Genomic DNA, 56,279 nt, shown 5'->3' on the forward strand with positions numbered 1-56,279 from the left:
GGCGGCGACCAGCACATCACGCTCCCGCCCGGAGGCAAGGTATACAGCGCGGTGAACCTCTTCGACTACGGCTCGAAGAACCACACGGCGCGCTCCTTCGCCATCGCGCTGCGCGGCGCGGACGGTCACCACGGCCCCTTCTACTCCGTCGCCATCAAGGGCGAGAAGCCGCAGTTCAGCTGGAACGAGGCCGACGTGCTGAACTGGAGCACCAAGAAGCCGTACGACTTCTGACGGCCCGTCGGCCGGCGACTCGGCGAGACCGCGACCACGCCCCGAACAGCCCACGAGTCCGGACCGATCACAATCGGTCCGGACTCGCTCGCGTCCGCGGCGGATCCGGATGTTCATACACGCGATGACGTGTCAACGGCGGCGAGGCGCCTGGGTCACCCGCTCAGCGCGCCGGGAGGGGCAGGACCCCCAGGTGACCGGCTGCCGCCCGCAGGGGCGGGCATGGGCAGCTTATTTCGGCCTGCCTGACACAGATTCGTCTGACCCACTCGCAGGTCGCGAGCGCATGGGCTGCACCGCGCCGACGCAGATCGCCGCCGAAGCGCTCAAGGAGGTGTACTTCCAGGGCGGCGGCCGCCGCGCCGGGTGCACGCCGCGTGGCGGATGTCGAGGGTTGTCCGCAGGTGGATACGGGGGCCTGCCGGATGGCCTGCGCCCTGCGTGCGCGGTCAGGCTGTCGGGCATGACAAAGAGCCCCCGGACCCTGCTCAAGATCTTTGTGCTGGCGGGAGTGACCGCGGTACTGGCGACCCGTGCCTTCCTCGCCCTGACGGGTTACCCCAAGCTGGGCGGGGGCACGGGGCCGGGCAGCCACCTGCACATCGCACACATGCTGTGGGGCGGTCTACTCATGCTCGTGGCACTGGTCTCGCTGCTGCTCGTGCCGACGGCCCGCGTGCGGCTGTGGGGCGGCGCGGTGGCCGGGGGCGCCGGCTTCGGGTTGTTCATCGACGAGGTCGGCAAGCTCGTCACCGACATCGGTTACTTCTACCGCCCGGCGGCCGGGATCATCTACCTCTCATTCGCCGCGCTGGCCGCCCTCGCCTGGCATACGGACGGCCCGACCGGCACGCCAACGAGGCACACGCTGCGCGCTGCCGCAGACCGCGTCGCGAGGAGCCGGCCGCTGATCGCCGCCGTCATCGCCTATACCGCTGCGCACGGCTGCCTGCTGCTCGGTGGGATCGCCGCCGAAGCCGCCGCGGGTGACCTGGCCGGCGAGCGCGAGTGGGGCGCAGTCAGTGCGGCGGCTGGATGCGCGGCCGCCACGGTGGCGCTGAGCACACGGGGCCTGCTCCTGTGGCGCCGGGATCGCCCCGCCGCACTGCGGGTGCTGCGCGCATCGCTACTCGTGGACCTGCTGCTCGGGCAGGCCTTCCTGTTCGTCATCAACCAGTTCTCGGCCGTGACCGGATGGGCCATCGGCCTGGTGCAGCTCTGGGTGCTCTCGGCCGAGCTGAGGCTGCTCGACGCCACCACAGAAAGAAGAGGCCACCGAGATCCCCGCCCGCAGAACCGTCTCGCCTGCGCTGAGACCACGCCCGCCGACTCGCCTGCTCAACTCCGCCAACCAGAACGCCCCGTCGCCAACTGAAGCCCCGGCGAAAGCGGTCTTGATGACCGTGGCCTCGGCTTCGGCCTCCACTGTGGTGATCGACCCGTCGGTGAAATGAAAGCCGAGTTCGGCATCTGGCACTGCCCGGCAGGCGACCTGCCCGGCTGTGGGTGTCTTTCGGGGCGAATACACGGCTCCTGTCTGCGGTTTCCCCGTGATCTGCCAGCGGCGGGCAAGTTCGTCGTCGTGGCGTCAAGACGGTCAGCCGTAACACCCTGCTGAGACTGATTGCCTCGCTACCTGATCCGCCCACCGCCATGCCCCGCGTGGTCGGTGTGGACGAATACGCCCAGCGCAAGGGCAGATGTACGGAACTGCGCTCGTCGACATCGAAACACATCGTCCGATCGACCTCCTTCCCGACCGGGAGGCGGACACGCTCGCGGCCTCGCTCGCTGAGCCGCCCGGCATTGAGACCGTCTGCCGTGACTGCGCCCCCTTCTTAGCCGACGGCGCCACCCGCGGTGCGCGGCGCAGGGCCAGCTCAGCAAGCGGTGGTCGCGATGCGCATCTCGTCCCGGCGAGCGGACTGGGGGTCTTCCAAGCCCGCCGTACCAGGTGGTGGAAGGGAGGTGCCGCTCGTCCTGCACGCCGTGTGAGTGTCAGGCCTCAGTCCGAGTTCTGCTTCCTCTGGAGCGCGGCCAGCTCGTCGAACGTACGGATCAGGACTGCGCGTCGCTTGTCCTTGTAACCCGATGAGACCTCCAACTCGTCGATGTAGCCCTCCCACACCGCCATGTAGGTCTTCTTCCACCCCTCGACCACATCAGCCTCAGGCAGTGATGCCCCTGCGTAACCCTGCCGCGCCAGGAGGCTCAGCAACTCCAAGTTGGCCGGCACCGCGACTCCCCAGTACTCGTCGGGTTCGATCTCGACCGGGTCGCCGGCCATCGCGTCCGCGACCTCGGTGATGAGCCGGTCCGTGAGGATCGACAGGTGGTCTGCGGCCGTGTCGTTCTCGAAGTTGCCAGTTCCCCAGTCGCCCACGGGGTCTCCTCTGCTCGCCGGGTGGTCGTTCGCAAGAGTTGTATCAGCGTGTACTGACAACCAGGCCGCACGGAGGTGCGGCAGGCCGGAAATCCTGGGCCGCATCATGTGGCGGGGTCGCCGATTCTTCGAGCCAAGTGGCCGTCCAGTGCCGGAAGTTGGAGGTCCCGGTGCGCGGGCCGGACAGTGCAGGTGCGGGCGGAGGATCCGAAACCCTCGGCGGACTCGGGCCGGGGTGAGCCGGTCGGGCGCCTTCGGTTTCTCCTCTGCCAATTCACTCACCCGGTCCGCAGCCTGGACCGCCCGGTGCGGCCGCGACAGATCAACAAGTACTGCTATGTGCCGGCCGTCCAGTCCGGCAGCCACGTCCACACCTCCGGCCGGCTGCCGCTCGTCGACGGCAAGCTTCCTTTGGCCGGCAAGGTCGGAGCCGACGTGGCACCCGACGACGCCCAGGACCTGGCCCGCATATGCGTGCTCACCGCTTTGGCCGCCGTGAAGGCCCTGGTCGGGGACCTGGGCCGCGTCCACCGGGTGGTGAAGGTGATCGGATACGGCGCCTCCGCGCCCGAGTTCACCGGCCGGCCCGGCGTCGTCAACGGAGCCAGCGAACTGCTCGCGGCGGTTCTCGGTGACCAGGGTCCGCACGCCCGCAGCGCGGTCGGTGTGGCCGCCCTGCCTCTCGACGCCCCCGTCGAGGTCGGGATCCACTGTGAACTCAGCCACTGACCACCGCCCAGTGCAAAGTGCCCCGTGATACCCGAGGCGAAGGTGGTGCCCCTCCCCGCCGTGACAGCGAGCAAGAAGCCGAGCGGTCTCCGGGTCTGATCGGGGCACGGGAACCGGTGCCAGGCTGTGAAGCACGGCGGGGGATCCCGCTACGGCCGGACCGTCGTTCAGGGTTCTGTGGTGAGGGGCTTCAGGCGTCGGATGCCGGCGTCGACGTCTGCGGCGGAGGGCGCGGCCACGTAGCTGAGGCGGATGTGCGGGGCGCTGTTGTCGGTGGAGTAGTAGTTCTCTCCCGGTGTGATCGCGACGCCGTGCGCCATGGCGGCGGACGCGAGCTGCCGGCCGTCGAGGTGGCCCGGCAGTGAGACCCAGAGGTGATAGCCGCCGCGCGGCCGGAGGGCCAAAGCGTGCGGGCCGAACGTCGCTGCGACGGCGTCAGCGGCGACGTACCGGCGCTGCTCCAGGGCCGTGGCGAGCGTGGCCAGGGTGCGCTTCCAGCCCGGGGCGGTCACGACGTCGAGAGCGGTGTACTGGAGCGGAGCGGGCACGAACATCGTGTCGATGACGTGTGCGGCGCGCAGTTTCGCCACCACGGGCCCGCGGGCGGCGAGTGCGCCCACCCGCAGGTTCGGCGAGGTCACTTTGGTCAGCGACCGGATGTGGATGACGGTTCCGTCGGGGTCGTCGGCGATCATCGGTGGCGGTGGCGGGCCGGCGTCCGCGTGCGTCATGTGCCGGGCGAAGTCGTCCTCGATGACGAACGCCCCGTGCCGGCGCGCGATGCCCAGGATGTCGTTCTGCCGGCTCACCGAAAGGCTTGCACCGGTGGGGTTCTGGAAGAGCGGCTGCAGGACGACGGCTTGTGCCCTGGTGCGGGTGAGCGCGTCGTCGAGGTAGTCGGCCCGGATCCCTTCCTGATCGAGAGGGACGGGGATGGGACGCAGTCCGGCGGCGCGGATCGCCGCAATTGTTCCCGGATAGGCCGGAGACTCGATGACGACGGGGGCGCCGGGCGGGCACAGGGCACGCAGGGTGGTCGCCAGGGCGCTCTGGCCCGCACTGCAGATGAGGACGTCGTGGCGGCTGAGGCCGCCGCCGATGTCGGAGGCGAACCAGTCACGCAGTTCGGGGATCCCGCCGACCGGCGGCCGGTCCCATGCCTCCGCGCGCCGTGCGGTGCGGGAGAAGGCGGCGCTGAGCTTGCTGAGCGGCTGGAGTTCGGGGTGGAGGTAGCCGCCGTTGAGATCGATGATGTCCGGCCCGCTGGTGGTCAGCGTGCTCAGCATCGCAGCGGTCTTGAAACTGCGCGCGGGACCTGTACCGCCGGTCAGTTCGAGGGCCGCCTCCTGCCAGGAGGTGTCCCCGGCACGCTGCCTGGGCTGTGTCTCGGTGCGATAGGTGCCGGCACCGGGGCGAGTAGTGATCAGCCCACGCTGCGTCAGGATGGCCAGGGAACGGGAAACAGTAGTAGCACTCACTCCGAAGCGGCTGATGAGGTCCCGATGGGTCGGGATGCGCGTCCCAGCAGGGGTGTTCTCAATCTCCCGGGCGAGCGTCTCAGCCAGCTCTTGCGCACTGCTACCGTTGGACATGAGTAACGAGCGTAGCGCTATCGCACCAACTCCAGTATCGCTACTGTCGAACGGGACGGTTCTGGCCGCCCTCGGCGTACTGAGCTTCTCCCTGAGCTTCCCGGGGACCGTGTTCGCCCTCGACGGCTTCGGCTCGTGGAGTGCGGCCGGTGTACGCGGCGTCATCGCGGCCCTGATCGCAGGTGTGGCGCTCCTCGCCACGCGCGCCCCACGGCCCGTCCGCGCCGACTGGCCCGCGCTCACGGTGGTCGCCGTCGGATGCGCGCTCGGTTTTCCGCTGCTGACGACGTTCGCCCTCCAGACCTCGTCCTCGGCGCACTCCGCGGTCGTCATCGGCGCGCTCCCCATGGCCACCGCGATGATCTCCGCCGCCCGCACGCGCCGCCGGGAACCGAAGGCGTTCTGGGCGGCGGCCGGGCTCGGCGGGGCGACCATCATCACGTTCACGCTGCTGCAGAACAACGGGGCGCCGACCATTGCCGATCTCTGTCTCTTCGGCGCGCTGCTGCTGTGCGCGGCCGGCTATGCCGAAGGCGGGCGGCTGTCCGCACACCTGCCGGGCTGGCAGGTCATCGCCTGGGGTGTCGTGATCGCCGCCCCTGTGAACCTGGCTGTGACCGCGTGGGCCCTGTCGCACGAACCCGTGCACCTGACGGCGAAGGCTGTGGCCGGCATGGCCTACATCGCGGCCGTCTCGCAGTTCGGCGGGTTCGTCCTCTGGTACCGCGGCATGGGCCTGATCGGTGTCGCCAAGGCGAGCCAGATCCAGCTCGCCCAGCCGCTGCTGACCCTCTTGTGGTCCGTGCTCCTGCTCGGTGAGCACGTCGGCCCGGTCGTCCCGATGACCGCCGTCATAGTGCTCGCCTGCATCGTCGTCACCCAGCGGGCGAAGAGGTGAGGTGAGGTCCCCGGTACCAGCCTCCGGCGTAGAGGTTCCCGCTGGACCTGACCACGGCCACCTCGTTCATCAACTTCGGAGCCTTCCCCGGCTTCGCCCTGGTGAACCTCTGCGTGATCGCGCATCTGGTCCGCGAGCGCGGGCAGGGCCGCAGCCCGAACCTCTTCTCGTATGGGGCGATGCCGCTGATCGGAGCCGGCATATCCGTCTACCTGCTCACCAAGCTCGGGGACGTCGCGCTGAGGATCGGCGGCGTGTGGCTGGCGATCGGCGTCGGCTACCTGGCCTGCCTCACGAAGGGCTTCCGGCGGCCCGCGCCGGAGATGACCTTCGACGACGGTACCGAGGAACCGGCACCGGATGCCGTCACCGTGTAACGCCGGCCCCGCTCCTGGAGTTGGACCATGACCGGCACCTGCGCCCCCGCCCGCCTGCGCACCCTCGTGGTCAGGCCCCGCGCCCTCGGCACCCCCTTCGACGGGCCATCGGCCCCGGCCAACGCGATCACCGACGTGCCGGGTATGCAGGTCACCGTCACCCTCATCGAGGGCGACGATGTGTGCACCAGCGTCACCGCGACCCTGTCGCGCGGCCGGGACGGCGTGGGGGCGCCGGTGGCGGCCGGTGTAGGCAATCCGGTCGACCGGGGCAGGAAGGGCAGCAAACTGCATGTGCTGGCCGATGCCCAGGGCTCACCCCTGGCGCTCGGTGTGTCCGGGGCGAACGTCCACGAAGTCACGTCTGCCCGGCGCTGTGTGGTGCGCGCGCTCCCTAGAGACGAGTAGGTCCCAAGTGGGGTGTGGTTGCGGCCCGGCAGGCAACCGGGCAGCCCAAGGGTCAGGCGCGGTGGGCGGCCCAGACGGTGCGCTCGGTGCGTACGGCGAGGTCGTCGCGGTGCAGGATGCTGTGCGGGCTGTTGACGTCCAGGAGTTCGTCGAGGGCGGCGAGGTCCTCAGGGCTGAGTGCGGGTGCGGCGGCGCCGCGGATGCGTTGCAGGCTGCCGTGCGCGTAGCGGCCGACGGCCTCGCTGCGGTTGCCCGCGATGTTGACGGTGATGGTGCGCTCGTCCTCGACGTTGAATCCGGCGGCGGCCAGCATCGGCCCCCAGTCGGCGCCGCGGTGCGGGACGTGTTCAGCGTGGAAGCTGTCGGTCGCTTTGTGGGCGCGCTCTTCGAGTCCCGGTCGGCCTTCAGGGGCGTCGGCGGGCAGGAAGCGGGGGAAGCCGTCCAGCTCGACGACGGCGAACAGCCCGTCCGGCGCGAGAAGTTCGTGGACGCTACGCAGTGCGCGGTCGGGGTGGGCCATGTGGTGCATCGACGCGGAGGCCCACACCAGGTCCGGTGTGCCGAGGTCGGGCCAATGACTGGTGTCGAGGTCGGCCTGCACGGTGCGCACCCGGTCCGAGACGCCGCGGGCGCATGCCTTCTCGCGCAGGAGCTTCAGGTGGCCGGCGGAGGCGTCGACCGCGGTGACGTGCGCCTCGGGGAAGCGTTCGAGGAGCGCGAAGGTGCCCGCGCCAGTGCCGCAGCCCAGGTCCACGATCTGGCGCGGCTCGACCTTCAGTGGCAGCCAGGCGGTGATGGATGCGATGTGCTCGGCGAGGACCTCGGCGTCCAGGTCGAGGATCTCCGCCTGCCCGCTGTCGCCGTCCTGCTGAGTGCCACCATGACCACCACCGTGGCCGTGCCCGTGGTGGCCGATGTCGCCGTGGGGAGTGTGCTGGTGCGCTTGGGTCATGGCACCACCGTAAGACCGTCATGCGCATGAAGCACGACCGCTTGCGGTATGCGCAAGAAGATGGCTTGGTGCGCTGCCCGCCACGCAAGACGGCCCCCTCGCGCGGACGCTCGACACTGCCGGGAGCTGCTACTCGCAGCGCCCCTGCGCGCCGTCGCACTCGCTGCTGTCGCCGGTGTCGCGTTGGTGGCCGCGGCGGGCGTCGCGGTCGAAGATGCCCACGATCTCGCACGGGCCGCCCTCGGCTCCGATCGCGTGCGGCATCATGGTGGGGAACTCGGCGGCCTGGTTGGTCTCGACGCGGAACCGGCGGTGGCCGAGCATGAGGATCGCGGTACCGGAGAGCACGACGAGCCATTCGTGGCCGGGATGGGCGCGCATGCGGGCGGGATTGTCGGGCGGAGGTTCGGTCATGCGCTGACGCATGACGCTCATGCCGGGGTCGCCCTTTATGGGCCAGCGCATCAGGCCGTGGGTGCCGTCGATCATCGGGCTGATGACGACGTCGTCGGCGGCGTTCTCCACGAGCTGGTCCAGGGTGGTGTCCAGGGCGCGGGCGAGGGTGACGAGCTGGTCCAGGGCGAGGCGGCGCTGTCCGTTCTCGATTCGGCTCAGCGAGGACTGGCTGAGGTTGGCACGGGTGGCCAGTTCTTCCAGGGACCAGCCCTGTGCGACGCGCAGTGCGCGGATCCGTTTGCGTACGAGGCTGTCCAGCGCCCCATCTTCTTGCGTCATAGGCAACATGGTATGCCTTTACTGCAATACGGGCTTAACGTCGAACACAGATGGTCCAGCACGGGGGCCAGGTACGACGAAAGGGCGCGACATGTGTGCGCAGACTTCCCGCTGCGAGAGCGACACCCTGCCCGCCGAGACGGTGGACGTGGTGGTGATCGGCGGCGGCGCCGCGGGCCTGAACGGCGCGCTGATGCTCGGACGCTCGCGCCGCTCGGTCGTCGTGATCGACAGCGGCACCCCGCGCAACGCACCTGCCGCAGCGATGCACGGCTTCATCGTCCTGGACGGCACCCCGCCGCCCGAGATCCTCAAGCGCGGACGCCAGCAGGTCCGCGAACACGGCGGGCAGATCGTCTTCGGTGAAGTCGCCTCCGCCGAGCCCGCTGAAGCGGTCGAGGGCGATCTGCGGTTCACCGTCACCCTCGCCGACGGCCGCAGCGTGACCGCGCGCCGCGTCCTGGTGGCCACCGGTCTGCGCGACGTACTGCCCGAGGTGCCGGGCCCGGCCGAGCACTGGGGCCACAGCGTCGTGCACTGCCCCTACTGCCACGGCTGGGAAGTGCGCGACGAGTCCATCGGCATCCTCGCCACCAGCCCCGCCTCCCTCCACCACACACTGCTGTTCCGTCAGCTGACCGACGACCTCGTGTACTTCACCCATGGCACCGACCTGGACGAGGGCACGCGCGCCCGGTTCGCCGCCCGCAACATCCGCATCGTCGAGACCGAGGTACGGGAGGTCGTCGAGGAGGATGGCGCCCGGGCCGGTCTGCGCCTGGTGGACGGCACCTCCGTCGCCCGGCGCGTGATCGCGGTGGCCACCCGGTTACAGGCCCGCACCGAGGGCCTGGACGGGCTGAAGCTGCCGATGGAGGACCTGCCCGACAACATGGGCCGCCGCTTCGCCTCCGCCATGGCCGGCACCACCGACGTCACCGGCGTGTGGGTGGCCGGCAATGCCACCGATCTGACCGCGCAGGTCGGTGCGTCCGCCGCGGCCGGCGCCCTGGCCGGATCCCACATCAACGCTCTGCCGGCCACCGCCGATACCGCCGCGGCCCTCGCCGCCGCCCAGGCCGCGATCACCCCCGACCGCCCCTCGGCCTGATCCGCGCGGACCGCAGCCGGCGGTCCGCGCGACGAGCCTCCTGCTCCACCCTTCATTGGCGACCGGCCCTGTCCCGGCGCTGATTCTTCATGCCCTTTTTGAGAGGAAATCATGAGTAGCAACCAGACTCCCCAGGCGGCGGCCGTACCAGTCGGCGGCGGGGGTGCGCCGGATGCGCGTCAGCTGCGCGCGATCCTGATCAGCGTCTCGATCGCGCTGATGGCCGTCATCGCGTCGGTGTCCGGTCTGAACGTCGCCCAGACCCACATGGCCGTCGAATGGGGTGCCTCGCAGACCACTGTCCTGTGGATCATCAATATCTACACCCTTGCCCTGGCCGCCCTGCTGCTGCCGCTCGGTGCGATCGGTGACCGATGGGGCCGCAAGCCCATGCTGATCACCGGGCTGATCATCTTCGGAGCGGCCGGCGTCGTCGCCGGGCTCGCCCCGTCGGCCGCAGTGATGATCGGCGCCCGCGTGGCCGCGGGCATCAGCGCCGCGATGATCATGCCGATCACACTTGCCGTCATCACCTCCACGTTCCCCGAGGAGGAACGAGGCAAGGCGATCGGCGTGTGGACCGGTGTCGCCGGCGGCGGCGGCATCCTGGGCATGTTCCTCTCCGCGGTCCTCGTGGACGTCGCGGACTGGCGGTGGCTGTTCGTGCTGCCCGTGGTACTGGTCGTCGTCGCGCTGGCGATGACCCTGAAGTCGGTGCCCAACTCCCGCGAGCGCTCCACCCATTCCTTCGACACCATCGGTGCATTGGTGTCCACCATCGCCGTGATCGGACTCATCTTTGTCCTGCAAGAAGGCCCCGAGCGCGGCTGGACCGACCCCGTCTCCCTGATCAGCCTGGCCGTCGGCGTCGTCGCCGCCATCGCCTTCGTGGCCTGGGAGCTGCACCGCCGCGACGCATCACTGCTGGACGTACGCCTCTTCCGTGAGCGTGGCCTGGCCGGCGGCTCCATCACACTGCTCGTCGTCTTCGGCGTCCAGGCCGGCATCGCCGTCGTCATCTTCCCGTTTTTCCAGGCCGTGCTGGGCTGGTCGGGCCTGCTGTCCACCGTGGCGATGATGCCCATGGCCATCATGATGATGATGACGTCCGGCCTGGCCCCCAAGATGGCCGCCAAGATCGGCGCCCGCTCCACCATGACCGTGGGCGTCGCCATGTCCACCCTCGGCCTCGCACTGATGGCGCTGTTCGCCTCCGTCGACGGCGGCTACCTGTCCATCCTCGTCGGCATGCTCACCATGGGCATCGGCATGGGCCTGTCCATGACGCCCTCCACCGAGGCCATCACCAGCTCCCTGCCCCGCGCCAAGCAAGGTGTGGCCTCCGCCCTCAACGACGTCACCCGCGAATTCGGCACCGCCCTGGGCGTCGCGATGCTCGGCGCGCTGTTGGCCAACGGCTACCACAGCGCCATGGACGACAAGCTCGGAGGCATCCCCCAAAAGGCCGCGGACACCGCACGCGAAGGCATCGCCAACGCCGTCGAGGTAGCCCCGAGCACTGGCAGCCAGGCCCAGGGCCTGATCCACACTGCGCAGCAGTCCTTCGTCGACGGCTGGCAGCAGGCCATGTGGGCAGGCGTCGCCGTCATGGGCGTGCTGCTCGTCTACATCGCTCTTCGCGGGCCGAAGGGCTCAGACCCCGCCATCACGGACGAGGCGGAGACCACGGAGATCGTCGCCGTCCGATGACCGCGTAACAACTGGGCGGATCGTCCGTCAGGCGTTAGGCACCGCGATACCGCGGTGCCTAACGCTCCAGCTCAGCAGTGCACGTCGCAACGGGGACACCCATGCCGAACGAGCTCCTGGACACCTTCATCACCGGACCGTACGTGAAGATCGACGCCGAGCTCACGGAGACCCGATGGCTGGGCAGACCACCGCAGTTGAGCGACTCCGAGCTGGTGTGTCTCGCGGTGGCACAGGCTCTGCCGGGCTTCGCCTCGGAGGCCCGCTGGCTGCGGTTCGCCCGCACCAACCTCACGCCGATGTTTCCGTGTCTGCCCCAGCGGCCCGGATACACCAAGCGGCGGGAGTGTCATGCATCAGGTGTGAGCCTCCGTGAAGGAGTCGCCTGATGAGTACGACGACGGATCACCGGATCGAGGCCTGCGGCAGCGTGTCGCTTGCCGTGGACGGCGGCAGTGTTCAGGGTGCCGACGTGAGGTCGATGCCCGTGTCGCCGAACAGTCTGTCCAGCCGGCCGCCGTCGCCGCGGAACTCAACGGCCGCCCACGCAAAACCCTCGGCTGGGAAACCCCAGCCGAGCGCCTGCATCCACTGCTCGCGGCCTGATCAACACAACCATGTGTTGTGACGACCCCTGGAAACCGCCTACTGGGCCGCGCCCTTGGTGCCGAGACGGTCGGCAGCGGCTGCGAGGACGCTGTGCCGGCTGTCCGCACCGGGACCGGGCGGACCGGGACCCGGTCTGGCCTTCCCCCGGACGGCGGCAAGGAATCTCCCGCTTCCGGGGACCGCGAGTAGCCACGACGACTGGCCGCGGCCGCCACCGCCCGAGGCTCCGCGGACGTCGTGGACGCGGACCGGGATGACCTCTGGGGGGTCGTGGCCGACGCCGGGCCCGAGCGCATGACGGTCTTGCTCGCTGAGCCGCAGGAGTCTGCTCCGGTAGTTGCCGCGGGTGCTCTCTCGCACGTGGGGGCAGCCGATCGCGAGGAACCGTTCGATCACCTCGTGGGAGAGCCAGACTTCTGCTTGTCAGGTCCACTTGTCCCCGCTGGACTACCTGTCCTGCCCCGTGTCCTTATGCGCAGCAACTGCCCTCGCACGGACTGGCCGCGCATACCCGCCCTGGGCCACGCGCCGCTGCGCGGCCTCGGAGTCCCTGCGGCGATCGCCGCCGACCTGGGGGTGAACCCGGAGACGCTGCGCAACTGGATCCGTGACGCGGGCGCCAGCCGTCCGCGTGACCGTCGGGCGGTCGCCTCGATGCGACCGCCCACGCGTTCGATTCTCGGCATGCAACCGGTGAGAAAACTGCGCGCACCCGTCTTGACGCACCCCGAAGGGGGAGCCTAGCGTTCGTGATAACGCATTATTAGATCGTGATAACGCGATCGGGAGGCGTTCCCACCACACTTCCGTTGGAGGAGAGGGGGGTTTATGGAATCCATGGGGATTTCCGCCCACGACATCATTATGAGGTTTGCAGGGCACAGTAGAAAGCAGACAGTTCTCGAAGACCTCGAGGTCGACATCGCGCCCGGCAGTTTCGTCACTCTGCTGGGCCCTTCCGGGTGCGGAAAGAGCACCCTGCTCAAAATCATCGGCGGAATTCTCGCGCCGACAGCCGGGGACGTCTCCATCGGCGGCATGCCCGCCGCGGAGGCCGTGAAGGGCAGGCGTATCGGTCTCGTACCGCAGCGCCCAGCCCTGCTGCCGTGGAAGTCTGCGCTGCAGAACGCAAGCATGCTCCGCCAGATCGCCACCCGTGAGAGCCGGCAGGAGACGAAGGACGCAGCACAGCGCGCGCTCCAGCTCGTCGGTCTCGCCGGCTCCGGCGACAAGCTGCCGCACGAACTCTCCGGCGGCATGGCGCAGCGCGTCTCCATCGCCCGCGCCCTGGCCATGGACCCGGCAATTCTGCTGATGGACGAGCCGTTCGGAGCCCTGGACGCCATTACGCGGGACGAGATGAACGAAAAGCTCGCGGAGATCTGGGCGACCACCGGAAAAACGGTCGTCTTCGTCACCCACTCCCTCTCGGAAGCGGTATTCCTCTCCGACACCGTGCACGTGATGGGCCGCACCCCGGGTCCGTTTCTCGAGACGCTCGAGATCAATCTTCCGCGGCCCCGCACACGGGGCGTCCTCGACGAGCCCGCATTCGGCGAATACGCCTCCCGGCTGCGCGCGCACCTCGAGCCGAAAGTGGCGGCCTGATATGACGCTCACTCAGCAGAATGTGAAGACGACGACCGACGCCGAGGCCGGCCGAGAAGGCGGCGCGTGGCGGTCGTGGCTCTCCAGGGCATGGCCCAGCATGGCGGTGTTCGCAGGCACCTTCGTCCTGTGGGAACTCGCCGTCGACATCTTCGGGATCTCTAGCTTCGAACTGGCGAAGCCCAGCGAGTTCCTCGGCGAGATGGGACGCTCGAGCGACCTGCTGCTGGAGGCGAGCTGGGTGACGACCCAGGAGATCCTCTACGGCTTCCTGCTCAGCCTCGCCGTCGGCGTGCTGATCGCTGTGCTGATCGTCCGCTTCGCCTGGCTGGAGCGCGCCCTCTACCCGCTGATCGTCCTCTTCCAGGTCGTGCCCAAGGTGGCACTCGCCCCCATCTTCATCCTGTGGTTCGGCTACGGCCTCGCGCCCAAGCTCCTGCTCATCGTGGTCATCGCCTTCTTCCCGGTCACACTCAACATGATCGTCGGGCTGAAGGCAGTCGACCAGGATCTGATCCTGCTCATGCGGTCCGTGGGCTCCAACCGGAACCAGATCCTCGCCCGTATCCAGATCCCGACCTCGCTGCCGTACCTCTTCGCCGGCATGCGCATCGCGATCACACTCGCCGTCATCGGCGCCGTGGTCGCTGAGTTCGCGGGAGCCGAGAACGGCCTCGGCTATCTCATCCAGTTCGCCTCCACGCAGCTGGACACACCACTCATGTTCGCTGCCCTGACCCTCGTGTCCCTGCTCGGCCTGATCCTCTACTACGGGCTGTCACTCATCGAGTTCGCCCTGCGGAAGTGGTTCCCGCACATCGCGGCCTGATGCGCACCGACCACGGCTCTCGCACCTCCTCATCCGCCAGGAGCCACTATGTTCACCTCCACCAAACCCCCGGCCACTGCCCCGGGGAAGCCCGCCAGGACATATGCGAAGAAGGCGGCCATCGCCGCCGCGGCCGCCGCAGCGCTCCTTCTCTCCGCGTGCGGCGGCAAGGCGGGCGGCGACGCCGGCTCCGCCGACGGCCTCGACACCGTCACGGTGCAGCTCGACTACCAGCTGCGCGGCGACCACGGCATATTCCACGTCGCCGACAAGCTCGGCTACTTCAAGCAGCAGGGTATCGATGTCGAGGCCATCAAGACCGGCACAGGCTCGTCGAACGCCCTGCGACTCGTCGGCACCGGACGCGCGGACTTCGGCTTCGCCGACCTGCCCTCGCTCGTCACCGCCCGCTCCCAGAACATCCCGGTGAAGGCGCTGGCGGTCGTCAACCAGCACTCGCCGCTGGCCATGTGTTCCGTGAAGAAGGACGTGGAGCTGAAGTCGATCGATGACCTGAAGGGCCTGACGGCGGGCATTCACCCCGCCGGCTCGACCTTCATCTTCTACCAGGCGCTCCTCTCCGCCAACGGCATGGAGCGCAAGGACCTCCGAGAGGTCACCGTCACCCCGCCGTACGAGAACTACCTCATCAAGGGCAAGGTCGACACCGTTCCCTGCTACATCGACGCCGAGGTGCCGCAGCTGGAGGACGCCGCGGGCGGCGAGGGCTCGCTCGACGTGATGCTCGGCTCGGATCACGGCTACAAGGTCTACGGATCCGGCCTGTTCACCAGTGACGAGATGGTCAAGGACGATCCCGACCTCGTCCAGCGCTTCACCAACGCTTACCTCAGGGCGTTCAGGTACGTCATCGACAATCCCGAGAAGACCGCGAAGATCCTCGCCGACTCCTCCCCGGAGTACCGCGACCAGGCCGGCCTCTTCCAGCGGCAGCTGCAGGCAGACATCGACCACACCTTCACCAGCGACGCCACCGAGAAGAACGGGCTCGGCGCCATGGACGCACAGGTGTGGCAGGCCACCATCGACACCCTCGCCGACCAGCAGGTGCTCAAGGGCAGTCCGCCCGCCGTCGAGGACATCTACACCCCGGTCTTCGTCGAGAAGTCCTCGAAGTGACCCAGGGCCGTCCGGCCTGACCAACGAGGGGAAGCGGAGCAATGGAAACCACGAGCAACAGGCGAGGACGCCACGCGGAGGTGTCAGGCGCGGGCTTCGCCGGCCTCACGGCCGCGACCGCGCTCGCACAGCGCGGATGGACGGTGCGGATACACGAGATGGGGGCCGAACTGCGCGAGCAGGGTGCGGGCATCGTCCTGTGGCACAACAGCCTCAAGGTCCTCAAGGCCATCGGCGCCTACGACGAGGTGATGGCCGACTCGATGACACCGCCCTGGTACGAGACGCGGTTCCAGCACGACAGTCTGTCGCACGAGGACTTCGGCGGACTGCCCTGGCGCACGCTGACCAGGCCACACCTGCACAAGTCCCTGCTCAATGCCGCCCTGCGGGCCGGAGTGGAGATCTGCACCGGCTCCGAGGTGGTCTCCGCCGACCCGCGCGGCCGGATCACCCTCGCCTCCGGCGAGACCCTGGACGCCGACCTCGTGGTGGGTGCCGACGGGGTGAAGTCGAAGGTGCGCGACTCGATCGGGTTCGCACAGGAGCGGTGGAAGTCGGGCGATGGCATCATCCGGCTCCTGGTACCCCGCCATCGGGCCGAACTCGGCCCCGGTGAATGGGACAACGTCATCGACTTCTGGAACCTCGACCCGCGCTATCTGCGCGTGCTCTACGTGCCCTGCAACGAGCGCGAGCTTTACATCGCCCTCGGCGCCCCCCGGGACGATGAGCAAGGCAGCCGGACACCGATCGACCTTGACCTGTGGACATCGGCCTACCCCGAGCTGACCCCCGTGCTGCGGTCCGCGGCACAGGCCCGGGACCCCCGCTACTACGGATACGAGACCACCTACGTCGCAGAGTGGCGCCGCGGGGTGGTCGCCCTGGTGGGCGATGCCGCGCACGCCATGCCGCCCGCGCTCGCCCAGGGCGCCGGCTGCGCGATGGCGAACGCCTACACCCTGGCCGTGGCCGCCACCGAGGCCGCGGACGGTGAACTCGAGGAGGCGATGGAGCGCTGGGAGCAGCTGGAGCGGCCCTTCACCGATCGCTGCCAGCAGCGCTCGGCCGACTTCGCCGCGACCCGGCGCATGGCCGAGGGCAGCCAGTTCACGCTGGAGAACCTCGAGACCGCGATCTACGACCCGACCAACCCCAACCGCCACGCACTGTCGGTGTCCGTGGCGCGGCCCTGAGGAGATGAACGCGATGACGGCAGAGAAAGCGGTGACCAGCAACTACCAGGTGCGGCGCTGGGTCGGCCTGGTCGAGCAGACCCTGCACGAGAACGGCCCCGTCGCCGGGAAGCCGCTGGTCAAGGCGGTCTGCGGCGTCGTGATCAAGAATCCGTTCGCCGGGCGCTACGTCGACGACCTGACCGCGCTCACCGAGCCGAGCGCCGCGCTGGGGACGGCACTTGGCCGACGGGCCGTCGCCCTGCTCGGCGGGGCCGAGGTGGAGAGCTACGGCAAGGGCGGGCTGGCCGGCCTGGACGGCGAGCAGGAGCATGTCGTCGCCTGCGTCACCACCGTCTTCGGCGACGCACTGCGCGAAGCCGTGGGCGGCGGAGCGGCATGGATCTCCTCGGCGACCAAGACGGCCGCCGCGGGCGCGAGCATCGACATACCCCTCGCTTACAAGGACGAACTCTATGTCCGCTCGCACTACGACGCGGCGACGGTGTCGATACCCGATGTACCGCGCCCGGACGAGCTGTTCATCTGCGTGGCCGTCGCCAGCGGTGGTCGCGTACACGAGCGGGTCGGCGGGCTGACCGCGGCCGGGGCCCTCGCCGCGGCACACCGCTGACCACGCCCGCAGACTTCCGTACCGAACGAAAGGTCAGGCATGTCTTCCAGCGATGCCCTCCACTCCCAGGACGACTCGATCGCCAACGTCCTGGACAACCTCGCCCGGGCCCACCGGATCCTGGAGATGGAGGGACACGGCGATATGTCCATGGGCCATTTCTCCTACCGGGACCCGCACGGCCGCGGCCTGTGGCTGAAGCGGGGCAACCTCGGTCTGGAGGAGGTCCGCGCCGAGGACTACATCCTCATCGACTTCGACGGCAACGTCCTCGAAGGACAGGGGCTGCGCCATCTCGAATGGCCGCTGCACGCGGAGATCATGCGCGCCCGCCCCGACGTCCAGGTGGTCGGCCACTCCCACCCGTTCCACGCCACGGTCTTCGGTGCCTCCACCGCCAAGCTGCAGCCGGTCAACAACCACGGAGTGTGGTTCGCCGAGCACGGCGTCCCGCGCTTCGACGCGACAAGCCACATCATCACCACCCCGGACCTTGGCAAGGCGATCGCCCAGGTCCTCGGCGACGCCGAGGCCGTTCTGATGGCCAACCACGGAGCCTCGTTCGTCGGCCGCAACGTCAAGGACGCCACCCTGGCGGGGATCTTCCTGGAGTGGGCCGCCAAGTTCCAGCTCTCCCTGGCCGCCTCCGGGCTGCCGTACGAGGCACCGGACGCAGAGGAGACCAGCGAGAAGCACCGCCGCATCTACCCCGAGCGGGCCAGGGACAACTACTGGATGTACTTCAACCGCAAGCTCGACCGCCTCGAGACGGGAGTCGCCGGCTGACCGTCCGCCCACCCGCCATCCGCAAGGAGGATTCACCACCATGAGCATTCCCAAGACCAGCACCGTCATCGGCGCAGGCAGCATGGGGCCCGGCATCGCAGCGCTGCTCGCCCGTTACGGATCGTATGTGCGCCTCAACGACGTCAGCGAAGAGGCCCTGGCGCGGGCGGAGGGGATGTGTGCCGCCGCCGTCACCCACCTCGACCAGCTCGACGTGCCCGTCACACCGGGCGGATCGGTCACCGTCGAAGTGGATCAGGCGAAGGCGCTCGACGGTGCCGACCTCGTCATCGAGGCGGTCCCGGAGCAGCTCGCGCTGAAGAAGACGGTGCTCGGCCGGATCGAGGCCGCAGTCGGCCATGAAGTGATCATCGCGACCAACACCTCCGGTATCCCGATCTCGGACATGGCCGTGGACATGGCCCACCCCGAGCGCCTGATCGGTATGCACTGGTCCAACCCGCCGCACCTCATCCCCATGATCGAGGTGGTGAAGGGTGAGCGCACCGACCCGGCGGTCCAGGAGCGGCTCGTAGGCATCGTCAAGGCCTTCGGCTACGAGGCGGTCGTCGAGAAGGAGGTGCCGGGCTTCATCGAGAACCGCGTGCTGTATGCCGTCCTGCGCGAATGCATGGCCCTCGTCGAGGAAGGCGTTGTCTCCCAGCAGGACATGGACACCTGTGTGAAGTGGGGCATCGGCTACAAGCTCGCGGTCATCGGCCCGATGCGTCTGGTCGACATGGCCGGGCTCGACATCTACCAGGCCGTGGCCACCTACCTCAACCAGGACCTGTCGAACGAGACCGGCGTCTCCTCCCTCGTCACCGGCCTGACCGGCCAGGGCAAGCTCGGCATGAAGACCGGCGGCGGACTGTACGAGTACGCCGAGGGCGAGGTCGCCGCCAAGCGCGCCGAGATCGTCGCCGGACTGGTCGGCGTACGCAAGGCGCTCTCGGCCATCAAGCCGGTGTGAGCGGCCGGGTGAGTCCGATGACATTCGACCCGCAGCAGTCCGGGCCGGGGGTGGGGGATGTCCACCGCGTGTCCGCCGGGGAGATCGAGCTGTGCATCCGCGACCTGGGGCCGCGCGACGGGCCCACGGTCGTCCTGCTGCACGGCACCACCGCCAGCCTCGGCGTCTGGGACGGCGTCGTGGCACGACTGGGCGGATCGATCCGTACGATCGCCGTCGATCAGCGCGGACACGGCCGCAGCGACAAGCCCGCCACCGGGTACGGTGCAGCCGAGTACTGCGGCGACGTCCTCGCGCTGCTGCAGCGGCACGCGCGCGGCCCGGTGGTGGCGGCCGGCCACTCACTCGGCGCCCGCAACGCCGTGGTACTCGGCGCGGCACACCCCCACGCCGTGGCGGGCGTCGTGGCCGTCGACTACACGCCGTTCGTGGAACCCGGGGTGCTCGACGACCTCGACACCCGGGTCCGCGGCGGCGACCGCACCTTCACCTCGCCGGCCGAGATCGAGGCGTACCTCCGCGAGCGCTACCCACTGCTGCCGGCCGACGCCGTAGGCCGCCGCAGGCAATACGGCTACGCCGCTGCCGGCGCCGGCCTCCGGCCGCTCGCCGACCCTGGTGCGATGGTCCGTACCGTCGCCGGCCTGCGGCAGGCTTTCACCGCCGAGACCCGGAACATCCCGGTGCCCGTGACCTTGATACGCGGCGAGCACAGCAGGATCGTCTCGCCCCGCGCTTTCGCCGCCACCAGGGAGCTGCGCCCGGACTTCCGCGCCGTGCAGCTCCCCGGGCTCGACCACTACGTGCCGGAGGAGGACCCCCGGTCCGTCGCAGACGAGATCGTTCGCATGCTCGACCGGACGGGCTGAGCCGCCCGCTCCACCGCCGAAGGAAAGCACCGACATGCCCCTGAACATCAAGGACCTCGCCGTCACCGCCCTGGACTTCGGACCTGGCGAGCGCATCCCCGACAAGTTCGCCGCCGACCACGGCAACGCCGCCCCCCGGCTGGAGATCACCGGCGTCCCGGCCAAAACGGTCGAACTCGCCCTGATCGTCCACGACCCCGACGCGCCACTGCCGCAAGGCTTCACGCACTGGGTTGTCTACGGAATCGACCCGGCGGCCCCCGTCGTCCCCGCACAGGGCGGCACGGCCGTCTACCGCGAAGGCCCCACATCCCTTGGCACACGTGCCTATACGGGCCCTCAGCCACCTCCGGAGCACGGCAGGCACCACTACTATTTCTGGGTGTACGCCCTCGATACCGCCGTCAACGGTGAACCGACAAGGGAGGAGTTTCTCAGCGCGTATGGCAACCACGTTATCGAGCAGAACCGGCTCGTCGGCACATACTCGGCTTGAGGCATCCACGGTGACCACGAACACGAAGGGGCAGGCGCACAGTGTCTGAAGGGCGGGAGAGGACCCCCGGCGTGGACAGCGCCCGGCGGGTGCTGAAGGTCCTTCTCCTCTTCACCGAGAAGGGGCCGGAGCTGAGCGTGGAGGAGATCGCCCACTCCGTGGGCATCTCCGTCCCCTCGGCCTACCGGTTCGTCTCACTGCTGCGGGAGATGGATCTGGCGGAGGACAACGGCAGGGGGACCTATGTACTCTCCCCGCGCGTCTTCCTTCTGTCCCGCAGCGCCGAACAGGCATTCCCCTTGTCGAAGGTCCTGCACCCGTTCGTCGAGCGGCTGTCGAAGGTCACTGGTGAGGCCGCACTGGTCATCCGGCGCGTGGGAGACTTCGCGACCTGTGTGGAGATGAGCCATCCGGAGCACACGATCCGGCTGTCGTTCGAGCCCGGGCAGATCATGAGCCTGCACCGCGGCGCCGGCCCCAAGGTTCTGCTCGCCTCCATGGGAGAAGCGTGGGCACAGCGCTATTTCGACCGGCTCCGGCCGCCGCCGCCGGCCGCGGAGCGCGACCAGGCCTTGGCCAGTCTGCCCGGCATCGTGGAGCGAGGCTGGTCGAAGAGCGAGGCGGAGGTGGACGAGGGCGTCTGGGCCGTGGCCGCGCCGATCAAGGCAGCCGACAAGGTGGTGGCCGCGGTGACCGTCGCCGGCCCGCAGTTCCGTATCGACGAGGACCAGGCCGAACACATCACGGAACAGGTGATGTCAAGCGCGGCCGAGCTCTCGCAGTCCCTCAGCACCTGGCGGCGGTGAAACGCCTCCTGGGCATGGCCAAGTCGCTGGTGTGACCGGCGGGTTGGGGCGTGCGGAGGTGCGGCTGGCCCGAGAGGGGTGCCGGTCCGCCGGTCGTGGCCATGCCGGTGACGGTCCTTCAGAGAGGAATCGTTCGGTCATCTCGGCGCGATGGTCACTGAACTGTTTTCATCCTGTCCCGTAGGGGTGAAAGGGCAGGTCAGCGGGGTGGTGTGACGAGGCGAGGCTCCTGGTCGTCGCGGTGGTGTTCTCTACGCACCACACATCGTCCGAGGAGCCTCGCTTTCCACTTCTACACCTGCGGTAGTGAGGCGATGATGCTGGCGTCCTCCCACCGGCCGCCGCCCTCCTCGGTGGCGCGACGACGGCACCAGACCATCCACGACCTGCTGCGCCGGCAGGTGCGGGAGAAGACGCCGCCGCACCTGCACCTTCGTACGAGCCGGCCACCCCCCGCCGTTCGTCGTGGATGTCGGCGGCACGGCGAAGCAGGTCAAGGTGCCGGTCGGGCCCCCGCTCGTCCTCGGCAGCCTGCCATTCGAGTCCGCCGAGGTCCCACTCGACGCCGGCAGCCTGATCGCCCTCTGCACCGACGGACTGCTTGACGCCCACAAGCGGGACCTCGACGAAGGGCTGGACCGATTGCGCACCGCCCTGGCCCGACCCTGTCCATCGCTGGAGGACCTTGCCACAGCGTGATCGCCGATATGCCGGCCGAGCACCCCGATGACATCGCGCTGGTCATCGCCCGCACCCGGCCCCTGGACACCGACGATGTCGCCACGAGGGAGGTCCCCGCCGACACGGCGGCCGTCGCCGACACTCGATCCTGGGCGGCGGACCGGGCCACATGCGCCCGGCCCGCGTCTCCGACGTAGGCGGACGCGGGCTGCTCCTGGTTGCCCAGCTGACCCACCGCCGGGGCACCCGCCACAACCGACAGGGTTGGTTCCGGCGAACTTGCCATGGCACCGTGGGGGGTCGGGTCAGGCCGAGCGAGCGGTGAAGATCGCGGCGGCGCCGGCGGGCAGTCGGTAGCTGTACGTCGTGTCGCCCCACGGGACGTCGAACGTGGCGGTGCTGTTGCCGGAGTTGTAGACGGCTGTCAGCCGGGTGCCGTCGGGCAGTGCCGCAGTCTTGCGCTGAACAGCCATGGTCTCGCCTGCACTTGAGGCAGCCTTGCCGCCCGGAGCGAGGACGGACAATTCGTGGATGGACCACCAGCTGCCGGAGCCGGCCTTGTTGGTCACCCGGATGTAGCGGGCGGTGGTCTCGGGCAGCAGGATCCGGGCCACGGTGCTGCCCGGCCCGGTCGCGATCGGCTTGCTCCACGTGGTGCCGTCGTCGGAGGTGGACACCTCGAACTGGCGGACGTAGTCGCCGGACGAGGCGGTGGTGTCCAGGACGACCTGGTTGAAGGTCTGGGTGGAGCCGAGGTCGACCTGGAACCAGTCCTCCGACTGCATGCCGTGGCCCACGCTCCAGCGCGTGGCCGGGTCGCCGTCGATGGCCTGGGACGGCGGGTCGTCCGAGCTGCTAGCGGAGGCTGTCGCCTGCCAGCCGTCGCGGGACAGGGCCGTCTCGCCGGTGGGCGGGGTGAGGGAGGCGCCGGCGGGCAGGGTGTAGCCGACCCAGTCGCCGCCGAGGCGGACCTGGTGCTGCCGGGCCACAAGGCTGCTGTCGTAGCTGATCAGGGCCTTGCTGCCGTCAGGGTTGTGGAAGGGGATGTCGACGGAGCCGATGGCGGCGGGGGCGGTGCTTCCGCTCTGGTTGCCCGTCCAGGTGAACGTCGCGGCGGCTCCCGCGGCCAGCGTGTAGCTGAAGTGGCGATCTCCCCAGCCGACGGTGAAGGTGCGGTCGGTGGAACCCGAGTTGTAGGTGACCAGTGCGGTGGAGCCGTCGGGGTTGGTGAAGGCGACGTCCTCGATGCTGCCCTTGCCGAGGGTGTTGGAGGCGACCCGGCGCGCGCCCGGCTGGACGAACTTGCTGGCCTGCGCCAGCCCCCAGTAGTCGGCCGTCGGCGTGTACGTCCACTTGCCGTCGGTGTTCCGTGCGACCGTCACCACCGGGCGGCAGTCGCTGCATCCGTTGTTCGTGGGGCCGCTGTCGGCGTCCAGGGCCATGTTCCAGCGGACGCTGCTCCGCGCCCAGTTCCGGGGGGCGTTGATGACGTTGTCCATGGTGCCGGCGAAGCCGTCCTGTTCGTCGCCCTCCCAGGCGCCGCCGGAGCACTCGGTCTGGAAGGCGGGCTTGTTGGGGTAGTCGTTGTGGGCGACGGTCTGCGCCGTCACCTCACCGGCATAACAGTGCCAGGCCGTACCGGCGACGCTTTGGGCTGCGGCCGGGTCGGCGTACAGGGACTCGGGGTAGCTGGTGACGTCCCAGTTGTGGTCGTAGCCCAGGATGCGGGTGGACAGGCCCTGAGCCTTGAGCGTCGGGGCGAGGTAGTCGGTGGCGAAGGTCTTTTCCTGGTCGGCGGGCATGGCCATGCCTGGGTAGGTGGAGGGCTCGTACAGCGGCTCGTTCTGCGGGGTGACGTAGCGCACCGGCACCCCGGCCGCCGCGTACGCCTTGAGGAATTTCGCGAAGTAGTCGGCATACGCCTGATAGGCGTCCGGCTTGAGCTGCCCCGTGACCATCGAGCCGCTGGTCTTCATCCAGCCCGGTGCGCTCCACGGGCTGGCCATGACGGTCAGCTGCGGGTTGATCCGGCCGGCCTGCTTCAGCAGGGGGATCGTGTACGCCCGGTCGTGGTCGACGCTGAAGTGGGCGAGCGTGGGGTCGCTCTGGCCGGCGGGCATGTCGTCGTAGGAGTAGTTGCCGCTCACGGTGAAGTCGCTGGCGCCCATGGGCTGACGCAGGAAGCTCAGGCCGATGCCGTCGCGGCGGCTGAACAGGTCGCGCATCAGGGCGTTGCGCTGCGTGGTGTCGAGTTTGGTGCCGACCAGCCAGGCGGAGGAGTCGGTGAACGAGGCCCCGAAGCCGGCCATGGACTGGTACGCGCGGTTGGTGTCCACGGTGATCGCCGAGCCGGAAGAACCGGCCGGTGCGGGGCCGGCCTTCCAGGTCACCGGTGACTGCTTGGCCAGGTGGGTGCCGGTGGACAGGTCGGTGAGCCAGACCTGTGCCTTGCCGGGTGCTGGAGCGGCTAATGCGGGTGTGGCTGCCGACAGGACGGAGAACGTGGTGAGCAGGGTCGTGGCGGCTGCGAGAGCGGCCCGGCGCCGTTGCCGGAGGACGGGTTTCACGGTGCGGCTCCTTACGTGGGTTGCAGAGCTGGACTGCGGTGTGCGAAACCGGCGGGTGGGGGCGGTCAGGGCGCCGGAGCAGGGGTCACCTCATGCCGGTGGTGGCGATGCCGGCGACGAAGTGGCGCTGGAAGAGCAGGAAGACGATCATCACCGGGAGCAGGACGGCGACGCTGCCGCCGAGCAGGACGCCGAAGCGGGTGAAGTCCTGTCCGCTACTGGCCAGGGCCAGGCCGACGGGGAGGGTGTACTGGTCCTCGTTCTGGGCCACGACCAGTGGCCACAGGAAGTTGTTCCAGGAGCCGAGGAAGGTGATGATGCCCAGGGTGGCGAGGGCCGGCCTGGTCAGCGGCAGAATGATCTTCCAGAAGATGGCCAGTTCACGGCAGCCGTCCACGCGGGCGGCGTCGATGAGTTCATCGGGCAGGGTGGAGATGAACTGCCGCATCAGGAACACCCCGAACGGGGCGGCCAGGAACGGCAGGATCAAGCCGAGCAGCGAGCCGGTCAGTTTCATGTTGGCCACCAGCACATACAGCGGCACGAAGGTAACCAGACCCGGCACCATCAGCGTGGCGATGACCAGCGTGAACACCGTGCGCCGGCCACGGAATTCGAGCTTCGCCAGGGCGTAGCCCAGCATCGAGCAGAAGAGCAGGTTGCCGGCGGTGACGGCCAGGGCCACGATCACCGAGTTGGCGAACATGGTCGTGAAGTCCAGGCTGCTGAACAACTGCCGGTAGTTCGTGAACGTGGGTTGCGTGGGGATCAGGTCGGGCGGGACCTTGCGGATGTCGGCCTCGGGCTTGAAGGAGCCGGACAGCATCCACAGGAACGGTGTGATCATCAGCAGCAGGCAGCCGAAGAGCGGCACATACAGCCAGGGCCGGCCCCAGGCCTGTCGGATGCGGCGACGGCGCAGGGCCCGGTCGGTGTCTGCGGGTGCGGTGCGAGGGCGGGCGAGGGTACTCATGGCGGTCAGTCCTTGTCTCGCAGCACGCGGAACTGCAGGACGGTCAGAGCGACGATGAGGACGAAGACGACGTAGCCGGCCGCGGTGGCCATCTCGTAGTTGCCGTTGCCGAACTGTTTGTAGGCGTACAACGTGGCCGACAAGGTCGAGTCCAGGGGTCCGCCGTCGGTCATCACGAACGGCTCGTCGAAGAACTGCAGATAGCCGATGCCGGTGGTCACAGCGGTCAGCAGCAGAGCGGGGCGCAGAAGCGGGAAGGTGACCCCCCAGAACCGCTGCCAGGGCCCGGCGCCGTCGAGTTCGGCCGCCTCCATCAGGGACCGGGGCACGGACTGCAGACCCGCCAACATGATGATCATCACCGTGCCGAGGTTGCGCCACACCGCCATCACGATCATGACGGGCAGCGCGAATCGGGTGTCCGCCAGCCAGGCCGGCCCGTCGATCCCGAACCAGGCAAGCACGGTGTTCACCAGCCCCGCCCGCGGTTCCAGAAGCGTCTTCCACACCACGGCCACGGCCACGACGCTGGTGATCACCGGCAGGTAGAAGCCGACCCGGAAGAGGGCCCGGAAACGGCGGATGCCGCTGTTCAGAACGACCGCCGCGGCCAGCCCGGCGGCCAGCGTCAGCGGCAGACCCACCAGGACGAACACGGCCGTGTTGCGCAGCGCATGAACGAACTGCTCGTCCTCGAACAGCCGGACGTAGTTGTCGAAGCCGATGAATGACACGTTCAGCGGGGTCCGCAGGTCGGCGCTCTGCGTGTCGGTCAGGCTCATCAGCATCGACCAGACGACCGGCAGCAGCATGAAGGCGAGGAACAGGACGAGGAACGGGGCCGCGAGGGTCCACGCGGCCCGGCTCTGGCGACCCTGTGCGGCGCGCCGCAACCGCGGTGAGACGGTTCGGCGGCGGGCCGCCGACCGCTCGCCGCCGGGGTCGCTCTTCTTGGTGCCCTGCCCGGCAACGGTGCTCGTGGGCATGGTTGTCATCCGTCCGTACGAGGGATAGGCGCGCGTCGCCGGTTCAGCGGCCGGTGCCGATACCGGCGGCCTTGGACTGCAGGGTCTTCTGCGTCTCGGCGAGGGTGGACTTGCCGTAGGCGAGCTTCTCCAGCTCGCTGTCGATCGTGTCGGCGATCTGCTGCCAGGTGGTGATGGACGGCGGGGCCTTGGTGACCTTCAACTGAGTTTCGAAGGCGGCCATCTTGGGGTTCCCGCTCAGCTTGCCCTCCGACCAGGACCGGGCGACGGCGGGCAGGTTGCCGGTGGCGTCCGCGTACGTGGCGAGGTTCTCGGGGGCGGTGAGGAACTGGACGAACTTCCATGCCGCGTCCGGGTTCTTGGCGTCCTTGAACACCGCCAGGTCGCTGCCACCGGCCAGCCCGGCGGCCTGCTCGCCCCTGGGCAGGGGCATGGTCTGCCACGTGCTGTCCAGCGCGGGCGCGTTGAGGTGGAGGTTGCCGCTGGTGCTGGCGCCCTGCTGGACGGTGCCGATCAGTCCGTTCTGGAAATTCTGCCCGGAGTCGGTCTTGTCGTTCGGTGACAGACCGTCCTTGAAGATGCCGCTGTAGTACTCCAGCGCCTTGGCGACCGCGGGCGAGTCGAACGTGAACTTCTTGGTGCCCGAATCGTAGATGTCCCCGCCCTGCTGCCACACCAACGGCAGCCAGAACAGCCAGGAGTTGAAGCCGGTCTGTAACTGCGTGGCGTGGCGCAGCTTGGGGTTCTGCTTGCCCACGGTGGCCTGGACGGCCTTCAGGTCCTTCAGATAGCCGGCCCAGTCATCGGCCGGGGCACCCTTGATCCCGGCCTTCGCGGTGATGTCGGTGCGGTAGTAGATGACGGAGGTGTCGGCGATGAAAGGTACGCCATAGGAGGCGTTCTTGTACTTCGTGGTGTCCCACTGGCCCGGGAAGAACGCGGATGCCTTGAACGAGGCGGGGGTGGCCTGGAAGCCCTTCATGGCCGCCATCTCGGCCATCCAGGTGGAGCCGATCAGCGACAGGTCGGGGGTGTTGCCGCCGGCGATCGCGGTGGTCAGCTTCTCGTGCGCGGCGTCCCACGGCACCGCGGTGATCTGCACCGTGACGCCCGGGTTCTGCTGCTCGAACTTCTTCGCCAGGCTCTGCAGGTCCTTGTCGGCCTTGTCGCCCATGGACCACATGACGAGCTTGCCCTTGGCCTTGCCGCCGCTGATCTTCGCCGGCGCGTCGGCGGCCGCGGAGTCGTCGCTGCGGCCGCAGCCGGTGGCCAGCAGGGCGGCGGCGACGGTGACGCAGGCTGTCCGGAGGGTTCTGGTGGTGGGACGGGTCGTACGCATGGGTGCGGCTCCTTGCTGTCGAGCTGGTGAAGAAGCAGGGGGTGGTGCAGGGTTGAGCAGACGACGGGTGGGTCAGCGGGTGGCGTGGAACTCGCCGTCGCGGACGGTCACTTCGGCCGTGAGGCGCAGATCGCGGCTGGAGCGTCCGACGTGCAGCCGGTAACGGCCCGGCGGGGTACGCCAGCGGCCCCTGCCGGTGTCCCAGACCTGAAAGGCGCGCGCGGGCACGCGCAGGTCGGCAGCGGTGCGCTCGCCTGCCGCTGCCTGGACGAGCGTGAAGCCGGCGAGCAGGTGCACCGGCCGGTCGGGCCCGTCCTGGGGCGGCTCCAGATAGACCTGGACGACCTCACGACCAGCCCGTGGCCCGGTGTTGGTCAGATGCACGGTGAGTTCGAGCCCGTCTCCGCCCGCGGGGTCGGGCAGATCGGCGGAGACGGACGACTGTGAGAGGTCCACGGACTCGTACGACCATCGGGTCCAGCCGAGTCCGTGGCCGAACGGGAAGGCCGGGACGAGACCGCCCTTGTCCCAGGCCCGATGGCCGATGTGGACGCCCTCGCCGTAGTGCACGATGCCGTCACGGGGGCGAGCGTCGGGGACGGGGACGTCCTCGGCGCGGGCGGGCAGCGTCCAGGGCAGTCGGCCGGACGGCTCGATGCGGCCCAGCAGGACGTCGGCGAGGGCGTGCCCGGCCTCCTGGCCCGGCAGCCATGTCCAGAGCAGCGCGGGTGCCTCGTCGGCCCAGGGCAGCAGCACGGGGGCGCCGGCGTTGACGACCACGATGGTGCGCGGGTTGGCGGCGAGCACGTTGCGGACCAGTTCGTTCTGGTGGGCGGGCAGGTCGAGAGTGGTGCGGTCCCAGCCCTCGGACTCGACCTCCTCGTTGGTGCCCACGACGACCACGGTCACATCGGCGGCCTGGGCCGCGGCGGCGGCTTCAGTGATCTCCTCGTACGGCGTCGGCCCCGGCGGGGCGTGGCGCAACTGAGCAGTGACGAAACGGTCGTAGCCGCCCGGTTCCACCACCGTGAGGTCGATGGCAAGGGCGATCCGACGCGGCTGGGGTCCCACCACGAGGTCAATGCCGCGCAGCGGCGGGTTGCTGTGGGTGGAGTCGAGGATCAGCTCCACGCCCCGGTCGTCGTCGCCCGAGAGGACCTCCTCGCCGTCGACGCTCACCTGGTAGCGGCCGACGCACCCGATCTCCAGGCGGTGCGTCCCCGGCTCGGTGAGGGTCAGCAGCGTGCGCAGCACCACGCGGTGCGTCTTCGGCCCGAAGCCGCGGTATCCGCTCCAGTCGCCTAAGGGGCGGATCTCGCCGCCGACACGGTTGCCGCAGGCGGTGAGGTGGTCGGCGCGCACGCCGGCTGCGCCGGTCTCGGGATCGGTGATCAGCGCGGCGGACAGGTACGGCGGGCGCTGACGGGAGTCACCGCCCCGGTGCACACACAGACGGACGTGCTCGGGGAGCGCGGCGCGCAGCCCGTCCTCGAACGACACCGTGCGCACCGCCGGAACGAAGGCGCTCCCGCCACCCTGGAGGTACGGCGCCACGGCGTTCGGGCCGATCAGCGCGACACTGCGGATTCCTTCCGGTGCCAGCGGCAGCAGGCCGGCATCGTTGCGCAGCAGCACCATGCCGCGGGCGGCGACCTCGCGCAGGAGACGGAAATCGGCCTCTCCCGGTGCCTTGGGGACGGCAGGCCGTGGCGAGTCGGTCCCGGGTGCGCCGAGCCGGCCGGTGTGCCGGGCCAGGCGCAGCAGCCGTAACACCTTGTCGTCGATGAGCCGCTCGTCCACCTCGCCCGCACGGACGGCTTCGATCAGGGGCTCGCCCCACAGCGGGTCGGGTCCGGGCATCACCAGGTCGAGGCCGCCGAGCGCCGAGGCGACGGTCGAACGGGTGGCGGCCCAGTCACTGACCACGACCCCGGAAAGACCCCACTCCTCCTTCAGCACCTCGCGCAGCAGCCGCGCGTTCTCGGTCATCGGCGCCGACTCGATGCCGTCGTCGACGCCCGAGTAGGCGGCCATCACACTCCACGGCTCAGCCTCGGTGAGGACCTGCTCGAACGGGGCGAGGTAGACCTCGCGCAGGGTCCGCTCGTCGAGCCGTGAGCGGTAGCGGGTGCGGTCGGTCTCGGAGTCGTTGGCCACGAAGTGCTTCAGGCACGCACCCACGCCCTGGCTCTGCAGACCGCGTACGAGGGCGGCGGCAAGGGTGCCGGTGAGGAGCGGGTCCTCGGAGAAGTACTCGAAGTGCCGCCCGGCCACCGGGGTGCGCTGCAGGTTCACCACCGGGCCCAGGACGACGTCGACACCCTTGCGGCGCGCCTCCGTGGCGAAAAGCGTGCCCAGCCGCTCGGCCAACTCGGTGTCCCAGGTCGCTGCCAGTGCGCTGGGCGCCGGGGCCAGCAGGCCGGTGGCGGCCGGATCGTCACCGGTCCCGCGCACTCCCTGCGGGCCGTCGGACATAGTCACCGCCGACAGTCCGAGGCGGGGCTCGGCCGGGAGTCTCCACAGGCTCGCACCCGTCAGCAGCCGGACCTTGGACTCGAGATCCAGGGCCCGGATGTGGTCGGACAGCGTGGTGTCATCAGGGAGGGCAGGGCGGCTCATGCTCGTCCTTCCAGGCCGCAACGCGGCACGCAGCGGGCGGAACGGGAGCAGGAAAACACACTTACTAAGTACTTAGTAAGTCCTTGTCCGTAAGATATTTCCCGGGTTTGATGGGCACGTGAGCACTGATGGACAGCCCCGTAGACTCCGCACGATGAGTGAGAGCAGGACGAACGAGGTGCGGCAGCCCCGCACAGGAAAGAGCCTCAAAGCGCAGCAGCGGCGGCAGGAGATCCTGCGGATCGCCGTGGACACCTTCGCCGCCCGCGGCTACAACAACGCCTCCCTGCAGGAGATCGCCGACCGCGCGGGAGTCACCCAGGCCGGCGTCCTGCACTACTTCCGCTCCAAGGCCCAACTGCTCACCAGCATCCTGGCACTGCGCGACGAAACCGACATCGAACAGCTCGGCCCCGAACGCCCCCGGGGCCTGGCCTTCCTGCGTCACCTTGTCGACACCGTCCGCCGCAACACCGAACGGGAAGGCATCGTCCGGCTGTACGCCGTCCTGTCGGCGGAGAGCGTGACCGAAGGCCACCCCGCGCAGGACTACTTCCGCGACCGCTACGCCGGACTGCGCATCTTCGTCACCGAAGCCCTCGCCGAAGCACGCGAACTCGGCGAGATCCAGGCGGACTCGAACCTCGAAGACGCGGCCAACGCGATCATCGCCGTCATGGACGGCCTACAGGTCCAATGGCTGCTCGCCCCCCAGTCGGTCGACATGGCCGCCTCCACCGACCGCGTCATCAACGCACTCCTGGCAGATCTCACCGAGCCGGGCGACTGAGAGCCTGTCGGGTGGCCGATCGCCGCGCACCGCGAGGTCATGCCGTCCGTCGAGCACCGCTCCTCGAAGTACTTGAACAACCGGGCCGAGAACAGCCACCAGCCAACCAGGCAGCGTGAGCGCGCTATGAAGAGCTTTTGTTCCAGTGGAGCTGCCCAGAGGTATTTCGCCGCCTTCAGCCGGATCTCACCCCACTTCCGGCCCCGACGGCATCTGATGACAGCGAGTGACTACCGTAGGGAGATGATCCACCGGTCCGGCATCTGGAAAACCGTCACCGGCATGCCCAGCCCCGCCTGCACGACAGGGGCCATCAGGCCCGGCCACACCCTCAGCACACCTCAACGACCAGCCACACCGACAACTTGACGGCGCCTTGCTGGTTCATGGTTGTCCTTGTCACGACTGGCTCGGGTGGGCGTGGACCTCAACGAACTCGACGAGGACGCCGCCAAAGGATTTCGGGTGGGCGAACGCGACGAGGTGACCTCCGCCGCCGGTGCGGGGCTCGGGGTCGACGAAGCCGATGCCGTGCTCGCGGAGTTCGGTCATCGTTGCTGCAATGTCGTCGACTTCGAGGGCGATGTGGTGCAACCCGGGGCCACGACGGTCCAGGGACCGTTTCACGACACCGTCGCTGGTCGCCTCCAGCCCTTGAAGAGAGCAATTGCCGACGTCGATCATGCGCTCCGTGAACCCGGAAGCCCGTTCAACGGTGACCACATGCAGGCCGAGGACGCGCTGGAACGTCTCGACGAGACTGGCGCCCTGGCCCTCAGCGAACGCAACGTGGTGAAGGCCAAGGACTCGACTGGAGTTGAGCACGTCAGATGGCCTTTCGGTCGAATGGTTCGGCGAGGGCCGACGGGACGCGTGCGTGACCGACGAGGCCGGCCAAGGCGCCGAGGCTGAGCAGGTAGGGCAGTGCCAGCCACAGCTGCGCTGGAACCGTCAGGTGGACACCAAAGACAGCGATGGCGGCAATGGCGACGGCACCGATAATCGGGGGTGCGGTCTTCATCGGCACGAAGCCGCGGCGGCGGGTGGAGATGAGCGCGAGGACGAGCACGATTGCGGCGAGGACGTACCAGACGCTCCCGGGTACCGACGACGCGCTCTGAAGGCGCAGTTGGAGTGCGTCCGCGGCACCGAAGAGCATCGCGGCGAGAACTGTGCCGCGTGGTGTCCACTTGCCGAAGACGACCGCCGCGAGCGCGAGGAACCCTCGCCCGCCGGTCATGCCTTCGATGAAGATGCCGACCTGGACGACGGTGAGGAACGCGCCGGCGAGACCGGCGAGTGCACCCGCGGTGAGTACGGCCGAGTATCTGACGATGTTGACGTTGATGCCGGCGGTCTCGACCGCTTCGGGAAGTTCGCCGGACCCGCGGACTGCGAGCCCCCACCTGCTTCGGTACAAGGCCCACGCGATCGCAGGTATCAACAGGTAGGCCAGGTAGGTGACGACTGACTGGTCGAACAGGGGTTTGCCGATGACTGGGAGGTGTGAAAGGCCGGGGATGGCAATCGATCCCATCCGGTCGATCGATACCTGGCCGCGGTCCGGGAACACTTCGCGGTTGAGGAAGATGGCGACGCCGGCACCAATGAGGTTGATTCCGACGCCGACCACGATCTGGTCTGCCCGGAACGTCACCGACAACACAGCCATGACCAGTGCGAGCGAGATGCCCCCGGACATGCCAGCGACCAGACCGAGCCATGACGAGCCGGTCCGCTCGACCACAAGGAATCCGAAGAATGCTCCGAAGAGCATCATGCCTTCGAGGCCGACGTTCATAACGCCTGCGCGCTGGGAGACGAGTTCGCCGAGCGCGGGAAGCAGGATCGGCACAGCGAGCGCCAGAGCCGCACCTAGAAGTGCTGCGTCGAACGGGCTCATCTCAGATCACCTCTGCCGTAACGAGCTTGGCCGTCGGCGGCTTGGTTGCGTCGACCCGGCGCGCTTGGGATTTCTGCAACAGGAACGTCGAACCGGCAACCAGGACGATGACCAGACCCTGAGTCACCATGACCAGCCCGGTAGGGACACCTACGCGAGCCTCCATCAGGCCGCCGCCCTGCTTGAGGAACGCGAACAGCAGAGCGGCGGGCACGCACCCCATGGGACTGTTGCGAGCGAGCAGGGCAACCACGATGCCCTCGAACCCGTAGTTCGCCGAGAAGTTGTCGGCCATGTTGCCTGCCGGGCTGGACGAGATGAGCGAAGACCCTGCGAGCCCCGCGAGGCCTCCCGAAGCAACCATGGCGAGCGCGGCGACCTTCGTCGTCGAGATGCCGGAGTAGGAAGCGAAGTCCTTGTTGGCGCCGGTGAGGCGGAGCCGGTAGCCGACCCTGGTGCTGGAGAGCACCCAGGCGACCACGATGGCGGCGAGCGGTACGAGGATGATGTCCCAGCGCAGGTTGAGGGACTCGATGAGGGGCCAGCGAGCCGAGTTCGCGATCGGCGCCGTCTGCCCCAGGGTGTGGCTCGGTTCCTCCAATGGGCCGGTCACCAGCCAGCTTATGACCTGGATCATCACGAAATTCAGCAGCAACGTCGAGATGATCTCGTTCACCCGCCGCTTCGCCCACAGCCAGGCGGCAATTCCAGCCCACACGGCACCACCGACGACGCCGCCGACGACCAGCAGCGCCAGATGCATCACCGCCGGCAGTCCCGTGACCTTCAGGCCGATGACGGCGGCACATGCGCCACCAGCGAGGATCTGGCCCTCGAGGCCGACGTTGATCCGTCGCACCGAGAATGCCAGGACCCACCCGAGCGAGGCCAGGGTCAGCGGCACCGATTTGGCGAGCATGGCGCCGAACTGGGTCTGGCTGCCGAAGCTCGCGTCGATCATCGCGCCGATCGCGTCGACGGGTGACTTGTCGGCCGCAGCGACGATCGCCATCGACGCGACCAGGGCGACGACGACCGCAGCAGCCGAGATGGCTATGGAGGTCAATGCATCCCGAGTTCGAGGACTCATGCCGGCACCTCATCGGAGTGGGTGATCATCAGGCGTCCGATGCGTTCGACGCTCGCTTCGGCGGCGTCGAGGACGGCGACGATGCGGCCGCGCGCCATGACGGCGATACGGTCGGAGAGCGTGAGGAGCTCCTCCATCTCGGAGGAGACGAGGAGGGTTGCACCACCCGCGGCCCGGTGTGCGTTCAGTTCGCTGTACACGTACTCCATCGCGCCGACATCGAGCCCGCGGGTCGGCTGGGAGGCGATGACCAGGCGCGGCCGGCGGCTGAGTTCGCGAGCGATGACAACCTTCTGCTGATTGCCGCCGGACAGCTGCCGCATACGCACGCCGGTATCAGGAACGCGGATGTCGTACTCGGCGATCAGCTGCTGATGCCGCTCCTGTATGGCATGACGCCTGCGCAGTCCGCGGTGGAAGAGGCCCGGATTGTTGAGTTCCTTGACGAGCAGGTTCTCAGACACCGAAAGCGAGAGGGCGACGGCGTTACGGTGGCGGTCTTCGGGGATGACCGCGACTCCGTGAGCCGCGAGGTCGGCGGGTGTCGAGCGGCCGACTTCGTGGCCGGCGAAGACCACGGTCCCCGAGTTGGCCTGACGGAAGCCGCAGGCGACGTCCACGAGATGGGACTGGCCGTTTCCTTCGATGCCGGCGATTCCGAGTATCTCGCCGTCGCGGACCTCGAGAGAGACATTCTGGAGGCGCAGCCGGCCGTCGCGGTCGGTGACGGACACGTCGGTGAAGGTGAGGGCGGGCGCGCCGAGTTCGGGAGGCCGGCGGTCCTGCCGGAGGCGTACTTCGCGGCCCACCATCATCTTGATGACGTCGTCAGGCGTGGTTTCGCCGGTGGGCACAGTCCCGATAAGTCGTCCGTCGCGAAGGACGGTGCAGCGGTCGGCGACGCTGAAGACTTCGTCGAGTTTGTGGGTGATGAGCACAATCGTACGGCCCGCATCCGCCAATGAGCGCAGCACCTTGGAAAGGTGCTGCCATTCGCTCTTCGTGAGCACTGCGGTCGGCTCGTCGAATATGAGGATCTCAGTTTCCGTATAGAGCAGCTTGAGGATCTCGACGCGCTGGCGTTCGCCGACGGACAGGTCCTCCACCAACGCATCGGGGTCCACTCCGAACCGGTAGGCATCCGCGAGTTCACGAATTCGGCTTCGCACCCGGTCGAGGCCGGAGCCGGCAGCGAGCCTGCCTTGGACGCCGAGGGCCACGTTCTCGGCGACAGTCATGTCCGGAACGAGCATGAAGTGCTGGTGGACCATGCCGATGCCCAGGCTCTGGGCATCGCGTGGGCGGCGAATCCTCACATCCTGCCCCCGCACGCGGATTGATCCCGCGTCCGCCGATGCCACGCCCCCCACGATCTTCATCAGGGTGGTCTTGCCGGCGCCGTTCTCGCCCAACAGCGCGAGCACCTCACCCTCAAAAACCTGGAGGCTGACGTCATTGTTGGCGACGACACCGGGGTAGGCCTTGTGGATTCCCACGAGCTCGAGGCAGATCGTGCGGCGATGGTCGATGGCGGATGCGGGATCGGACATGGGTCAGCCCCCCTCCGGCATCGTGATCTGGCCCGAGTTGATCTTCTTGGCGACCTGATCCGCCACAGACTGGAACACCGTGCTGTTCGGGCACATGGTCAGCTTCTGGATCTTCGGTTCCTCGAGGGCATACTTCTTCGTGCCTGCGGGCAGCTTCTTGGCGAAGTAGTCGTTGAGGATGGTCTCCACGAGCTGCTGATTGTTCTGGTAGTCGTACCCAATGATCTGGTTGCTCTCGTTGCACCGGTCGGTCGTCGGGTTGAAGACCTTGACGTCGTTGCCGGAGTCCTTGATGGCTTGCAGGACGCCCGGGAGGCCCGCGTCAACGAAGGCGTAGATGACGTCGACACCGTCGGCGATCTGGGCGGCTGCGGCCTGCTTGGCCTTCGCAGCGTCGCTGAAGTCGCCGACGGTCACGTGTGAGTACTTGATGTCGGCCCGCTTGGCCTTGGCGCCGGCCTCGAAGTCGATGTCGGACTGGCTGGTCGGCGGGATAGCTGCTCCGCCGATGAAGCCGACTGCACCGGTCTTGGACACCTGGGCTGCGATGACACCGGCGACGTAGGCGGGCACACCCTGGAGCATCTGGTAGGCGTGCAGGTTGGAGATACCGTCCTGGACGACACCACTCATGACGAATGTGGTGTCGGGGTGCTGCGGCGCGACGCTGTTGGCGCCGGCGACGAGGGCGCTGCCGCCGCCGATGACCAGGTCGTTGTCAGCAGCAAGGTTGTTGAGCGCGTCGGCTATGTCAGACGGGTCGGTCAGATTGTCGACCACCGAAACCTTGAGGTTGAGCTTCTTCTCGAGCGCCTGAACTCCTTCGAGGTACGTCTGGTAAAAAGCACCGTCGTTGCGGGGGCCCGCGAGTGCCACACCGACCTTGACGGCGCTACCGTCGGACGACTTGCTGTCGGAGCTGCCGCAGGCGGCGGTTCCGGCCAGGGTCAGGGTCGCGACTGTCGTGGCTGCGACCAGGAAGCGAACTCTCACCTGACATCTCCGTTTCTCCAATGCCGAGGATGGTTCTCGGTAGGGCGTGGGACGGCTCAGAGAACTGGCCAGGCCGGGGCCGGGTCGATCCCGATCTCCTTCAGCACGCGTCGGTCGATGGCTTCGACGTCTTCGCGCAGGGCCAGCTCATCAACCTTCGTCAGCTGCTTGTTGTCGAGGACGACCTCGCCTGCGATCAGGACGGTGTGGACCGAGTGGCCGGTGGCGCCGTAGACGAGGTTCGCGATCGGGTTGTGCAGCGGCCGCCAGTCAAAGTCCTCGGCCGCGAAGATGGTGATGTCGGCTTCCATGCCGACCTCGATGCCACCGACAACGTCGTCCCACCCGAGCGCACGGGAGCCATTGATGGTGCCCATCTCCACTGCCTGCTCGGCCGAGACCGCGTTCGGGTCCTGCCGAGCATCACGCGGAAGCAGCGCCGCGAGGTAGATCGCCCGCGTGATGTCTTGGTGGTTGGAGCAGTTCTCGGCGTCGGTGCCGAGCATGACCCGGACGCCGGCGTCCAGGAGTTCGGGCCACTTGCCGAAGTGCGTGGTGCCCTTGGCGAGCTTCAGGGCCGTGCTCGGGTTCTTGGAGATGCGGGCGCCGCTGTCGGCGATCAGCTCCACTTCCCAGTCGGCGACGCTGGTGACATGATTCATGAAGACTCGCTCGTTGAGCGCGCCGATCTTGTGCATGTGCTCGATGGGTCGGTGTCCGTATGCCTTCAGCTCAAGCGCGACCTCACGCTCGCTGGTTGATTTGTGGAGGACCATCAGGGACTCGGCCTCAAGGGCGAGGTTCGCTGCGGCGACGGTGAGCTGGTCCGAGCAGGTTCCGACACCCTCGATGGTGACTGCGTCCCGGATCCGGGGGTTCTTGAACCTTCTGACGGTCTCGACGCCCCGCTCAAGACGCTTGGCCGCTTCTGGGGCGGTGAACCGAAGCCAGTCTGGGAGGTCCGTGTCGCCGGCGGAGCCGGCCTGGTCCCAGGTCCAGGGTCCGATGCGGCAACGCATGCCGGAGGTGGCGACGGCTTCGAGGACGGCCTCGAGGTGGTTGCAGCCCGGCTCCTCGAAGCTGGTCGTGCCGAAGCGGACCATCTCGGCCGTCGCGTGGAGCGCGTAGGTGTGCATGTCCTCCTCAGTGAGCCGGGAGAACGACGGGTAGATGAATCGGCGGAGTGCCTCCAGGGTGGTGCCGCCCTCGGGCATCGCGCCCTTCGCGCAACACAGCAGGTGACGGTGGCCGTTCGACATGCCGGGGATGGTGACCTTGTTCGAGCCGTCAATGGTCTTGCGGCCGCGGTACTGGCTTGCGAGGTCCTCGCGGCGGCCCACGGCCACGATCTTGGTGTCGTCGACGGCGACGAATCCGTCGCGGTAGATCTTTCGGGTCCCGTCGACCGTCACAACCCAGCCGCCGTCGATGACGATGTCGACCTGCTTCGGAATAGCATTGCTCTCGGGCAGCACGCTCAGTTCCACCCTTCTCAGATTTTAGATCTGATATCCAATGCGCCGAACGCTAACCGTGGCTCTCGCCACGGTCAATAGGTTGGGACAGGTCTCTTCAGATGACGCCCTGGAAGGCCCATCCTTCAAAGATCATCGGCTGATGGACCATGGTGGGGTGATACGTCATCATGAACTCAGTGACCGGGAGCGGGAGTTGCTCAGCTCCGCTGATATCTCGGATTGCAAGAACGGGCCGTACGCGCGTTGCGGACCGGCAGGTCATCAACGGGACGGTCTACAGGATCCTGACCAGGATCTCTTGGCGTGACCTGCCGGAACGCTACGGCCTGTGAACGACTGTCCACACCGGCCACTCCGCCGCGAGGCCCTCGGCGGCGTTGTCACTCGAGCCCCGCAGCAGATCAAGGCATCTGTTTTTTGCGGACCCTCGATACGGACGCTACATCGACGCCGTGGACAGGCATCCAGGAAAGGCGTATCGATGGCGCTCGCGTCGGGGTGCACTGCAACAGGGGAACGTCGGACACGGTGCAAAGAAGAGAGACAGGGACTGATTCAAGGGCGGGTGGCGCGGCTCGGTCAGCGCTTGGTCTCGTTGCCGACGAAGCTCTCGAGCTGGTCGCTCATCACCGACATCACATGAGCGCGCATGTACTTCTCAGCCGCCGCCGGGTCCTGGCGGACGATGGCGGTGCAGATCTTCTCGTGCTCGGAGAGGGAGTGCTCGATCCGGCCCGGGATGTCGACCGTGAGGCGCCCGATGCGGCGCTGATGCCCCTCCAGGTCATAGATGATGTCGTTGATCCACTTGTTGTCCGACTGGGAGTAGATCAAGCGGTCGAAGTGCTCGAACAATGCGATCACGTCTTCGACCTTGCCGTTGTCGATGGCCGCGCGACTGTCTCGCACGTTGCGTTGGAGCGCTTCGCACAGATCGTCGTTGCGCGACGACGCCGCGCGTGCGGCGCATCGACCCTCGACCAGTTCGCGGACCTCGTACAGCTCTCGGAGATCTCGCCGACTGTAGCCGGCGACGATCGCGCCGCGGTAAGGGAACAGTTCGACGAAGCGGTCCTTCTGCAGCCGTACGAACGCCTCACGGACCGGAGTCTTGCTGACGCCGAGCGACTTGGAGATGTCGATCTCCCGGAGTGCCGCCCCCACCTCGAAGTCACCGTTGATGATCGCGCGCCGCAGGTACTCGTAGACGCGGTCCTTCAGCTGCACGTGCTGGATCTCAGCGGTTGCCGGTGATTCAGCAGTCACTCTCTGTACCTCGCTCCACGGGGTGGTGTGGCATGGTCATGCCGCAGGATGGCGTAGCCGACTTACCTTCGCAAGTAGCATACGATATTCCAAAATCGGAGCGCGTGTCGCGGACTCTGCCGGATCCGGCAAGCCCGCGCGGTCAGGCCTTCGGGACGAGTTCGCCGTCAACGAGGACCGGTCGACCGTCGAGCTCCAACGTCGCGTGCTGCATCACGCAGTCCAAATGAGCCACCGCATCGACGGTTCCCCCGTACGCGATCGAATTCCCGAACGCGATGTGGGCGCTCCCAAGGGTCGCTTCGGTCTCCATCGGGACGCCGCACACTCGTCCGTTCGGATTGAGACCCATCGACACCTCGGCCAGGTTCGACATGCGTGTGTCACCGCAGCGGCCGATCATCTCCAGCAGTCGGGCGGACTCGTCGCCCTCGGCGCCCTTGAACTCACCGTGCTCGATGTGAAGGGCGACGGGCTCCAAGATCGGTCCCTGTCCCATGAACAGGAAGTCGCCGTCGATGACCGCGACACCGCTGGTGCTGCCCTCGACCGGCGCCGTTCCGGACTCGACGTCGGGTGGGCACATGTACGCGCCGCGATCTCTCGCGATGCCGAACAGAGCACGGCCGTTCCGGCCTCGAACTGAACCGGACAGGTCGGTGCCCGCCGGCGTCGTCAGGCGGTAGGCATCGGCACGGGCCCAGGCGGTCGCGAGGGCCTCGGTGACGGCCTTCAACTCGTCGAAGTCGACGTCGAGTGGTCCTTCCAGTCGGAACGTGTCCTTGATGACCCCCGGCATGCAGAGATAGCGCGTGCCGCCGGCGGTTGCGTTCTGGCGTGCCTGACTCGACCCGATGAAGGTCGAGGTGAGCTCGATGGCAGCCGTCGCGCCCTGAAGAATTCGGGCTACCGCGGTGGGTGGTTCGCTGCCGGGGACGACGTAGCGCGGCATGCGGGTGATGACGGGGACACAGCCTCGGTCATCGAGGCCGCGCACCAGGCCCTCGACCACCGCAGTGTCGGTTTCGTCGTCGATGAGGAGGATGACCTCCTCCGGCCCATGAACCCCGAGACACTGGTCGAGGACCGTGGAAAGAGTCTGTTCAGGAAGCATTTTTCACCTTGGAGACCTCGTTGAAGGTCTTCTTGAAGTTGTGCATCGTCTTGAACCGGTCGTCGCCGAGCGGGAAGACGGAGATGCAGTCGATGCCGAGTTCCATCATGTTCTTGATGTGCTGGCGTGCGCGTTCGGGGCCGCCGGCCAGGGCCATCCGGTGGACGAAGTCGTCAGGGAGCAACTTCGCGGCATCTTCGGCCTCTTGGAACTCACCGCCCTCGTACATCGTGCGGACCTTCTCAACCAGCTCGGCGGAGAGACCGGCCATCTTGCAGTAGCCCGGGGCGGTCTGTGGGAACCAGGCTGCGATGGTGCGACCGGCCGCGAACGCTGCCTCTTCGTCGTCGTCGATGGCGCCATAGGCGAAGACGGTGATCTTGGGCCGCTCGCTCTTGCCGGCGGCGTCGACACCGCGGTCGATGTGGTTCAGCGCCCATTGCAGTCCTTCGGGGTGAAGGCCTGCGAGCAGGATGACGCCGTCGGCGACCCGGCCCGCGAGCTCGAGGGTCTTCGGGCCGCTGCAGGAGATGTAGATCGGCACCTGACGCTCGGCCGGCGCTCGCATGTGGGCGTCGTCGAGCTTGAAGCCGGTGCCCTCCATAGTGACGTGCTCACCGGTCCAGAGCTGACGGATCGCGTCGATGGACGACTCGAGGCGCGCGAGGGTCGCGGGCTTCGAGCCGAGCGCGAGGAGGGGACGGTCGCCTGCACCGATACCGAGGCGGAAGCGACCTTGGCTGACGTCGTCGATCGTGGTCGCGGCGGTCGCGGTGACGGCCGGGTGACGTGTGATCGGGTTCGTGACCGCGGTGCCCAGCTGCAGACGGCTGCTGCGACGTGCTGCGAGCGTCAGGTAGGAGTAGACGTACCGAGCGTGAAGGGACGAGTCCGTGAGCCACAGTTCATCGAAGCCGGACTGTTCGATCTCCTCGACCACGTTCTCGAAGACAACTGGGGAGTCGACCGGCTGCAGCGCAACGCCACTAAGCATGGGGTTTTCCTCCTGTCCGATGGTCAAGCTGACCACTTGATGATGGTGCGAACAAGTGCGTACAGGCCGAAGTCGATCGCGTTGGGATCGATCCACTCGTCTTCGGTGTGGGTGCCGTCGCCGTAGGTGATGCCCAGAGTCACGGCGGGGATACCGACCGAGTACGCGACGTTGGCGTCGGTGCTGGCGGCAGTGAAGCGGGCTGTCAGTCCGACTTCGGCGAGTGCCTCCGCCGACGCAATTGCGAGTTCGTGGTCGGCGGCGATCCGACCTGCGGGCCGCGATCCGAGCTGCTCGACATCGACCTTGGTGCCCTTGTAGCCGGCGGTGAGGACTGCCTCAGCCTTGGTAACCAGCTCGGCGAGCGCATCGGGGTCTTCGGAGCGCAGGTCGAGGTCGAAGCTTGCGTGGATGGCACGGGAATTGATCGACTCGCCGCCGCTGAGAATGCCGACGTTGCGTGAGGTCTTGGCGGTGTGGTCGATCTGGATCTGCTCGATGGCGTGCACCATCTCGGCCGCAGTGTGAACCGCGCTCGGCGCAGTCGACTCCTCCCAGGCGTGCCCGCCCTGGCTGGTGAGCCTCACTCGGCGCCGTTCAGAGCCGACCCCGATGGTGTTCACCCGGCCCAGATAGTTGCCCTCCAAGGCGATGAAGGTGCCGACCCCGACCGGCGGGTGTGCCAGGGCGTCCCGGGCGCCGGCGAGGTCGCCAAGGCCCTCCTCGCCCACGGTCGCGACGATCCAGACCGGGAGCGCGACCTCAGCAGGAAGCAGCTCGTCGAGGACGGAGAGAGCTGCCACCGCGACGGTGTCGTCACCACAGCCCGGACCGACAACCCGGCCTTCGGCGTCGTAGCGGAGGCCGTGGCGGACGTCGCGGCTGAAGACGGTGTCGAGATGGGCGGCCACGACGATGGCCGGTCCGAAACCGCCGCTACCGGGGCGGACTTGAGCCCAGAGGTTGCCGACGGCATGCTGAGTCACAGTCAGGCCATCGGACTCCCACCACTGTCGGACGCGGCGAATTCGGTCGATCTCGTCCAGTGGGGGCGCCGGGATCTTGGAAAGCTCGAACGTCCGCTCAAGGACGGTGGGCGCCTGCCTCTCGCAGGCGGCGAGAAGACCTCGATCGGGCTTGCGTGCTGCCTCGGCCATCGTCAGGGCCTCTTGAGGACATGAAGCTCGGCCAGGACCTGGTCGGTGTGCTCGCCCAGGCGCGGTGCCGGACCGGGGAAGGGCAGCGGGCCGTCGATCTGGATCGGGGCACCGATGATCTTCTGACCGCCGGGGTGCGCGGGGTCGACCTGGACCTGACCGAGAGCCTCGACCTGGGCAGAGGCGAGGACCTGTCCGAGATCGCGGACCTCTGCCGCGGGAACGCCGAACTCGGAGAGCTTGGCTATCCAGTACGTCCGGTTGTGCCTGACGAAGCGAAACTCGAGCTCGGCGATGAGGTCTTCAAGGTGGCCCACGCGGTCGGCATTGGTCGTGAACCGGGAGTCTTCGAGCAGTTCGCGAGCTTCGATGGCCTCGCACAGCCGGTGCCACAGGTCCTCGCTGCCTGCGCCAGCGAGGACGATGTGCCCGTCACTGGCTCGGTAAGCTCCGTAGGGCGCAAAAGTCGGCGAGTGGCTACCGATCCGCCCAGGCACGTCTCCGTTGACGAAGTGGGCCGGGGCGATACTGCTGAAAGTCGAGACCGCGAACTCGAGCAGCGAGGAGCTGACGACCGCACCAGTGCCGTCGTTGGCGGTCCGCCGGTAGAGGGCGGCGACGATGCCCAGAGCGCAGGAGACGGCGCTGCCGATGTCGAGGACGGGGACGCCGACCTTGACCGGGCCGCTGTCGGGTTCACCGGTGACACTCATCAGGCCGCCTTCGGCCTGGAGGATGAGATCGAAACCACCGCGCCCCGCGTCGGCCCCGTGCTGGCCATAGCCGGAGATGGAGCCGTACACGATGTTCGGGTGGCGCGCGGTGACGCTGGCCGAGTCAAGGCCCAGCTTCTTCAGCGACCCTGGTCGCCCATTCTCGATGAAGACGTCGGCTGTGGCGAGGAGCGCCTCGAGTGCGGACAGCCCGTCGGCCGAGCGGAGGTCCAGCATGACGGAGCGCTTACCGACGTTGAGCGCGGTGAACAGGGCGCTTTCCCCGTCGACGAATGCGGTGCCCTGATTGCGGTACGGGTCACCCTCGGTCGGGACCTCGACCTTGATGACGTCGGCGCCGAGCATCGCCAGGAGCGTGCCGGTGTAGGCACCGGAAACGAACCTGGTCAGGTCGATGACGCGGATGCCTTCGAGGGGACGATTCGTGTTCACCATGGCAGCGGCTCCCGGTACACGCCGAAGACATCACGCATGGTGTCGGCGATCTCGCCGAGCGTGGCGCCGACACGGCCGGCCTGCATGATGTGCGGCATGCTGTTCGTGTTCTTCACGAGCGAGTCGCGGAGTGCCGCCAGAGCATCGGCCACCTTGTTCTCATCACGCGATGCAAGCCGCCCAGCGAGACGCTCACGCTGCCGGTCGGCCGCGGTCGCGTCGATCTCGAACAGCGGCGGCGCGACCTCGTCGTCGTCCACGTACTTGTTGACGCCGACCTTGATGCGTTCGCCGGACTGGACCTCACGCTCGTACCGGTAGGCCGACTCGGCGACCCAGCGCTGCGGTATGCCCTTGGCGAGCATCTCCACCAGGCCACCGCCGTCCTCGACCTTCTTCACCAGGTCCCAGGCGCGCGCCTCCAGCTCGTCGGTGAGGGCCTCGACAAAGTAGGAGCCGGCGAGCGGGTCGATGACCTTCGCTACGCCGGACTCGTGCGCGATGATCTGCTGCGTCCGGAGCGCGAGCCGCACCGATTCCTCGGTCGGGATCTCAAGGGCTTCGTCGTAACCCATCACGTGGATCGACTGCGCACCCCCGAGGACCGCAGCGAGGCACTGGAGGGTGGACCGGACGACGTTGTTCAGCGGTTGCTGCGCGGTCAGAGTTGCACCGGAGCATCCGGAGAAGAATCGTAGGCGAGCCGAGTTTGCCTTCTTCGCCCCGAACCGAGTGGTGGCCAGGTGATGCCACATCCGGCGGGCCGCCCGGACCTTCGACGTCTCCTCGAACAGGTCGAGCTGGCTGGAGAAGTGGAACGAGAGCCGCGGCGCGAAGAAGTCGAAGTCGAGGCCCCGGGCCAGGAATGCCTCGGTGTAAGCGATGGCCGAGGCCATTGTCAGGCCGACTTCCTGGATGGCGTCGCAGCCGGCTTCTCGGGCGTGGTATCCGGTGATGGAGATTCCGTTGAACCGAGGCAGGTGCTCGGAGGCGTACTCGACGACGTCGGTGACGAGCCGGATGGAGTGCTGGGGCGGGTAGATGAACGTCTTCCTCGCCAGGAACTCCTTGAGGATGTCGTTCTGAAGGGTGCCGGCGACGTCCTCCATGCGTGCGCCCTGTCGCTCAGCGGCGACCAGGTAGAACGCGAGGATGATGGGCGCGGTGCCGTTGATGGTGAAGTTGACCGACAGCTTGTCGATAGGGAGTCCGTCGAAGACGGTCTCCATGTCCTCGACGGTGTCGATCGCGACGCCGACTCGGCCGACCTCGGCGGAGACCTGCTCGTCGCTGGAGTCGTAGCCGAGCTGGGTGGGGAGGTCGAACGCCACCGACAGCGCGGTCTGCCCCTGGGAGAGCAGGTACCGGTAACGCTCGTTGGTGTCCTCGGCCGACCCGTAGCCGGCGTACTGCCGCATACTCCACAGACGCTCGCGGTACATCGTCGGATACGGACCCCGGGTGTAGGGCGCCTGCCCCGGAAGTCCGAGCCGGTCCTCGAGTCCGGGTGCGACCGAACTCGCGAAGTAGATCGGGTCGACCGGGATGCCGGAGTCGGTGGTGACGATGTTGTCCTCGTCGTTCATTGCTCGCTACTCCTTCGATGCGATGTCGAAGATGCGGGAGACGAGATCGTCGATGGAGGTCCCGACGGGGAACACATCGCGGACGCCCAGCTCGCGCAGGCGGACGACGTCGCTCGGCGGGATGGTCCCGCCGACGACGATCGCGACGTCGTCCAGGTCCGCCTCCTTACAGGCGTCGAGCAATTGCCGAGAGGCGTCGACGTGAACCCCTGAGAGCACCGAGAGCCCGATGACGTCGACGTCTTCGTCAGCCGCTGCGCCGACGATCTGCTGTGGAGTCTGCTGGAGGCCGAGGTAGATCACCTCGGCTCCAGCATCACGCAACGCCATGCCCACGACCTTCACGCCGCGGTCGTGCCCGTCGAGGCCCGGTTTGGCAAGGAGGATCCTCGGACGAAAGCTGTTCACGCCGACGCCTGAGGGCTGAGTGATCGGACAGCGAACTCGGCGTACACGCGCGTGGCCTCGACGATGTCGTCGATCGACAGATGCTCGTCGGGGCAGTAAACCGGCTCGCCACCGGGGCCGAAGATGACAGTCGGGACCTTGTGGCCGAAGCTCGCGGTATCGCCGAGCCAGCTGGCGGCCTGCAGCGGCGGCTCGGCGCCCTTGCGGACGGACTTGACCGAGGCGCGCATCAGTTCCACCACGTCGTCGCCGGGCTTGGCCAAGTAGCCGCTCTTGACGTCGACCAGCTCAAGCCGGGCACGGAAGCGGGGCTCGCGTTTGCGGGCGGCCGCGAGGCAGCGCTCGATCTCGGCCTGGACCTCTTCGACTGTGACGCCGGGCTGCGGACGGCAGTCGACGCGGATGACGCACTCGTCGGGAATCATCGACGGGCCGCCCGGCGGCAGGCCGCCGTAGACGCGACCGGGAGCCATGTAGGTCTCCTCGCCGAACAGGTCGGCGACCCAGTCCTCGATAGCCGGGGTGAGACGAGAGAGGTCGAGCTCGATGATCGCGTGCGAGGCGAGCATGTTCGCGTTGACCGCGAGGGGCTTGTGGCAGGTGTGCGCCGACTTGCCCTGGACGGTGATGTCGAAGTAGTAGCGGCCGCGGTGGCCGAGGAAGATCTCGTTGCCGGAGAGTTCACCGAGGACGGCGAGGTCGGCGTTGTACTCGTCGAAGTAGCGGATCGAGCCGAGCTGGTCGCCCATGTGGTCGGAGACGGCCGCCATGCCGACGGTGCCGTTCAACTGAACGCCGGAGTCACGCAAGGCCTCCATCGCGACGATCTGGCAGACGAGCGCTGCCTTCATATCCATGATGCCGTGGCCGTAGATGGCGTTGTCGATGATCTCCCCGGAGAACGGTTCGGTCTTGCTCCAACCGATGGAGACCGGCTTGGTGTCCATGTGGCCGGTCATCACTACGCGCTTGCCCTTGCCGAAGCTGAGCTCGCCGATGGCGTTGGGCCGGTCGCCGATGACGTCTTGGAGGCCGGCGTTCTCAAAGTCGGCGTTCTTCATGTAGTCGGCGAGGAACTTCGCGAGAGGGCCTTCATCTCCGAGGATGCTCGGGATGCGGCACACCTCCTGCACGAGTTCGTTCAGCCGTGCGTAGTTGATTGCTTCCACAGCCTTCCGGGCCGCGGCGTCGATGGCGTCAGTCATGTGGTGGTCCCTTCTTACCGAAGGCGGTGAACAGAACCTCTGATTTGAGATCTGATATGCAATGTAGCGAGGTTCACACCAATGCGCTACCCCTCGCGGCATGGATTGCGATCTGGCGCGCGAAGCCCTCGAGTCGACATGAGCGGCTACAGGGGAGGGGGCTTCGGTCGACACGGCGGCCCCGTTGAGGGCTGGGCAAACATGACGACAACACGTATGCTCCTCCAGGCTCGTATCTGAAATATGACATGCGAGGGGTGATTCATGGCTTCGCTGGAGATCGGCGTGATCGGCGGGACCGGCGCGCAGGGCAAGGGGTTGGCGTACCGCTTCGCGCTCGCCGGACACAAGGTCCTGATCGGCTCGAGGAACCCGGACAACGCCCAGAAGACAGCGGACGAGGTCAACGACCGCCTCGGCGTTCCTGCGGCCACGGGCCTCGGGAACCTGGATGCGGCGGCCCGGTCCGAGGTCGTGCAGGTCGCGGTCCCGTGGGACGGCCACGAAGAGGCCATAACAGCGATCGCACCCGCTCTGGCCGGGAAGATCGTCGTCAGCTGTGTGAACCCGCTCGGCTTCGACATGTTCGGTGCCTACGGGCTCCCGCTCACCGAGTCCGCGGCAGAGCAGTTGCAGCGTCTGGTTCCGACTGCACGCGTCGTGGGCGCTTTCCACCACGTGTCCGCGACGCTGTTGTGGAACCACCACGGTCCTCTGCGGCACGGGTCGGACGACGGAGTTGACGGGACGGTCGCCGATGAAGTCGCCGGGGCGGCCCTCGACCCGGCGGGAGATCGAGCGGCTGTTCTGGGGTGAGATCGCCAAGGGGCTGACCAGAGGACGCGGCGGTCACCGTCGGAGCGGCCTCCGCGGTGGCAACCCGGTGGTTCCGACGTGCTGGCGGGACGCCGCAGATCAACCTGACTGCCTCGGGCCGCTACCTCTCCTTCGCCGAGCGAGAGGAGATCGTTCTGCTCCGCGTGCAGGGCGCCGGCGTACGGGAGATCGCCAGGCAGCTTGACCGGTCACCGTCGACCATCTCGCGGGAACTGCGCCGCAACGCGGCCACCCGCGGCGGCAAGCTCGAGTACCGGGCCTCGGTCGCGCAGTGGAAGGCCGACCCGGTGGCACAGCGGCCGAAGGAAGCGAAACTGGTCGTGAACCACCGGCTGCGGGAAGGCCGGTGGCTGGCTCGCACGGCGTCAGCGCAGCTGACTCGGGCATGTCCTTCCGGGCAGGCGGGGCGTGCCCCAACGCCCCTGGGCACGCCCCGCAGAGGGCAGCAGCCGGCCTGTCCAACGTCAGCTGTCGTTGCTCCACTGGAACGCGATCGCCCGCTGCCGCGCGGCGATCATCTCCCGCAGGACGGCGTCCACTTCGGCCGGCTGGACCCGGTGGGCCGCAGCGCTGGCCTGTTCCTGGCCTTCGGCCGAACTCTTCTCCCGCACCAACTCCAGGACTGAGGGCACCTTCTGGTCGGGTTGCCCGAGCTGGCGCACCTTCACCGCGGTGTCCACGCCCACCGCATACGCGGCGATGAGCGCCTTGTCGCTGACAGGCATGGCGTCGTCGGGGCGCAGCGCCGCGTCGGCCCTCTCGTACTCAGCGTGGGCCCGCCCGCTCCACAGGGACAGGAGCCGGCCGGGGGAGAGAACGGGCTGTCCGCGTACGCGCAGAATGCCGGCGAACTCCACGCTGGCGGTGCCGTCCTCGTTGCGGTGCACGTTCTTGTGCGGGCCCGCACCGCGGAGAGGGGCACACCGGCGGGCAGCCGGACCGTACGCACGCGAGTCATGCCCGCAGACCCGACAGTTCGACTTCCCCGCCACAGCCGCCCACGAGAGTGACACGGTCAAGCGCACCGAACACGATGCACACCTGTGGGCCGACCGTACGGAACAGGAGCAGGTCTCCAGCGCCGTACGGTCCATGCCGGCAACCTGGCGTGAGGAAGCCGCGTGATGGATACGGCCGCCCGCGACGAGGCGTCGGCCCTTGGGCTCCCTACGGCCGGGTCGGGCCCCTGTCACCGGGCCGGACAGCGGCATCGACCTTGAGCTGGTGCAACGGCTCACCCGGCAGGAACCCGGAGACTCCAACGACACGGCGACAGAACTCCAGCGCCAGCGGGTTCGGGAGGCAGAGCGCGACGCGCGATCTGCGGCCTGATCAGATCGGACCCGACGCCACCCGGCCAACTTCCGTTTTTCCAAGCGGGGTTGTTTTCGGGATCTGTACGTTGACGGCTATGAAGCCGTTGGTTTTTCAGCATGGTCAGGGGCCGTGGCCCGAAGGGCTCACCCTGCTGCATGCCTGTGCCGTCGCCGGCCTCAGCCGAACCCCGGAGCTTGCCGGGCTCATTGCCGGAGTCCGGGCTGCGACGGAAGGGGATCCGCTGACGCCCGTGGGGGACGACTGGTTTCACATCACGCTCTACCGGCTGAGCCAGAACTCTGCCTCCGAGATCCCCGCGGACCGGCGGCAAGCCCTTGTCGCTGAACCCACGGAGCAGATACGGGTCCTCGCCCCTTTTACCCTCACGGTGGGCAGCCTTCTCCCGTATGGCAGTGGGCTCATTTTCGACGTCGGGCCAGGCGGGCCGCTGAACGCGCTCCGCGCCGCCACGACGTGGGCCTTCGAGATCACGCGCGGAGCCGACACCACCGTGTACGACTCGGGAGTCCTGCACCTGACCGAGTCGTACGCCACGGCCGAGGTCTCCTTGGAGCACTTCCACGAAATCCACCGGCGCGTTATTCGAGTCCGCCCCGGCCACGCACCCCTGCGCAGCGACGCGATCGAACTCGTTGACGTGACCGCCGAGTTGGCCGAGAAGACGATCACCTGGGACTCCCTCGCCCGCATCCCCCTCGGCGCGAACTGACAGCCACGGAAGGCGTGAGATGCGACATACTCGCGGCTGGTGGGCCGGCCCCCGATACGACATTGCCTCAGCTGCTGAGAGCGACGCACATCCCGTACGAGCCGCGCGCCAATGCGGCACGCCCTGCGGGGAACACAGCGGCTGCGGCGGAATTGTTTTTGATCAAGGCGATACCGCCCAGCCGTGGCAAGCCTGAGGGGGAGCGAATCCATGGCCACATCCTCGGAGTCCCATGCCTCGACGTTCCGTGTCGATGTCTACCAGAACGCGTACCTGCCGGAGGGCGGCCGTGACGTCAACGCCATCGTCAGAGTGAACGCGATGCCGCTGCCCCGAGCGGGGCAGGGCCCGGACGCGGCCGTGGTGATCATGGTGGACTGCTCCGGCTCCATGGACTGTCCGCCGACGAAGATGCGGGGCGCAAGGGAGGCCACGGCCGCAGCCATCGACACGCTGCGCGACGGAATGCAGTTCGCAGTGGTCGGCGGCACGCACCGGGCCACCGAGGTCTTTCCGGGGGGCGGCCGGCTCGCGGTGGCGAATGCAGCCAGCCGCGAACAGGCCAAGGAGGCGCTGCGGGGGCTCACCGCGGGCGGCGGCACCGCGATCGGCACCTGGCTGCGGCTCGCCGAGCGGCTGCTGGGGTCGGCCGAGGGATCGCTCCGGCACGGCATCCTGCTCACCGACGGCCGCAACGAACACGAGTCGCCCGAGGCCCTCAAGGCGGCACTCGACACCTGCGCGGGACGGTTCACCTGCGATGTGCGCGGCGTCGGCACGGAATGGGACGTGAAGGAGATCACGGCCGTCGCTTCCGCACTGTTCGGCAGTGCCGACATCGTCGCCGACCCGGCCGGGCTCACCGACGACTTCACGCAGATCATTCGGAAGGTGATGGGCAAGCAGGTCGCGGACGTCGCACTGCGGCTGTGGACGCCCAGGGGCGTGGAAGTCGTGTTTGTGAAGCAGGTCGCACCCACCGTCGAAGAGCTGACCGGCAGGCGCAGCGCGGCGGGTCCGCGTGCCGGGGACTATCCGACGGGTTCCTGGGGCTTCGAGTCCCGCGATTACCACGTCTGCGTCCGGGTCCCGGCCGGTGGCACAGGCCAGGAAATGCTCGCCGCCCGTGTCGCGCTGGTGATCCGGCAGGACGACGGTGCCGCGACAACCCTCGCCCAGGGCCTGGTACGCGCGCAATGGACCGCCGACGCGGCGGCGTCCACGTCGATCAATGAGCAGGTCGCGCACTACACGGGCCAGGCGGAACTGGCCCGGGTCATCCAGGAGGGCCTCGACGCACGCAAGGCCGGTGACGACGACGGGGCAACGGACCAACTGGGCAGGGCGGTTCAGCTGGCGTACGCGCTGGGGAACCAGGACACGGTGAAACTGCTCGCGCGGGTGGTGGACGTGGTCGATGTCGCAACGGGAACTGTGCGACTGAAGGCAAAGGTCGCGGACGCCGACGAGATGACCCTGGAAACACGGTCGACCAAAACGGTCCGCAAGAAGAGGGTTCCTATAGAAGCCGGGAGCCGACCCGAGCCCATGGGTGATGGCCCTCACGGGTCGCAGCAACACGTCGTCTCCAGCAGCGGTGAGGGGCACGGCGGGGAGCCGCGGCTACTGGAAGCAGAGTTGGTCGAGCAGGCGCCTCCCGAACGGGAGGTTCCGCTGCACGTGCGGGTCACCCGGGAAACCGGTGGCTCTGGCGTGACACTCCGGGCGTTTCCCATCCCGGCAGCGGGAGCACGGCTTCTCATCACCGTGCACGCTCCCGGTCTGCTGGCGCTGGGAGATCTCCAGCAATGGCTGACCGTTCCCCCCGGCCAGGACTCGCACTGGCTGCAATTCAGCCTGCGTACCATGACGCCCGGGCTGCATACCGTTACCGTGCGGGCCTTCCACAAAGGCACCTTCCTCGGTGAACTGCGCACCCAGGTCTCCGTGCAGTCCGACACACCGGCCAGATCCGGCCCGCCGCGCAGGGCACCGCTCACCACTCTCGCGTTCGATCCGGGAGAGGTGACCTTACAGGTCCTCAAAGGCGCGGACGGCGCCTACAGTTTCCAGCTGCTCAGCGAAACCACCTACGCACCCGAGTCCTTCCACCTCGTGGCGGGCGGCTCCCACGGCGCACGAGAGCGGATCTACGACGAACTTCGGCGTACCGCCGCTGCGGCCGGGCAGGACGGCGGCTGGGATCAGAGCCAGGCGCGCCGGCGGCTGATCAACCTCGGTGTGCAACTGTGGGCGACGGCGGTGCCCGACGCGGTGCGCCAGCAGTTCTGGGCGGAAGCCGGGCACGTTACCTCCTTGACCGTCCTCGGTGACCACGATGTCGTGCCCTGGGAACTGCTGTATCCCCTGGACGGCCGGCGGGAGGGCGACGGGTTCCTCGCCGAGTGGCTTCCCGTGGTCCGCCGGGTTTTCGGGCAGGACCGGGTACGCGAACTGTCCCTGCCCCGCGCTGCCTTCGTTGTGCCACCGGGCTCGCCTCCCGAAGCAGAGCGTGAAGTGGTCGTCCTGCGGGCCAGACTGGGTGACGCCGTGACCGACGGCGGTACCCTGACCCATCGCGCCGCAGTGAGCGACCTCATCGACGAAGGGCTCAACGGTCTGCTGCACTTCGCCTGCCACAACGCTTTCACCAGCTCCGGCTCTCACGTCACGATGGCGGACGGCCTCTTCGACCCGATCGATCTCGCCTACGCCACCCAGTCCGGCGCCCTGCGCACCACCCACCCGCTGGTGTTCTTCAACGCCTGTCGCAGCGCGGGGCAGATCGACTGGTTCTCCTCCAGCCTGGGCTGGGCACCGCAGTTCCTCCAGGCCGGCGCAGGTGCTTTCGTCGGCACCCTGTGGCCGGTACGGTCCGACTCCGCGCTGCTCTTCGCTGACACCTTCTACGAGCGTCTGGTCACCCAGAGGCAGAGTCTGGGGCAGGCATCCTTGAACGCACGACGGGCGATCCGCGATCAGGGCGGGGATCCCACCTGGCTCGCGTACGCCGTGTACGGCAGTCCCGCAGCCTGCGCCGCCACACCTTAGGAGCCACCAGCACACCCGGAACAGGAGAGACATGGACGATCCGGTCTTCGTCATTCACGGCGTCGGCAACCGCGACGCGCAAGCCTTTACCGCCACCGTTGCGGCCCTGCAGGCCGCCGTGGGGACGACCTTGGTACCGGTCTACTGGGGTGATCTCGGCGCGGACGACCGGTTCGTCGATCTCGCCCTCCCTTCTTTCCCTTCCCGCTCTTCCGGGCTGCGGGATACATCGGAGGCCGCCGGCGCACCGTCCGCAATGCTATTGGCCACTCTTCTCGCGGAAACCGAACGGCCTGCCCCAGGTGACCTGCCGGCATCTCTGCAGGACGCGGTCCGCCACAACTTGGACGCTTCGCAGAACAGCGGGCTGCGTGATGGCCGCGACAGTCCGGACTGGGACCAGGTACGTGCGGCGCTCGCCGAGGAATGGCCGGCGACGCGCTGGCTCTCACTGGCCGATGACCCGGCCCTTCTCAGCGAGACGGGAAAAGCCATCGCCCATGCGGTCACCGACATGCAGGAGACGGATGACTCCTGGGCAGGGCTTCGTGGCATGGCACCCGTTGACGGCTTACGCGCTGTGATCCGGCGCCGGCTCGCGGACCTGGACCGCTTCGCAGGTGCGGCGATGCAGGCGGTCGCCGGCAGGATGTACCACACCTTGCGAAGCCGCCTCGGACCAGGCGCCACCCGATTCCTCGGCGATGTACTCGTCTACCAGCGCCATCGCGAGCAGATCCACGCCCGGGTACGGGAACAGATCGCCGCTGTCGATCCCGAACTGGGACGCCGCCCGGACCGCCGTGTACGGCTGGTTGCGCACAGCCTCGGCGGGGTGATCGCTGTCGACATGGCCACCGCCCAACAACCGCTGTGGACGTCATCGCTGCTCACCTTCGGTTCCCAACCGTCGTACTTCCACCTCTGCGACCCCCGGGGAGGACAACTTTCGCCCTACACCGAACACGAGCCGGTCACCCTGCCGAGTTCCTTGGACCGCTGGACCAACCTGTGGCAGCCATTCGACATACTCGCCTTCGCTGCTGCCCACGTCTTCCGTCTCGCCGACGGGACATCCCCGGTCGACCTACCGCTGCCCCACACCGCCACCGCAGGGCTATGGACGCACTCCGCGTACTGGAACCTGCCAGAACTCGCCTCCGCAATCAGGGATGCGATGTAATCACCGAGGCCGTGTGCGTCGTCACCACGGGAGTATCAGGGAGTCTCTCGCCCGCAATCCCCTTGGCGCGAACGGACGACCACAGGGGCATGACATGCAGCACACTCGTGTCCGTTGAGCCGGACCTCGAATGCGACACCGACACCGCAGCCGAGCGCAGCATGCATCTCGTATGTGCCTCCAATGCGACACGAGCTGTGCCACGACTTGCTCCGGCGTGATCGCCGACCTCCACTCCGACGAGGACCTCGCCGCACTTCACACCCTCACCCGGGAGACGACCCGCACCGTCCTCGGGGACGACGCCTGCCGCTACCCCTTCGGCCTCCCGCACCTGACCACGGCCTACGCCCACGGCGAGGCGGACTCCGACCAGGCACAACGCATCCTGCGCCGCGTCCGGCCCGGCCACGCCCCACTGCCTGTCACCGCGGTCCACCTGGTCGACGTCACCGCCACAACGGTCGGCAGCACCACGACCATCACATGGGAGCCGCTGAGGACGATCTCCCTGCGCCGGCCGTAGCCAGGGGCTGAAGGCTCGCCACACATCACGGTGACTGACCAGCCGAGCCACAGCCGCCCGGCAGCAAGGCGGCACGCCACCACCGCAGTTGGCCCCCGCCCCGGCCCAGGAGACGTCGGCCGACCCGACGACAGCGGGGCCGGACAGGAGACTTGCGAGTTCGTGAGTTCTTAGGTCAGCGCGGGCGGACCACGGTGACGACCGAGTGCCGGGTGGTGCCCGCCACGACCTCCACCACGGCGTCGCCCGCGGCGGGCGTGCAGGAGACACCGGCCTTCGTGAACGCGCCTCCCGCCAGGGGGACCAGACGCCGGGCGACGACGGAGGCGAGCGCCGTGGTCAGCCGCGTCCCGTCAGGGGGACCAGACGCCGGGCGACGGCAGAGGCGAGCGCCGTGGTCAGCCGCTGGGACAGCACCACGCGTCCGTCGGGCGGCCGTGCGGCGAGCGACTTCGGGTGCCGGGCGGTGACGGTGAACCCGACCACGGCTGCGTCGACCGTGTCCGCATGCCTGACTTCCGATCAGATCCGGCCCGCCTTGGAGGCCGACAGCAGCGGCTTCGCCACGATTCCCTCGACGCCCGTCCCCTTGAGCGCCGTGTACCAGAGCAGGGCCTCGTCCAGGTCGGTGGTCGACCATACCGGCACGATCGGCGCACCGACGCCGGCGAGTACGTCCCAGGAGGACCTGGCGGCGCTCCGTGTACGGACGCGGGCGCAGGTCGGGGAAGCCCGCCGCCGGATGAGCCAGGACATCGAACGCCACGTACGCCGCCGGGCACCGGTCCGCGAGCTCCTGGGCACGGCGAGGGCTGGACAGCGACCGGGACTGCGCCGCCTTGAAGCTGATCCGCGCAGGGCCTTGGTTATCAGCGACGTACACCACGGCCTCGCCGTCCAGGATCACGCCGGGCGGCAGGCGCATGGCGACCAGAGCGACGCGCCAGGATCACCCCGGCGCAGGCCGGACTGCCGACCAGCGCCCGTCGCCGGGTCGCCGGGCTGCGGCGCGAGGAGGTCGCCGTCCTCGCCGGCGTGAGCACGGAGTGGTACACGCGGCTGGAGAAGGGGCACATCGGCGGCGTGTCCGAAGACGTTCTTGACGCGGTCGCTCGTGCCCTGCGACTGGACGACGACGAACGCACCTACCTGTTCGACCTGGCCCGGTCATCGCGGCACGAGAGTCGCACGCCGTCGCGTCGCAGGGACGTCGAGGTCCCGCCCCGGGTCCAGTGGCTGCTCGACTCCATGACGATGTCCTCGGCGTTCGTACGCAACGGCCGCACGGACATCGTCGCCAGCAACCCTCTGGCCCGAGCCCTGCTCGCGCCGATGTTCGACAGCGCCACCATCGACAAGCGTGGCCGCCCCAACATCGCCCGCTATATCTTCCTCGACCTTGGTGCACATGACTTCTTCGTCGACTGGGACGCCGCCGGCGTCGCCACCGCCGCCCTGCTGCGCGCCGAGGTCGGGCGCGAGCCCCGCGACCGGGCACTGCGCGAACTCGTCGGCGAGCTGTCCACCCTCAGCCCGGAGTTTCGCAGCCAATGGGCCGCGCACGACGTCCTGATGCGCCACGACGGCGTCAAACGGCTCCAGCACCCCGACGTCGGCCACCTGGAACTGACCTTCCAGTCCCTCGACCTACCCTTGTCGGACCGAGCCGTGCACGACCTGATCACCTACACTGCCGAACCCGGCACCGCA

General features: G+C 68.1%; 50 protein-coding genes and 10 pseudogenes (1 of these 60 running past the window's edge). 32 read left to right on the forward strand and 28 right to left on the reverse strand.

The window, feature by feature from the left end:
- Both ABT245_RS35095 and ABT245_RS35100 read left to right on the forward strand, forming a co-directional pair.
- Positions 1 to 234: pseudogene (locus ABT245_RS35095) on the forward strand (DUF4232 domain-containing protein); the annotation flags it as partial.
- Positions 235 to 697: 463 nt separating this feature from the next.
- Positions 698 to 1,609: a hypothetical protein gene (locus ABT245_RS35100; RefSeq protein ID WP_351741842.1), complete on the forward strand. Its 912-nt coding sequence runs from the start codon at positions 698 to 700 to the stop codon at positions 1,607 to 1,609.
- Between the two features lie 630 nt (positions 1,610 to 2,239).
- Here ABT245_RS35100 and ABT245_RS35110 read toward each other — a convergent pair.
- Together ABT245_RS35110 and ABT245_RS35115 are read right to left on the reverse strand one after the other, a co-directional pair.
- Positions 2,240 to 2,617 carry a DUF4259 domain-containing protein gene (locus tag ABT245_RS35110; protein WP_351741966.1) on the reverse strand — a complete coding sequence of 126 codons (378 nt, stop codon included), beginning with the start codon at positions 2,615 to 2,617 and terminating at the stop codon, positions 2,240 to 2,242.
- Positions 2,618 to 2,731: 114 nt separating this feature from the next.
- Positions 2,732 to 2,881, reverse strand: a pseudogene (locus ABT245_RS35115) (NF041680 family putative transposase); the annotation flags it as partial.
- A gap of 42 nt (positions 2,882 to 2,923) precedes the next feature.
- On the opposite strand from ABT245_RS35115, the gene ABT245_RS35120 reads away from it, so the two are divergent.
- Positions 2,924 to 3,346, forward strand: a complete 423-nt coding sequence (locus ABT245_RS35120) for a RidA family protein (protein WP_351741845.1) — start codon at positions 2,924 to 2,926, stop codon at positions 3,344 to 3,346.
- Between the two features lie 167 nt (positions 3,347 to 3,513).
- Here ABT245_RS35120 and ABT245_RS35125 read toward each other — a convergent pair whose 3' ends face one another.
- Positions 3,514 to 4,938 carry an aminotransferase-like domain-containing protein gene (locus ABT245_RS35125; protein ID WP_351741847.1) on the reverse strand — a complete coding sequence of 475 codons (1,425 nt, stop codon included), beginning with the start codon at positions 4,936 to 4,938 and terminating at the stop codon, positions 3,514 to 3,516.
- Between ABT245_RS35125 and ABT245_RS35130 the strand changes: the two genes are divergently transcribed.
- The 3 genes from ABT245_RS35130 to ABT245_RS46290 all read left to right on the forward strand — a co-directional run bounded on the left by ABT245_RS35130 (position 4,937) and on the right by ABT245_RS46290 (position 6,621).
- Complete coding sequence (locus tag ABT245_RS35130) at positions 4,937 to 5,836, forward strand: DMT family transporter (RefSeq protein ID WP_351741850.1); 900 nt, start codon at positions 4,937 to 4,939, stop codon at positions 5,834 to 5,836. The two genes, ABT245_RS35125 and ABT245_RS35130, sit on opposite strands and share 2 nt — an antisense overlap.
- Positions 5,837 to 5,949: 113 nt before the next feature.
- Positions 5,950 to 6,213, forward strand: a complete 264-nt coding sequence (locus tag ABT245_RS35135; protein WP_351741852.1) for a hypothetical protein — start codon at positions 5,950 to 5,952, stop codon at positions 6,211 to 6,213.
- Positions 6,214 to 6,240: 27 nt separating this feature from the next.
- Complete coding sequence (locus tag ABT245_RS46290; RefSeq protein ID WP_502982255.1) at positions 6,241 to 6,621, forward strand: hypothetical protein; 381 nt, start codon at positions 6,241 to 6,243, stop codon at positions 6,619 to 6,621.
- Positions 6,622 to 6,673: 52 nt separating this feature from the next.
- On the opposite strand, the gene ABT245_RS35145 is transcribed toward ABT245_RS46290, so the two are convergent.
- Positions 6,674 to 7,573, reverse strand: a complete 900-nt coding sequence (locus tag ABT245_RS35145) for a class I SAM-dependent methyltransferase (RefSeq protein WP_351741854.1) — start codon at positions 7,571 to 7,573, stop codon at positions 6,674 to 6,676.
- A gap of 129 nt (positions 7,574 to 7,702) precedes the next feature.
- Positions 7,703 to 8,308, reverse strand: a complete 606-nt coding sequence (locus ABT245_RS35150; RefSeq protein WP_351741857.1) for a helix-turn-helix domain-containing protein — start codon at positions 8,306 to 8,308, stop codon at positions 7,703 to 7,705.
- A gap of 91 nt (positions 8,309 to 8,399) precedes the next feature.
- Here ABT245_RS35150 and ABT245_RS35155 point away from each other — a divergent pair, with 91 nt between their 5' ends.
- From ABT245_RS35155 to ABT245_RS35225, 15 genes and pseudogenes are all read left to right on the forward strand, one after another.
- On the forward strand, positions 8,400 to 9,419 hold the full coding sequence (locus tag ABT245_RS35155; protein WP_351741859.1) for an NAD(P)/FAD-dependent oxidoreductase: 1,020 nt from the start codon (positions 8,400 to 8,402) through the stop codon (positions 9,417 to 9,419).
- 111 nt (positions 9,420 to 9,530) lie between these two features.
- The gene (locus tag ABT245_RS35160; RefSeq protein WP_351741862.1) at positions 9,531 to 11,129 is read left to right on the forward strand and encodes an MFS transporter; all 1,599 of its coding nucleotides are present in this window, start codon (positions 9,531 to 9,533) and stop codon (positions 11,127 to 11,129) included.
- A gap of 101 nt (positions 11,130 to 11,230) precedes the next feature.
- Positions 11,231 to 11,470 (forward strand): annotated as a pseudogene (locus tag ABT245_RS46295) (IS982 family transposase); the annotation flags it as partial.
- 1,096 nt (positions 11,471 to 12,566) lie between these two features.
- The gene (locus tag ABT245_RS35170) at positions 12,567 to 13,346 is read left to right on the forward strand and encodes an ABC transporter ATP-binding protein (protein WP_351741864.1); all 780 of its coding nucleotides are present in this window, start codon (positions 12,567 to 12,569) and stop codon (positions 13,344 to 13,346) included.
- Between the two features lies 1 nt (position 13,347).
- On the forward strand, positions 13,348 to 14,175 hold the full coding sequence (locus ABT245_RS35175; protein WP_351741867.1) for an ABC transporter permease: 828 nt from the start codon (positions 13,348 to 13,350) through the stop codon (positions 14,173 to 14,175).
- Positions 14,176 to 14,223: 48 nt separating this feature from the next.
- The gene (locus ABT245_RS35180) at positions 14,224 to 15,315 is read left to right on the forward strand and encodes an ABC transporter substrate-binding protein (protein WP_351741869.1); all 1,092 of its coding nucleotides are present in this window, start codon (positions 14,224 to 14,226) and stop codon (positions 15,313 to 15,315) included.
- A 41-nt stretch (positions 15,316 to 15,356) separates the two neighbouring features.
- Positions 15,357 to 16,514 (forward strand): FAD-dependent oxidoreductase, encoded by a 1,158-nt coding sequence (locus ABT245_RS35185; protein WP_351741871.1) that lies wholly within the window; start codon positions 15,357 to 15,359, stop codon positions 16,512 to 16,514.
- Positions 16,515 to 16,527: 13 nt separating this feature from the next.
- The gene (locus ABT245_RS35190) at positions 16,528 to 17,127 is read left to right on the forward strand and encodes an amino acid synthesis family protein (RefSeq protein WP_351741874.1); all 600 of its coding nucleotides are present in this window, start codon (positions 16,528 to 16,530) and stop codon (positions 17,125 to 17,127) included.
- A gap of 39 nt (positions 17,128 to 17,166) precedes the next feature.
- Entirely contained in the window at positions 17,167 to 17,913 is a 747-nt protein-coding gene (locus tag ABT245_RS35195; RefSeq protein ID WP_351741876.1) for a class II aldolase/adducin family protein, read from the forward strand.
- A gap of 40 nt (positions 17,914 to 17,953) precedes the next feature.
- Entirely contained in the window at positions 17,954 to 18,886 is a 933-nt protein-coding gene (locus tag ABT245_RS35200; RefSeq protein ID WP_351741879.1) for a 3-hydroxyacyl-CoA dehydrogenase NAD-binding domain-containing protein, read from the forward strand.
- A gap of 17 nt (positions 18,887 to 18,903) precedes the next feature.
- Positions 18,904 to 19,755: an alpha/beta fold hydrolase gene (locus ABT245_RS35205; protein ID WP_351741882.1), complete on the forward strand. Its 852-nt coding sequence runs from the start codon at positions 18,904 to 18,906 to the stop codon at positions 19,753 to 19,755.
- Between the two features lie 34 nt (positions 19,756 to 19,789).
- Positions 19,790 to 20,251 (forward strand): YbhB/YbcL family Raf kinase inhibitor-like protein, encoded by a 462-nt coding sequence (locus ABT245_RS35210; protein ID WP_351741885.1) that lies wholly within the window; start codon positions 19,790 to 19,792, stop codon positions 20,249 to 20,251.
- A gap of 71 nt (positions 20,252 to 20,322) precedes the next feature.
- Positions 20,323 to 21,057 (forward strand): IclR family transcriptional regulator, encoded by a 735-nt coding sequence (locus ABT245_RS35215; RefSeq protein ID WP_351741887.1) that lies wholly within the window; start codon positions 20,323 to 20,325, stop codon positions 21,055 to 21,057.
- Positions 21,058 to 21,447: 390 nt separating this feature from the next.
- A pseudogene (locus tag ABT245_RS35220) lies at positions 21,448 to 21,756 on the forward strand (SpoIIE family protein phosphatase); the annotation flags it as partial.
- A complete protein-coding gene (locus tag ABT245_RS35225) occupies positions 21,753 to 21,935 on the forward strand; it encodes a hypothetical protein (protein WP_351741890.1) in 183 nt (60 codons plus the stop codon). The pseudogene ABT245_RS35220 and the gene ABT245_RS35225, both read left to right, overlap by 4 nt.
- 108 nt (positions 21,936 to 22,043) lie before the next feature.
- On the opposite strand, the gene ABT245_RS35230 is transcribed toward ABT245_RS35225, so the two are convergent.
- From ABT245_RS35230 to ABT245_RS35250, 5 genes are all read right to left on the reverse strand, one after another.
- Positions 22,044 to 24,305: a discoidin domain-containing protein gene (locus tag ABT245_RS35230; RefSeq protein ID WP_351741892.1), complete on the reverse strand. Its 2,262-nt coding sequence runs from the start codon at positions 24,303 to 24,305 to the stop codon at positions 22,044 to 22,046.
- A gap of 85 nt (positions 24,306 to 24,390) precedes the next feature.
- On the reverse strand, positions 24,391 to 25,278 hold the full coding sequence (locus ABT245_RS35235) for a carbohydrate ABC transporter permease (RefSeq protein WP_351741894.1): 888 nt from the start codon (positions 25,276 to 25,278) through the stop codon (positions 24,391 to 24,393).
- Between the two features lie 5 nt (positions 25,279 to 25,283).
- Positions 25,284 to 26,273, reverse strand: coding sequence for a carbohydrate ABC transporter permease (locus tag ABT245_RS35240; RefSeq protein WP_502982256.1), 990 nt, complete (start codon positions 26,271 to 26,273; stop codon positions 25,284 to 25,286).
- Between the two features lie 34 nt (positions 26,274 to 26,307).
- Positions 26,308 to 27,603, reverse strand: a complete 1,296-nt coding sequence (locus ABT245_RS35245) for an extracellular solute-binding protein (protein WP_351741899.1) — start codon at positions 27,601 to 27,603, stop codon at positions 26,308 to 26,310.
- Positions 27,604 to 27,675: 72 nt separating this feature from the next.
- Positions 27,676 to 30,222 carry a beta-glucosidase gene (locus ABT245_RS35250; protein ID WP_351741901.1) on the reverse strand — a complete coding sequence of 849 codons (2,547 nt, stop codon included), beginning with the start codon at positions 30,220 to 30,222 and terminating at the stop codon, positions 27,676 to 27,678.
- A 154-nt stretch (positions 30,223 to 30,376) separates the two neighbouring features.
- Between ABT245_RS35250 and ABT245_RS35255 the strand changes: the two genes are divergently transcribed.
- The gene (locus tag ABT245_RS35255; RefSeq protein WP_351741904.1) at positions 30,377 to 31,012 is read left to right on the forward strand and encodes a TetR family transcriptional regulator; all 636 of its coding nucleotides are present in this window, start codon (positions 30,377 to 30,379) and stop codon (positions 31,010 to 31,012) included.
- Positions 31,013 to 31,057: 45 nt separating this feature from the next.
- A pseudogene (locus ABT245_RS46300) lies at positions 31,058 to 31,381 on the forward strand (DDE-type integrase/transposase/recombinase); the annotation flags it as partial.
- Positions 31,382 to 31,411: 30 nt separating this feature from the next.
- Here ABT245_RS46300 and ABT245_RS35265 read toward each other — a convergent pair.
- The 6 genes from ABT245_RS35265 to ABT245_RS35290 are packed head-to-tail and all read right to left on the reverse strand — an operon-like array spanning position 31,412 to position 38,035.
- Entirely contained in the window at positions 31,412 to 31,837 is a 426-nt protein-coding gene (locus ABT245_RS35265; protein ID WP_351741906.1) for a VOC family protein, read from the reverse strand.
- A 1-nt stretch (position 31,838) separates the two neighbouring features.
- On the reverse strand, positions 31,839 to 32,915 hold the full coding sequence (locus ABT245_RS35270; protein ID WP_351741909.1) for an ABC transporter permease: 1,077 nt from the start codon (positions 32,913 to 32,915) through the stop codon (positions 31,839 to 31,841).
- Position 32,916: 1 nt separating this feature from the next.
- The gene (locus ABT245_RS35275; protein ID WP_351741911.1) at positions 32,917 to 34,005 is read right to left on the reverse strand and encodes an ABC transporter permease; all 1,089 of its coding nucleotides are present in this window, start codon (positions 34,003 to 34,005) and stop codon (positions 32,917 to 32,919) included.
- Complete coding sequence (locus ABT245_RS35280) at positions 34,002 to 35,555, reverse strand: ABC transporter ATP-binding protein (RefSeq protein ID WP_351741914.1); 1,554 nt, start codon at positions 35,553 to 35,555, stop codon at positions 34,002 to 34,004. The genes ABT245_RS35275 and ABT245_RS35280 overlap by 4 nt, the downstream gene beginning before the upstream one ends.
- A gap of 3 nt (positions 35,556 to 35,558) precedes the next feature.
- Positions 35,559 to 36,548 (reverse strand): BMP family ABC transporter substrate-binding protein, encoded by a 990-nt coding sequence (locus ABT245_RS35285; RefSeq protein ID WP_351741916.1) that lies wholly within the window; start codon positions 36,546 to 36,548, stop codon positions 35,559 to 35,561.
- A 56-nt stretch (positions 36,549 to 36,604) separates the two neighbouring features.
- On the reverse strand, positions 36,605 to 38,035 hold the full coding sequence (locus ABT245_RS35290) for an amidohydrolase family protein (protein ID WP_351741919.1): 1,431 nt from the start codon (positions 38,033 to 38,035) through the stop codon (positions 36,605 to 36,607).
- 158 nt (positions 38,036 to 38,193) lie between these two features.
- Between ABT245_RS35290 and ABT245_RS35295 the strand changes: the two genes are divergently transcribed.
- Positions 38,194 to 38,358, forward strand: coding sequence for a transposase (locus tag ABT245_RS35295; protein ID WP_502982257.1), 165 nt, complete (start codon positions 38,194 to 38,196; stop codon positions 38,356 to 38,358).
- 247 nt (positions 38,359 to 38,605) lie between these two features.
- Here the strand turns inward: ABT245_RS35295 and ABT245_RS35300 are convergent, their stop codons facing one another.
- From ABT245_RS35300 to ABT245_RS35335, 8 genes are all read right to left on the reverse strand, one after another.
- The gene (locus tag ABT245_RS35300) at positions 38,606 to 39,253 is read right to left on the reverse strand and encodes a GntR family transcriptional regulator (protein WP_351741921.1); all 648 of its coding nucleotides are present in this window, start codon (positions 39,251 to 39,253) and stop codon (positions 38,606 to 38,608) included.
- A gap of 181 nt (positions 39,254 to 39,434) precedes the next feature.
- On the reverse strand, positions 39,435 to 40,406 hold the full coding sequence (locus ABT245_RS35305; protein ID WP_502982258.1) for a 2,5-dihydroxypyridine 5,6-dioxygenase NicX family protein: 972 nt from the start codon (positions 40,404 to 40,406) through the stop codon (positions 39,435 to 39,437).
- The gene (locus ABT245_RS35310) at positions 40,396 to 41,427 is read right to left on the reverse strand and encodes an LLM class flavin-dependent oxidoreductase (protein WP_351741925.1); all 1,032 of its coding nucleotides are present in this window, start codon (positions 41,425 to 41,427) and stop codon (positions 40,396 to 40,398) included. The genes ABT245_RS35305 and ABT245_RS35310 overlap by 11 nt, the downstream gene beginning before the upstream one ends.
- The gene (locus ABT245_RS35315) at positions 41,424 to 42,557 is read right to left on the reverse strand and encodes a M20/M25/M40 family metallo-hydrolase (RefSeq protein ID WP_351741926.1); all 1,134 of its coding nucleotides are present in this window, start codon (positions 42,555 to 42,557) and stop codon (positions 41,424 to 41,426) included. Before ABT245_RS35315 ends, ABT245_RS35310 begins: the two co-directional genes overlap by 4 nt.
- A gap of 2 nt (positions 42,558 to 42,559) precedes the next feature.
- On the reverse strand, positions 42,560 to 43,726 hold the full coding sequence (locus ABT245_RS35320; RefSeq protein WP_351741928.1) for a CaiB/BaiF CoA transferase family protein: 1,167 nt from the start codon (positions 43,724 to 43,726) through the stop codon (positions 42,560 to 42,562).
- A complete protein-coding gene (locus ABT245_RS35325; RefSeq protein WP_351741931.1) occupies positions 43,720 to 45,312 on the reverse strand; it encodes an acyl-CoA mutase large subunit family protein in 1,593 nt (530 codons plus the stop codon). Before ABT245_RS35325 ends, ABT245_RS35320 begins: the two co-directional genes overlap by 7 nt.
- 6 nt (positions 45,313 to 45,318) lie before the next feature.
- Positions 45,319 to 45,720, reverse strand: a complete 402-nt coding sequence (locus tag ABT245_RS35330) for a cobalamin B12-binding domain-containing protein (RefSeq protein WP_351741933.1) — start codon at positions 45,718 to 45,720, stop codon at positions 45,319 to 45,321.
- Complete coding sequence (locus tag ABT245_RS35335) at positions 45,717 to 46,925, reverse strand: M20 family metallopeptidase (protein ID WP_351741936.1); 1,209 nt, start codon at positions 46,923 to 46,925, stop codon at positions 45,717 to 45,719. The genes ABT245_RS35330 and ABT245_RS35335 overlap by 4 nt, the downstream gene beginning before the upstream one ends.
- Before the next feature lie 264 nt (positions 46,926 to 47,189).
- Between ABT245_RS35335 and ABT245_RS35340 the strand changes: the two genes are divergently transcribed.
- Entirely contained in the window at positions 47,190 to 47,741 is a 552-nt protein-coding gene (locus ABT245_RS35340; RefSeq protein WP_351741939.1) for an NADPH-dependent F420 reductase, read from the forward strand.
- Positions 47,683 to 48,103: pseudogene (locus ABT245_RS35345) on the forward strand (helix-turn-helix domain-containing protein); the annotation flags it as partial. The gene ABT245_RS35340 and the pseudogene ABT245_RS35345, both read left to right, overlap by 59 nt.
- Positions 48,104 to 48,226: 123 nt before the next feature.
- Here ABT245_RS35345 and ABT245_RS35350 read toward each other — a convergent pair.
- On the reverse strand, positions 48,227 to 48,649 hold the full coding sequence (locus ABT245_RS35350; RefSeq protein ID WP_351741969.1) for a hypothetical protein: 423 nt from the start codon (positions 48,647 to 48,649) through the stop codon (positions 48,227 to 48,229).
- 524 nt (positions 48,650 to 49,173) lie between these two features.
- Between ABT245_RS35350 and ABT245_RS35355 the strand changes: the two genes are divergently transcribed.
- From ABT245_RS35355 to ABT245_RS35375, 5 genes and pseudogenes are all read left to right on the forward strand, one after another.
- Entirely contained in the window at positions 49,174 to 49,809 is a 636-nt protein-coding gene (locus ABT245_RS35355) for a hypothetical protein (protein ID WP_351741942.1), read from the forward strand.
- Between the two features lie 210 nt (positions 49,810 to 50,019).
- Positions 50,020 to 51,324: pseudogene (locus ABT245_RS35360) on the forward strand (vWA domain-containing protein); the annotation flags it as partial.
- Between the two features lie 987 nt (positions 51,325 to 52,311).
- Positions 52,312 to 52,860: pseudogene (locus tag ABT245_RS35365) on the forward strand (CHAT domain-containing protein); the annotation flags it as partial.
- 31 nt (positions 52,861 to 52,891) lie between these two features.
- Positions 52,892 to 54,043, forward strand: a complete 1,152-nt coding sequence (locus ABT245_RS35370; RefSeq protein ID WP_351741945.1) for a hypothetical protein — start codon at positions 52,892 to 52,894, stop codon at positions 54,041 to 54,043.
- Between the two features lie 217 nt (positions 54,044 to 54,260).
- Positions 54,261 to 54,569: a hypothetical protein gene (locus ABT245_RS35375; protein WP_351741947.1), complete on the forward strand. Its 309-nt coding sequence runs from the start codon at positions 54,261 to 54,263 to the stop codon at positions 54,567 to 54,569.
- Between the two features lie 339 nt (positions 54,570 to 54,908).
- On the opposite strand, the gene ABT245_RS35380 is transcribed toward ABT245_RS35375, so the two are convergent.
- The 3 genes and pseudogenes from ABT245_RS35380 to ABT245_RS35390 form a co-directional block, all read right to left on the reverse strand.
- Positions 54,909 to 55,055: a hypothetical protein gene (locus ABT245_RS35380; protein ID WP_351741971.1), complete on the reverse strand. Its 147-nt coding sequence runs from the start codon at positions 55,053 to 55,055 to the stop codon at positions 54,909 to 54,911.
- 36 nt (positions 55,056 to 55,091) lie between these two features.
- Positions 55,092 to 55,325: a DNA ligase-like domain-containing protein gene (locus tag ABT245_RS35385; RefSeq protein ID WP_351741973.1), complete on the reverse strand. Its 234-nt coding sequence runs from the start codon at positions 55,323 to 55,325 to the stop codon at positions 55,092 to 55,094.
- Positions 55,312 to 55,494 (reverse strand): annotated as a pseudogene (locus tag ABT245_RS35390) (DNA ligase); the annotation flags it as partial. The gene ABT245_RS35385 and the pseudogene ABT245_RS35390, both read right to left, overlap by 14 nt.
- Before the next feature lie 11 nt (positions 55,495 to 55,505).
- Here ABT245_RS35390 and ABT245_RS35395 point away from each other — a divergent pair.
- Positions 55,506 to 56,279 (forward strand): annotated as a pseudogene (locus ABT245_RS35395) (helix-turn-helix transcriptional regulator); its annotated part runs 96 nt beyond the window's last position; the annotation flags it as partial.

This window comes from Streptomyces sp. NPDC001508, from assembly GCF_040298665.1.
Taxonomy (GTDB): domain Bacteria; phylum Actinomycetota; class Actinomycetes; order Streptomycetales; family Streptomycetaceae; genus Streptomyces.

Coding starts and splice junctions, on each gene's coding strand:
- ABT245_RS35195 (WP_351741876.1), top strand. CDS start 17,167: ATGTCTTCCAGCGATGCCCTCCACTCCCAGGACGACTCGATCGCCAAC.
- ABT245_RS35240 (WP_502982256.1), bottom strand. CDS start 26,273: ATGACAACCATGCCCACGAGCACCGTTGCCGGGCAGGGCACCAAGAAG.
- ABT245_RS35325 (WP_351741931.1), bottom strand. CDS start 45,312: ATGAACGACGAGGACAACATCGTCACCACCGACTCCGGCATCCCGGTC.
- ABT245_RS35280 (WP_351741914.1), bottom strand. CDS start 35,555: ATGTCCGATCCCGCATCCGCCATCGACCATCGCCGCACGATCTGCCTC.
- ABT245_RS35205 (WP_351741882.1), top strand. CDS start 18,904: ATGACATTCGACCCGCAGCAGTCCGGGCCGGGGGTGGGGGATGTCCAC.
- ABT245_RS35100 (WP_351741842.1), top strand. CDS start 698: ATGACAAAGAGCCCCCGGACCCTGCTCAAGATCTTTGTGCTGGCGGGA.
- ABT245_RS35185 (WP_351741871.1), top strand. CDS start 15,357: ATGGAAACCACGAGCAACAGGCGAGGACGCCACGCGGAGGTGTCAGGC.
- ABT245_RS35295 (WP_502982257.1), top strand. CDS start 38,194: ATGAACTCAGTGACCGGGAGCGGGAGTTGCTCAGCTCCGCTGATATCT.
- ABT245_RS35255 (WP_351741904.1), top strand. CDS start 30,377: ATGAGTGAGAGCAGGACGAACGAGGTGCGGCAGCCCCGCACAGGAAAG.
- ABT245_RS35210 (WP_351741885.1), top strand. CDS start 19,790: ATGCCCCTGAACATCAAGGACCTCGCCGTCACCGCCCTGGACTTCGGA.
- ABT245_RS35250 (WP_351741901.1), bottom strand. CDS start 30,222: ATGAGCCGCCCTGCCCTCCCTGATGACACCACGCTGTCCGACCACATC.
- ABT245_RS35270 (WP_351741909.1), bottom strand. CDS start 32,915: ATGAGCCCGTTCGACGCAGCACTTCTAGGTGCGGCTCTGGCGCTCGCT.
- ABT245_RS35155 (WP_351741859.1), top strand. CDS start 8,400: ATGTGTGCGCAGACTTCCCGCTGCGAGAGCGACACCCTGCCCGCCGAG.
- ABT245_RS35175 (WP_351741867.1), top strand. CDS start 13,348: ATGACGCTCACTCAGCAGAATGTGAAGACGACGACCGACGCCGAGGCC.
- ABT245_RS35340 (WP_351741939.1), top strand. CDS start 47,190: ATGGCTTCGCTGGAGATCGGCGTGATCGGCGGGACCGGCGCGCAGGGC.
- ABT245_RS35370 (WP_351741945.1), top strand. CDS start 52,892: ATGGACGATCCGGTCTTCGTCATTCACGGCGTCGGCAACCGCGACGCG.
- ABT245_RS35235 (WP_351741894.1), bottom strand. CDS start 25,278: ATGAGTACCCTCGCCCGCCCTCGCACCGCACCCGCAGACACCGACCGG.
- ABT245_RS35190 (WP_351741874.1), top strand. CDS start 16,528: ATGACGGCAGAGAAAGCGGTGACCAGCAACTACCAGGTGCGGCGCTGG.
- ABT245_RS35275 (WP_351741911.1), bottom strand. CDS start 34,005: ATGAGTCCTCGAACTCGGGATGCATTGACCTCCATAGCCATCTCGGCT.
- ABT245_RS35385 (WP_351741973.1), bottom strand. CDS start 55,325: ATGTCCTGGCTCATCCGGCGGCGGGCTTCCCCGACCTGCGCCCGCGTC.
- ABT245_RS35180 (WP_351741869.1), top strand. CDS start 14,224: ATGTTCACCTCCACCAAACCCCCGGCCACTGCCCCGGGGAAGCCCGCC.
- ABT245_RS35335 (WP_351741936.1), bottom strand. CDS start 46,925: ATGACTGACGCCATCGACGCCGCGGCCCGGAAGGCTGTGGAAGCAATC.
- ABT245_RS35305 (WP_502982258.1), bottom strand. CDS start 40,406: ATGCTTCCTGAACAGACTCTTTCCACGGTCCTCGACCAGTGTCTCGGG.
- ABT245_RS35160 (WP_351741862.1), top strand. CDS start 9,531: ATGAGTAGCAACCAGACTCCCCAGGCGGCGGCCGTACCAGTCGGCGGC.
- ABT245_RS46290 (WP_502982255.1), top strand. CDS start 6,241: ATGACCGGCACCTGCGCCCCCGCCCGCCTGCGCACCCTCGTGGTCAGG.
- ABT245_RS35170 (WP_351741864.1), top strand. CDS start 12,567: ATGGAATCCATGGGGATTTCCGCCCACGACATCATTATGAGGTTTGCA.
- ABT245_RS35145 (WP_351741854.1), bottom strand. CDS start 7,573: ATGACCCAAGCGCACCAGCACACTCCCCACGGCGACATCGGCCACCAC.
- ABT245_RS35315 (WP_351741926.1), bottom strand. CDS start 42,557: ATGGCCGAGGCAGCACGCAAGCCCGATCGAGGTCTTCTCGCCGCCTGC.
- ABT245_RS35200 (WP_351741879.1), top strand. CDS start 17,954: ATGAGCATTCCCAAGACCAGCACCGTCATCGGCGCAGGCAGCATGGGG.
- ABT245_RS35130 (WP_351741850.1), top strand. CDS start 4,937: ATGAGTAACGAGCGTAGCGCTATCGCACCAACTCCAGTATCGCTACTG.
- ABT245_RS35320 (WP_351741928.1), bottom strand. CDS start 43,726: ATGGTGAACACGAATCGTCCCCTCGAAGGCATCCGCGTCATCGACCTG.
- ABT245_RS35125 (WP_351741847.1), bottom strand. CDS start 4,938: ATGTCCAACGGTAGCAGTGCGCAAGAGCTGGCTGAGACGCTCGCCCGG.
- ABT245_RS35245 (WP_351741899.1), bottom strand. CDS start 27,603: ATGCGTACGACCCGTCCCACCACCAGAACCCTCCGGACAGCCTGCGTC.
- ABT245_RS35150 (WP_351741857.1), bottom strand. CDS start 8,308: ATGACGCAAGAAGATGGGGCGCTGGACAGCCTCGTACGCAAACGGATC.
- ABT245_RS35355 (WP_351741942.1), top strand. CDS start 49,174: ATGAAGCCGTTGGTTTTTCAGCATGGTCAGGGGCCGTGGCCCGAAGGG.